The sequence below is a fragment of the Luteococcus sanguinis genome, from assembly GCF_039527675.1.
GTDB lineage: Bacteria > Actinomycetota > Actinomycetes > Propionibacteriales > Propionibacteriaceae > Luteococcus > Luteococcus sanguinis.
Genome location: NZ_BAAAKI010000016.1, coordinates 19,833 through 77,256, shown reverse-complemented (window position 1 = coordinate 77,256; position 57,424 = coordinate 19,833). Strand labels below are relative to the sequence as shown.

50 protein-coding genes and 1 tRNA gene (1 of these 51 running past the window's edge) are annotated in these 57,424 nt (G+C 68.1%); 36 read left to right on the top strand and 15 right to left on the bottom strand.

What is annotated here, in order from left to right; all coding sequences use genetic code 11:
• On the bottom strand, positions 1-293 hold the 5' end (the start) of the coding sequence (gene lipA, locus ABD089_RS11385) for a lipoyl synthase (protein ID WP_343886529.1). The gene continues 628 nt to the left of window position 1, outside the view; 293 of the gene's 921 nt are visible here — the first part of the coding sequence; its start codon is at positions 291-293; the stop codon falls past the left edge of the window.
• Positions 290-1,171 (bottom strand): lipoyl(octanoyl) transferase LipB, encoded by an 882-nt coding sequence (gene lipB / locus ABD089_RS11380; protein ID WP_343886589.1) that lies wholly within the window; start codon positions 1,169-1,171, stop codon positions 290-292. Before lipB ends, lipA begins: the two co-directional genes overlap by 4 nt.
• A gap of 137 nt (positions 1,172-1,308) precedes the next feature.
• Here lipB and putP point away from each other — a divergent pair, with 137 nt between their 5' ends.
• On the top strand, positions 1,309-2,823 hold the full coding sequence (gene putP / locus ABD089_RS11375) for a sodium/proline symporter PutP (protein ID WP_343886528.1): 1,515 nt from the start codon (positions 1,309-1,311) through the stop codon (positions 2,821-2,823).
• 168 nt (positions 2,824-2,991) lie between these two features.
• Here putP and ABD089_RS11370 read toward each other — a convergent pair whose 3' ends face one another.
• Positions 2,992-4,188, bottom strand: a complete 1,197-nt coding sequence (locus tag ABD089_RS11370; RefSeq protein WP_343886527.1) for a dicarboxylate/amino acid:cation symporter — start codon at positions 4,186-4,188, stop codon at positions 2,992-2,994.
• Between the two features lie 110 nt (positions 4,189-4,298).
• The gene (locus tag ABD089_RS11365; protein ID WP_343886526.1) at positions 4,299-5,732 is read right to left on the bottom strand and encodes an APC family permease; all 1,434 of its coding nucleotides are present in this window, start codon (positions 5,730-5,732) and stop codon (positions 4,299-4,301) included.
• Between the two features lie 152 nt (positions 5,733-5,884).
• Here ABD089_RS11365 and ABD089_RS11360 point away from each other — a divergent pair, with 152 nt between their 5' ends.
• Positions 5,885-7,315, top strand: coding sequence for an MATE family efflux transporter (locus tag ABD089_RS11360; protein WP_343886525.1), 1,431 nt, complete (start codon positions 5,885-5,887; stop codon positions 7,313-7,315).
• Here the strand turns inward: ABD089_RS11360 and ABD089_RS11355 are convergent, their stop codons facing one another.
• Entirely contained in the window at positions 7,316-8,785 is a 1,470-nt protein-coding gene (locus ABD089_RS11355) for a protealysin inhibitor emfourin (protein WP_343886524.1), read from the bottom strand.
• Between the two features lie 198 nt (positions 8,786-8,983).
• A complete protein-coding gene (locus tag ABD089_RS11350; protein ID WP_343886523.1) occupies positions 8,984-11,131 on the bottom strand; it encodes an ArnT family glycosyltransferase in 2,148 nt (715 codons plus the stop codon).
• 145 nt (positions 11,132-11,276) lie between these two features.
• On the opposite strand from ABD089_RS11350, the gene ABD089_RS11345 reads away from it, so the two are divergent.
• The 13 genes from ABD089_RS11345 (at position 11,277) to ABD089_RS11285 (ending at position 25,095) form a co-directional block, all read left to right on the top strand.
• Positions 11,277-11,810 (top strand): SRPBCC family protein, encoded by a 534-nt coding sequence (locus ABD089_RS11345; RefSeq protein ID WP_343886522.1) that lies wholly within the window; start codon positions 11,277-11,279, stop codon positions 11,808-11,810.
• Positions 11,807-12,958 (top strand): MFS transporter, encoded by a 1,152-nt coding sequence (locus ABD089_RS11340; RefSeq protein ID WP_343886521.1) that lies wholly within the window; start codon positions 11,807-11,809, stop codon positions 12,956-12,958. Before ABD089_RS11345 ends, ABD089_RS11340 begins: the two co-directional genes overlap by 4 nt.
• Before the next feature lie 18 nt (positions 12,959-12,976).
• The gene (locus ABD089_RS11335; RefSeq protein WP_343886519.1) at positions 12,977-13,195 is read left to right on the top strand and encodes a hypothetical protein; all 219 of its coding nucleotides are present in this window, start codon (positions 12,977-12,979) and stop codon (positions 13,193-13,195) included.
• A 1-nt stretch (position 13,196) separates the two neighbouring features.
• Positions 13,197-14,066: a universal stress protein gene (locus ABD089_RS11330; RefSeq protein ID WP_343886517.1), complete on the top strand. Its 870-nt coding sequence runs from the start codon at positions 13,197-13,199 to the stop codon at positions 14,064-14,066.
• A 322-nt stretch (positions 14,067-14,388) separates the two neighbouring features.
• On the top strand, positions 14,389-15,165 hold the full coding sequence (locus ABD089_RS11325; protein WP_343886516.1) for a DeoR/GlpR family DNA-binding transcription regulator: 777 nt from the start codon (positions 14,389-14,391) through the stop codon (positions 15,163-15,165).
• Positions 15,162-16,118, top strand: coding sequence for a 1-phosphofructokinase family hexose kinase (locus tag ABD089_RS11320; RefSeq protein ID WP_343886515.1), 957 nt, complete (start codon positions 15,162-15,164; stop codon positions 16,116-16,118). Before ABD089_RS11325 ends, ABD089_RS11320 begins: the two co-directional genes overlap by 4 nt.
• A gap of 29 nt (positions 16,119-16,147) precedes the next feature.
• Entirely contained in the window at positions 16,148-18,229 is a 2,082-nt protein-coding gene (locus tag ABD089_RS11315) for a PTS fructose transporter subunit IIABC (RefSeq protein ID WP_343886514.1), read from the top strand.
• A 42-nt stretch (positions 18,230-18,271) separates the two neighbouring features.
• The gene (locus ABD089_RS11310; RefSeq protein ID WP_343886513.1) at positions 18,272-18,532 is read left to right on the top strand and encodes an HPr family phosphocarrier protein; all 261 of its coding nucleotides are present in this window, start codon (positions 18,272-18,274) and stop codon (positions 18,530-18,532) included.
• 224 nt (positions 18,533-18,756) lie between these two features.
• A complete protein-coding gene (locus ABD089_RS11305; protein ID WP_343886512.1) occupies positions 18,757-20,097 on the top strand; it encodes a S8 family serine peptidase in 1,341 nt (446 codons plus the stop codon).
• Between the two features lie 137 nt (positions 20,098-20,234).
• A tRNA-Gly gene (locus ABD089_RS11300) sits at positions 20,235-20,308 on the top strand.
• A gap of 143 nt (positions 20,309-20,451) precedes the next feature.
• The gene (locus ABD089_RS11295) at positions 20,452-21,276 is read left to right on the top strand and encodes a metallophosphoesterase (protein ID WP_343886511.1); all 825 of its coding nucleotides are present in this window, start codon (positions 20,452-20,454) and stop codon (positions 21,274-21,276) included.
• 34 nt (positions 21,277-21,310) lie between these two features.
• A complete protein-coding gene (locus ABD089_RS11290; RefSeq protein WP_343886510.1) occupies positions 21,311-22,624 on the top strand; it encodes a glycosyltransferase in 1,314 nt (437 codons plus the stop codon).
• 17 nt (positions 22,625-22,641) lie between these two features.
• Entirely contained in the window at positions 22,642-25,095 is a 2,454-nt protein-coding gene (locus tag ABD089_RS11285) for an alpha-amylase family glycosyl hydrolase (RefSeq protein WP_343886509.1), read from the top strand.
• Between the two features lie 75 nt (positions 25,096-25,170).
• Here ABD089_RS11285 and ABD089_RS11280 read toward each other — a convergent pair whose 3' ends face one another.
• Positions 25,171-25,557 carry a hypothetical protein gene (locus ABD089_RS11280; protein ID WP_343886508.1) on the bottom strand — a complete coding sequence of 129 codons (387 nt, stop codon included), beginning with the start codon at positions 25,555-25,557 and terminating at the stop codon, positions 25,171-25,173.
• A 90-nt stretch (positions 25,558-25,647) separates the two neighbouring features.
• On the opposite strand from ABD089_RS11280, the gene ABD089_RS11275 reads away from it, so the two are divergent.
• The 6 genes from ABD089_RS11275 (at position 25,648) to ABD089_RS11250 (ending at position 32,970) form a co-directional block, all read left to right on the top strand.
• The gene (locus ABD089_RS11275; protein ID WP_343886507.1) at positions 25,648-26,628 is read left to right on the top strand and encodes a ribose-phosphate diphosphokinase; all 981 of its coding nucleotides are present in this window, start codon (positions 25,648-25,650) and stop codon (positions 26,626-26,628) included.
• Between the two features lie 217 nt (positions 26,629-26,845).
• Complete coding sequence (locus ABD089_RS11270) at positions 26,846-27,871, top strand: LacI family DNA-binding transcriptional regulator (protein ID WP_343886506.1); 1,026 nt, start codon at positions 26,846-26,848, stop codon at positions 27,869-27,871.
• Positions 27,868-28,821 (top strand): ABC transporter permease, encoded by a 954-nt coding sequence (locus ABD089_RS11265; protein ID WP_343886505.1) that lies wholly within the window; start codon positions 27,868-27,870, stop codon positions 28,819-28,821. Before ABD089_RS11270 ends, ABD089_RS11265 begins: the two co-directional genes overlap by 4 nt.
• Positions 28,822-28,826: 5 nt before the next feature.
• The gene (locus ABD089_RS11260) at positions 28,827-29,768 is read left to right on the top strand and encodes a carbohydrate ABC transporter permease (RefSeq protein ID WP_343886504.1); all 942 of its coding nucleotides are present in this window, start codon (positions 28,827-28,829) and stop codon (positions 29,766-29,768) included.
• Between the two features lie 104 nt (positions 29,769-29,872).
• Positions 29,873-31,474, top strand: coding sequence for an extracellular solute-binding protein (locus ABD089_RS11255; protein ID WP_343886503.1), 1,602 nt, complete (start codon positions 29,873-29,875; stop codon positions 31,472-31,474).
• A gap of 41 nt (positions 31,475-31,515) precedes the next feature.
• Positions 31,516-32,970 (top strand): glycoside hydrolase family 32 protein, encoded by a 1,455-nt coding sequence (locus tag ABD089_RS11250; RefSeq protein WP_343886501.1) that lies wholly within the window; start codon positions 31,516-31,518, stop codon positions 32,968-32,970.
• Positions 32,971-33,161: 191 nt separating this feature from the next.
• On the opposite strand, the gene ABD089_RS11245 is transcribed toward ABD089_RS11250, so the two are convergent.
• On the bottom strand, positions 33,162-33,959 hold the full coding sequence (locus ABD089_RS11245) for a PIG-L deacetylase family protein (RefSeq protein WP_343886500.1): 798 nt from the start codon (positions 33,957-33,959) through the stop codon (positions 33,162-33,164).
• Positions 33,960-34,144: 185 nt separating this feature from the next.
• Here ABD089_RS11245 and ABD089_RS11240 point away from each other — a divergent pair, with 185 nt between their 5' ends.
• Together ABD089_RS11240 and ABD089_RS11235 are read left to right on the top strand one after the other, a co-directional pair.
• Positions 34,145-34,999 (top strand): D-hexose-6-phosphate mutarotase, encoded by an 855-nt coding sequence (locus tag ABD089_RS11240; protein ID WP_343886499.1) that lies wholly within the window; start codon positions 34,145-34,147, stop codon positions 34,997-34,999.
• Positions 35,000-35,109: 110 nt separating this feature from the next.
• Positions 35,110-35,625, top strand: coding sequence for a MarR family winged helix-turn-helix transcriptional regulator (locus ABD089_RS11235; RefSeq protein ID WP_343886498.1), 516 nt, complete (start codon positions 35,110-35,112; stop codon positions 35,623-35,625).
• A gap of 171 nt (positions 35,626-35,796) precedes the next feature.
• Here the strand turns inward: ABD089_RS11235 and ABD089_RS11230 are convergent, their stop codons facing one another.
• Together ABD089_RS11230 and ABD089_RS11225 are read right to left on the bottom strand one after the other, a co-directional pair.
• Complete coding sequence (locus ABD089_RS11230) at positions 35,797-36,846, bottom strand: NAD(P)-dependent alcohol dehydrogenase (RefSeq protein ID WP_343886497.1); 1,050 nt, start codon at positions 36,844-36,846, stop codon at positions 35,797-35,799.
• A gap of 46 nt (positions 36,847-36,892) precedes the next feature.
• Positions 36,893-37,957: a hypothetical protein gene (locus ABD089_RS11225; RefSeq protein ID WP_343886496.1), complete on the bottom strand. Its 1,065-nt coding sequence runs from the start codon at positions 37,955-37,957 to the stop codon at positions 36,893-36,895.
• A 137-nt stretch (positions 37,958-38,094) separates the two neighbouring features.
• Between ABD089_RS11225 and ABD089_RS11220 the strand changes: the two genes are divergently transcribed.
• Positions 38,095-38,751 carry a class I SAM-dependent methyltransferase gene (locus ABD089_RS11220; RefSeq protein WP_343886495.1) on the top strand — a complete coding sequence of 219 codons (657 nt, stop codon included), beginning with the start codon at positions 38,095-38,097 and terminating at the stop codon, positions 38,749-38,751.
• Positions 38,752-38,777: 26 nt separating this feature from the next.
• On the opposite strand, the gene ABD089_RS11215 is transcribed toward ABD089_RS11220, so the two are convergent.
• The gene (locus ABD089_RS11215; RefSeq protein ID WP_343886493.1) at positions 38,778-39,518 is read right to left on the bottom strand and encodes a hypothetical protein; all 741 of its coding nucleotides are present in this window, start codon (positions 39,516-39,518) and stop codon (positions 38,778-38,780) included.
• Between the two features lie 192 nt (positions 39,519-39,710).
• On the opposite strand from ABD089_RS11215, the gene ABD089_RS13855 reads away from it, so the two are divergent.
• The 10 genes from ABD089_RS13855 (at position 39,711) to ABD089_RS11170 (ending at position 48,746) form a co-directional block, all read left to right on the top strand.
• Positions 39,711-40,106, top strand: a complete 396-nt coding sequence (locus tag ABD089_RS13855; RefSeq protein ID WP_386769484.1) for a transposase — start codon at positions 39,711-39,713, stop codon at positions 40,104-40,106.
• Positions 40,024-40,605 (top strand): IS5 family transposase, encoded by a 582-nt coding sequence (locus tag ABD089_RS11210; protein ID WP_386769483.1) that lies wholly within the window; start codon positions 40,024-40,026, stop codon positions 40,603-40,605. The genes ABD089_RS13855 and ABD089_RS11210 overlap by 83 nt, the downstream gene beginning before the upstream one ends.
• Positions 40,606-41,373: 768 nt before the next feature.
• Positions 41,374-41,955, top strand: a complete 582-nt coding sequence (locus ABD089_RS11205) for an endonuclease domain-containing protein (RefSeq protein WP_343886492.1) — start codon at positions 41,374-41,376, stop codon at positions 41,953-41,955.
• A 9-nt stretch (positions 41,956-41,964) separates the two neighbouring features.
• Positions 41,965-42,600 (top strand): pyridoxamine 5'-phosphate oxidase, encoded by a 636-nt coding sequence (gene pdxH, locus ABD089_RS11200; RefSeq protein WP_343886490.1) that lies wholly within the window; start codon positions 41,965-41,967, stop codon positions 42,598-42,600.
• A gap of 204 nt (positions 42,601-42,804) precedes the next feature.
• A complete protein-coding gene (gene sbnA, locus ABD089_RS11195; protein WP_343886489.1) occupies positions 42,805-43,809 on the top strand; it encodes a 2,3-diaminopropionate biosynthesis protein SbnA in 1,005 nt (334 codons plus the stop codon).
• Positions 43,806-45,242, top strand: a complete 1,437-nt coding sequence (locus ABD089_RS11190; RefSeq protein WP_343886488.1) for an FAD/NAD(P)-binding protein — start codon at positions 43,806-43,808, stop codon at positions 45,240-45,242. Before sbnA ends, ABD089_RS11190 begins: the two co-directional genes overlap by 4 nt.
• A gap of 96 nt (positions 45,243-45,338) precedes the next feature.
• Positions 45,339-46,124, top strand: a complete 786-nt coding sequence (locus ABD089_RS11185; protein WP_343886487.1) for a hypothetical protein — start codon at positions 45,339-45,341, stop codon at positions 46,122-46,124.
• Positions 46,124-46,591, top strand: coding sequence for a phage holin family protein (locus ABD089_RS11180; RefSeq protein WP_343886486.1), 468 nt, complete (start codon positions 46,124-46,126; stop codon positions 46,589-46,591). Before ABD089_RS11185 ends, ABD089_RS11180 begins: the two co-directional genes overlap by 1 nt.
• Positions 46,588-47,271: a DUF3618 domain-containing protein gene (locus ABD089_RS11175; protein ID WP_343886485.1), complete on the top strand. Its 684-nt coding sequence runs from the start codon at positions 46,588-46,590 to the stop codon at positions 47,269-47,271. Before ABD089_RS11180 ends, ABD089_RS11175 begins: the two co-directional genes overlap by 4 nt.
• Before the next feature lie 98 nt (positions 47,272-47,369).
• Positions 47,370-48,746, top strand: a complete 1,377-nt coding sequence (locus ABD089_RS11170) for a type III PLP-dependent enzyme domain-containing protein (RefSeq protein WP_343886484.1) — start codon at positions 47,370-47,372, stop codon at positions 48,744-48,746.
• 61 nt (positions 48,747-48,807) lie between these two features.
• On the opposite strand, the gene ABD089_RS11165 is transcribed toward ABD089_RS11170, so the two are convergent.
• Entirely contained in the window at positions 48,808-49,521 is a 714-nt protein-coding gene (locus tag ABD089_RS11165) for a PadR family transcriptional regulator (protein ID WP_343886483.1), read from the bottom strand.
• 253 nt (positions 49,522-49,774) lie between these two features.
• Between ABD089_RS11165 and ABD089_RS11160 the strand changes: the two genes are divergently transcribed.
• Positions 49,775-51,640, top strand: coding sequence for a Na+/H+ antiporter (locus tag ABD089_RS11160; protein WP_343886482.1), 1,866 nt, complete (start codon positions 49,775-49,777; stop codon positions 51,638-51,640).
• Here ABD089_RS11160 and ABD089_RS11155 read toward each other — a convergent pair.
• Positions 51,637-52,539, bottom strand: coding sequence for an ATP-grasp fold amidoligase family protein (locus ABD089_RS11155; protein ID WP_343886481.1), 903 nt, complete (start codon positions 52,537-52,539; stop codon positions 51,637-51,639). The genes ABD089_RS11160 and ABD089_RS11155 overlap by 4 nt on opposite strands.
• 339 nt (positions 52,540-52,878) lie before the next feature.
• On the opposite strand from ABD089_RS11155, the gene ABD089_RS11150 reads away from it, so the two are divergent.
• Positions 52,879-55,125, top strand: coding sequence for a 6-phosphofructokinase (locus ABD089_RS11150; protein ID WP_343886480.1), 2,247 nt, complete (start codon positions 52,879-52,881; stop codon positions 55,123-55,125).
• 13 nt (positions 55,126-55,138) lie between these two features.
• Here the strand turns inward: ABD089_RS11150 and ABD089_RS11145 are convergent, their stop codons facing one another.
• Positions 55,139-56,644, bottom strand: coding sequence for a GH32 C-terminal domain-containing protein (locus ABD089_RS11145; RefSeq protein ID WP_343886478.1), 1,506 nt, complete (start codon positions 56,642-56,644; stop codon positions 55,139-55,141).
• The gene (locus ABD089_RS11140; protein ID WP_343886477.1) at positions 56,644-57,360 is read right to left on the bottom strand and encodes a glycoside hydrolase family 32 protein; all 717 of its coding nucleotides are present in this window, start codon (positions 57,358-57,360) and stop codon (positions 56,644-56,646) included. The genes ABD089_RS11145 and ABD089_RS11140 overlap by 1 nt, the downstream gene beginning before the upstream one ends.
• Positions 57,361-57,424 lie beyond the last annotated feature (64 nt).

Here is a 57,424-nt window from a genome sequence, read left to right as displayed (position 1 = left end):
TAGCCCTCGGGCTTGGCGGACTCGATCTGGCAGAAGTCGCAGCGACGGGTGCACTGGTCGCCGCCGATCAGGAAGGTGGCCTCACGGTCTTCCCAGCACTCGAAGATGTTGGGGCAGCCCGCCTCCTGGCAGACGGTGTGCAGGTCGTTGCCCTTCACCAGCTGCTGCAGGTCCTTGTACTGGGGCCCCATCGTGGCCGTCGTCTTGATCCACTCCGGCTTGCGCTCGATCGGAGTCTGGGAGTTCTTGACCTCGACGCGCAGCAGCCGGCGTCCTTCGGGAGCGATGGTCACGAGAGGGGTCCTTCCGAGGTGAGGTGCCCTTGACGGGTCAGGTGTTGCGCGAGCAGTGGTTGGAGGCGGCGGGCCACCTCGAGCAGCGTCGGAGCGGGCCCGTCCAGCTCCTGCTCCATGGAGGTTACCCCGGCGTCCGCAATGCCGCAGGGGACGATGTTGTCGAAGCCCGACGAGGAATTGGTGACGTTCAGCGCGAAGCCGTGCAGGGTGGTGCGCTGGGTGACGCGGATGCCGATGGCGCAGATCTTGCGCTCCGGACGCAACGGACGAGCCCCCACCACACCCACGTGCTGCGGCACCAGGACGTCGGGGGTGTGACCCTCGACGCCCACGATCCGCAGCCCGGGGGCACCGGGCGCGCCGGCGAGGCCGGGGACGTAGTTGCCCGTCCGTTCGGTGCTGGCGGCGTGGTGGTGGGTCGGCGGGACGACGACCGGCACGGACGCGGGGTCGTCCGCGGGCAGCCAGACGCCCGTGCGACCGGGCACGCGTCCGGCTTCGATGCCGTAGTCGGCCAACAGTTCGATCACGGCCTGCTCGACGCGCCGGACGTGGTCGACGACGCCGACCCGGTCGGGTAGCCGCACGATCGGATAGCCGACCAGCTGGCCGGGGCCATGCCAGGTGATGTTGCCACCGCGGTCGACGTCGACCACGGGCGTGCCGTCGAAGGGACGTTCATCGGGGCGGGTCTGGCGGCCGGCCGTGTAGACCGACTCGTGCTCCACGAACAGCACCCGGCCGGGGATCTCGCGGGCGGCGACGCGGGCGTGGCGCTCTTTCTGGATGTCCCAACCGCGGTGGTACTCGACCAGCGTGGGCGGCTCGTCCGCCAGCCCCAGGTACTCGAACTCCAGCGGTTCCGCCCCTTGCAGCGCGCTGGACGGACCGGGGAACTCGTGCTGGGGGGCGAAAGTCACTCGCGTGAGCATACGCGCCCCCCGCGAAGCCCACTCCGGTAGGTTTTCGTCATCCCGACCCCCGGGACCATTGGACGCGAAAGGTGCCCCACATGAGTGACACCGCCTTCCAGACCCTGGCCATGGTGACCTACATGGCCGCCATGCTGGCCATCGGTTGGTACTCCTACCGCAAGACGCACAACCTGTCGGACTACATGCTCGGTGGACGTGAGCTCTCCCCCGCCGTCGCCGCGCTGTCGGCCGGAGCCGCGGACATGTCGGGCTGGCTGTTGATGGGCCTGCCGGGCGCCATCTACGCCGCCGGTCTGGTGGAGGCGTGGATCGCCGTCGGCCTGACCGTTGGCGCCTGGCTCAACTGGAAGTTCGTGGCCCCCCGGTTGCGCGCCTACACCCAGGTCGCGAACGACTCGATCACGATCCCGAGCTTCCTCGAGAACCGGTTGCGGGACTCCAGCCGGCTGCTGCGCATCGCCTCCGGCGTGATCATCCTGGTCTTCTTCACCTTCTACGTCAGCTCCGGCATGGTCGCCGGTGGCGTCTTCTTCGAATCCTCCTATGGCATGGGCTATCGCACCGGGATGCTCGTGGTCGCCGGCGTGACGGTGGCCTACACGCTGTTCGGCGGCTTCCTCGCTGTGAGCTACACCGACTTCGTGCAGGGCGCGATGATGGCGCTCGCGCTGATCGCCGTCCCCGTGGTCGGCCTGGTACGTCTGGGTGGTTTTGGGGAGCTCTCGCGCCTGGTGGGTGAATCCGACCGAGCTGCGAACATCGACCGACTGGCCCTGCTGCCGCACCCGATGACGGGCGTCGCGCTGCTGGGCATCGTCTCGGCCCTCGCGTGGGGGCTGGGCTACTTCGGCCAGCCACACATCATCGTCCGCTTCATGGCCCTGCGGACCACGGGCGAGGCGAAGATGGGGCGCCGGATCGGCATCGGCTGGATGCTGTTCGCCGTCCTCGGTGCGGTCGCGACGGCCATGGTGGGCGTTGCCTGGTACCAGAAGCAGGGCATGAAGCTGGAGGACCCAGAGACCATCTACATCAAGATGGGCCAGATACTGTTCCACCCGCTGATCGCCGGTTTCATGCTGGCGGCGGTGCTGGCGGCGATCATGTCCACGATCTCAAGCCAGCTGCTGGTCACCTCGTCCGCGCTGGTGGAGGACATCTACAAGGCACTGGGGCGTGACCAGCGTTCCGACAAGCACTTCGTGGCCCTCGGACGACTGGCCGTGCTGATCGTCTCGCTGGTCGCGATGCTGATGGCGTGGACGCAGAACGACACGATCCTGTCGCTGGTGGCCTTCGCGTGGGCTGGTTTCGGCGCCTCCTTCGGCCCAATCACCCTGCTGACCCTGTTCTGGCGCCGGCTCTCCGCCATGGGTGCGCTCGCCGGCATGGTGACCGGAGCCGTGCTGGTGGGCATCTGGGGCAACATCGCCGGTGGTCCGGGCCACATCTTCGACCTCTACGAGATCGTCCCGGGCTTCCTCGGCAACCTGCTGGTGGCCTGGCTGGTGAGCCGCGTGACGTGGCGGCCGAACACGGAGATCGAGGACGAGTTCGACCGGACGTTGGCCGAGGTGCGCGCCGCTGGCTGAGTTTGCCGCGCCCGCCAAGAACGCCCGCCCAGGGCGATCCGGTCCCGATCAGGGGCCGTCTCGCGCTGGGCGGGCGTTCTTCGTGCTTTGGGGGCGGTGCTTGTCGGGTTGGTGCTGGCCGGGTTGGTGCTGGCCGGGTTGGTGCTGGCCGGGTCGGTGTTGGTGGGGTCAGGCAGGGGTGGCTGACGTGGCGCCCGGATGGTTGGCTCGACGGGCCAGAGTGGCGACGACATGGGCGATGGCCGCGTCACCGGTGACATTGGTCGCCGTGCCGAAGGAGTCGATCGCGATGTAGATGGCGATCATCAGGCCGACCTGCGCCTCGTTGAAGCCCAGCATGGACGCCAACAGGCCAGCCGCGGTCATGATCGCGCCACCGGGCACACCGGGGGCGGCGACCATGGTGATGCCCAGCATGAAGATGAAGCCGACGATGGCCATCGGACGGATCTCCATGCCGTAGAGCATCATCACTGCGAGAGAGAAGACGGTGATCTTGATGGTGGACCCCGCCAGGTGGACCGTGGCGCACAGCGGGATGACGAAGGAGGCAATCGGTTCCGCGACGCCGGACTTGATGGTCTGGCGCAGCGTGACCGGGATGGTCGCCGCCGAGGAGGAGGTGCCGAGCGCGGTCATGTAGGCCGGCAGCAGCGTCTTGAGCATGGTCAGCGGGTTGCGGTGCGCGATCGCGCCCGCCACCGAGTACTGGATCAGCAGCAGGGTCAGCGTGAGCGCGAAGACCAGCAGGATGACGCCGAGGAAGGTCGTGATGATGGCCCACACCTCGCCCACCTTGGTCATGTTCAGGAAGATGCCGAAGATGTACAGGGGCAGCAGCGGGATGATGATCGCGACGATCACCTTGTTGACGATCTCGCGGAACTCCACGAAGCCCTTCAGCAATGTGTCGCCCTTCACGACGGTGAGGGCCACGCCGACCACGAAGGCCAGCACCAGCGCGGTCATCACGCTCAGCGCCGGGGGCATTTCGACGGTGAAGTATGGGGCAAGCAGCGCGTCCTCCGGGTTGTCGAAGGAGGCCGCCTCACGTCCGCGCAGCAGGCTCGGCAGGAAGGCTGACGCGGCCGCCCAGCCCATGAAGCCCGCGAAGAGTGTGGATCCGTAGGCGATGGCGGCCGTGATGCCCAGCCACTTGCCGGCACCGGTGCCGAGCTCGGAGATGGCGGGGGCGATCAGGCCGAGGATGATCAGCGGGATCATGAAGGACAAGAAGCTCCCGAACAGGCCGTTGAAGGTCACGAAGACCCGCACCAGCCAGGTGGGCAGAAACAGTCCGCAGATGATGCCCAGGATGATCGCGATGAGGATCTTGGGGAGCAGCCCAAGCTTCGGGGTGGTCATGGACGCACAATAGGGAATTCCGAGGCCAGGAAGGCGGAACGGGTCGGACGACACTCGTCCGACCCGTTCGCTGGCTCCCTCGCACGCGGGGACCACGTGCGAGCGCACGTTCACCTGATGGGGTGCTCTTCCTCCCAATCGATGTCGCCGAGGTGTTCGACGTCGTGGAAGCGCGTGTCCTGGTGATACACGTACTTGTTGATCAGGTAGGTGATCACACCGAGAACGACGCCCACCAGCAGCAGCCACCCGGCCACCTTGTAGTCGGCGCTCGCGCGACCCGAGAAGGGGCTGGCCAGGAAGAAGGCGGTGATGGCGCCCAGGACGGCGGCGATGGTCGGCGTCTTGAAGTGCTTGACGTCCTTGACGTCCTTGCGCAGCACCAGCACGGCGACGTTCACGACGGTGAACACGCACAACAGCAGCAGGGCGGTGGTGCCACCCAGGGCGGTCAGGTTGCTGAACCAGATCAGGCCGAGGCAGACCAGCGTGGTGAAGATGATGGCCACCCACGGCGTCTTGCGGGCCGCGCTCACCTTGCCGAGCTGGGCCGGCAGCACCCGCTCGTGGGCCATGCCGTAGAGCAGGCGGGAGGCCATCAGCATGTTCAGCAGGGCGGTGTTCGACACCGCGAACATCGTGATCAGGGCGAAGAGGCCGGTCGGGAAGTTGGGGGCGCCGGCCTGGATCACCTGCAGCAGCGGGGTGGAACCCTCGCCGAGCTTGCTGGGAGAAACCAGCGCGATGGAGGTGATCGCCACGAGGACGTAGACCACGCCGGTCAGGCACAGACCGGTCAGCAGGATCTTCGGGAAGGTGCGCACCGGATCCTTGGTCTCCTCGGCCATGTTCACCGAGTCCTCGAAACCGACCATCGCGAAGAAGGCCAGGGCGGTGGCCGCGGTCACGGAGCTGAAGGCCGTCTTGCCGTCGGGGATGTTGATGTCGTTCAGCCGGGAGAAGTCGCCCTGCCCGTGGGATATGGCCCAGGCGCCGACCACCAGCACCAGAACCAGGCCCGAGAGCTCGATCACGGTGAGGACGACGTTGATCTTCACCGACTCGGAGACACCGCGCAGGTTCACCGCCATCACCAACAGTATGAAGCCTGCGGCCAGCATCTTGAGGCCGTTGCCGGTCTCGGCACTCGTCCAACCCATGACGTGGGCGAGGTTGCCGGCGAAGGCCTTGGACGCGGACGCGGCCGAGGTCAGGCCGGAGCACATGACGGTGAAGGTGATGATGAAGGTGAACAAGCCGCTCTTGAACGCACGGTGCGTGTACAGGGCAGCGCCGGCGGCCTGGGGGTACTTGGTGACGAGCTCGAGATAGCTGAAGGCGGTGAGCAGCGCGACGATGAACGCGCACAGGAAGGGTAGCCAGACGATTCCGCCGACCTGGGCAGCCACCTTGCCGGTCAGGGCGTAGACACCGGTGCCCAGGATGTCGCCGATGATGAACAGCAACAACAAGCCCGGGCCGATGACGCGGTTCAGTGCGGGTTCGCCGGAGCGACCCTCGGTGTTGGGGGCTACAGAGGTCATGCGGACACCCTCAGGGTTGCCCACCCTGTTGTGCAAGCATCTTGCGCACCGAAACATGATCTTCACTTGAGGGTTGGTGAGGCACGCGCGCTGCCTGAGGGGTCGCTGGCTTCCGCTGGGAGGAGCGCGGTGTCGGTGGTTGGATTGCCCCAGTGAGCTCCACCCCTTCCGATGACGTCTCGACCGGCCCGTCCTTGGACGCCGCACCGACCCCGACGCAGCTGCCCCCCATGGATGGCCTGCGGGGACGCCTGCACCGGCTGGCTGGCCCGATCATCGCTGAACAGGTGCTGCAGCTCAGCCTCGACCTCGCCAACACCGCGCTGGTCGCAGGGCTCGGGGCGGCCGCCCTGGCCGCCGTGGGTGCGTCGCTGCAGGTGATGTTCATCGTCCTCAGTTCTCTGGCGGCGCTGAGCGTCGGGTGCTCGATCCTGGTGGCGCACACCATCGGGGCCGGGGACACGCATCGGGCCTCCCAGTTGGCCCGCCAGGCGCTGGTTTGGTCGGGGATCCTGGCGCTGCCCTTCGTGGTGGTCGGGATCGTCGGCGCCCCGGTGATCGTCGCGGGCTTCGGCCTGGACGCCGAGGCGGCCCCGCTGGCGGTCAGCTACCTGCGGATCACCATGGGCACCGCCGGCGTGATCGTCGGCCTGGACGTGCTGGGCGGTGCGCTGCGCGGTGCCGGTGACTCAAAGACGCCGATGGTGGCGACGATGGTGGCGGCGGTGCTGAATGTCCCACTGGCCTGGGCGCTGATCGAGGGACGCGGGCCCCTCCCCGAGCTGGGTGTCTCGGGTGCTGCCTGGGCCACCTTCGTCTCGCGTGGTGTGGGGCTGTGTCTGCTGGTGGCGGCGCTGTGGCAGGGACGTCGCGGCATGACGATCGCCGGGCGACAGGGTTGGCGCCCTCGACGCGAGCTGATCAGCGAGGTGCTGCGGCTGGGGGTCCCAGCGGCTGGTGAACAACTGCTGATCTCCACCGCCTGGCTGGCGGTGACGATGATGATCAGCCACGTCGGCACCGACGAGCTGGCCGTGCACCGCGTCGTCAACCAGCTGATGAGCATGGCCTTCCTGGTCGGCTTCGGGGTGCAGATCGCCCACACGTCCATGCTCGGACGGGCGCTGGGCGCCGGCGACGTACCCCGCGCGATGACCATCACCCGGATGGCGACCCGCGACGGCGTCGCCCTGGTGTGCATCGTGGCGGTGGCGCTGTGGGTGTTCGCCGAGCCGATCGTCCGCTTCTTCCTGCACGATCCGGCGCTGGTCGACCTCGGGGTGCGCACCATGCACGTCATGGTCTTCACCCAGCCCTTCTGGGCGATCGCGATCCAGCAGTCCGGCGCGATGCGCGGCATGCGCGACACCGTCAGCCCGCTGGTGATCGAGGGAGTGTCCAACTGGACCGCCGCCGGGCTGATCGCCATCGTGCTGTTCGGCTTCGGTGGCCACCTCACCGCCGCGTGGGCCTGCTATGTCGTCGTCGGGCCCTTCCTGGCCGGCGCGATGCTCCTGGCCCGACGCCGCCGCGAGCGGCTCTACCTCGCCTCGGTGCGGCCAGCGGCCGTCATCGCCGTCTGACTAACGCTCTTCGCCCTCGGACAGCGTGCGGTCCAGCAGCGACCGGACCGTCTTTGGCAGCGCGTGCTCGGCCATCGTCACGTCCAGGTCGACCGGATCGCAGCACACGCGGTACTGAAAGGCATCGGGACGAACACGTTCCGCGGCGAACTCCCGCAACCCGGGACGGCCGAGCAGGTGTCGCCAGTGCTCGCGGTCGTCGTCCGGCAACTCCCCCAGCGTGGTCTCCCGGCGCCGGACCAGACCAGCGAACCCGCCCGAACGGGTCACCTGCACCGGGGTGGCCGGGTCGGCCGCCGCCGCCTCGGTCTGCGTCGTGGACGAGTCGGAGGGCTTCTCCTTCTCCGACTTCTTTGTCGCCTTGCGCGCCTTGGCCTTCTTCGTGGCCGAGGGAGTGACGCCCACCGCCTGCCATGCGGCGGAGACCTTCTGCGCCCCCTCCTCGCCGAAGCGCTGGGTCGCGGCGTCGACGGTCAGCTGGGCGAAGGTGGCGAAGTCGCAGCGGGCCTGGATGCGGTCGCCGGTGAGGACGTCGTACCAGACCAGCCCAGCGCCCTCCCAAGAGTTGCCGCCGAAGGCCTTGGCGGCGATCACGAAGGCGCGGTTGGGGATGCCGGAGTTGATGTGGACGCCGCCGTTGTCGTCGGTGGTGTCGTCATAGTCATCCATGTGCGCGGGCTGGGGATCCTTGCCCAGCCGAGGATCGTCGTAGGCGGTGCCCGGGTTCTCCATGTCGCGCAGGGCGCGCCCCTTGACGCCGGCGGCGAGCAGGTCGGCGCCCACCAGCCAGTCGGCCTCCTCGACGCTCTGGCCCGCCGCGTGCTGCGCCACCATCACGCCGAAGACGTCCGAGAGCGACTCGTTCAGCGCGCCCGGCTGGTCCTGGTAGACCAGCGCGGCGGTGTACTGGGTGACCCCGTGGGTGAGCTCGTGGCCGATCACGTCGACGCTGGCGGTGAAGCGATTGAAGATGGTGCCGTCCCCGTCACCGAAGACCATCTGCTCGCCGTCCCAGAAGGCATTGTCGTAGTCGGTTCCGTAGTGCACGGTCCCGAGCAGCGCCAGCCCGGAGTCATCGATCGAGTCGCGTCCGAAGGCCTCGTCGTACAACTGCCAGGTGGCGCCCAGCGCGTCGTAGGCCTCGTCCACGGCTGCATCACCGGTGGCCTTCTCGCCCTCGGCGCGGACGGTCCTGCCCGGGAGCTTCTCGGTGTTCTCGGCGTCGCCGATCGTGCGCAGCGGGCCCGATCCGTCGTCCGTCGCGGCCTTCTTGGCCGTGGACTTCGCCGTGGTGCGGGACTTCTGCTCGATCTGCAGCCGCTCGGCCTGGGGATCACGTTCGGCGCGGAAGGCTTCGTCATGGGCGCGGGTGCGCTGGGCGACCGCGGCGAGGGCGTCGTCGCCGGAACGCGCCACATGATCCAGCAGGTAGGGCGGGATGATCGAGCAGACGGTTCTGGGGGTGGTCATGGCTCAAGCCTGCATCGCAGCACTGACAGTTTTCGCGAGTCCCGGCCCGTGGCATCGAAGGGGCGCTGGAATCGTCACCCTCGCTTGCGCAGAAGTGCCCCAGAGCCCGACCGCAGAACCTTGGCGCCACATCCAGCGCTTGTGGGCGACCAGGGGGGGNTCTCCCCCTTGTGTTCTTGCGCTTTTGTGTTCTTGCGCTCAGGAGTTCAGCACGTAGACGGTGGTGCCACCGATCGTCGTGCTGGTGAAGTTCTCCTGCACCCAGGTGGTGATCTCGCTCGCCGAGCTGTCCTGGCCACCCATGCCACCGCCCATGCCGCCACCGGCGATGAAGTAGGTGATGTCGCCGTTGGCCACATACTGCTTGAACTGCTCGAGGGTGACGTTGTCGTCGGTGCCGCTCCAGCCACCGATCGACATCACGGCCGTGTCGGAGCTGAGGATGTAGCCCGCAGCCGTCTGATCACCGATCACGGCGGCCGACCACTTGCTGGTGGTGGCGTTCAGGGCCCCGACCAGCTCGCTGTTGGTGCTGGCCGAGTCCATCCCGCCGCCCCGGCCACCGACCTGGGGCTGGCCAGCGGTCGACGTACCGGCTGCCTCATTGGTGGCGGTCTCGTTGGTCGAGGTCCCGGAGGTCTCGTCCGTGGAGCCATCCGAGGTGCCCGTGGGCGCCTGGCCGTCGGTCTGCTGGCCGTCGGTGCCGCTGGGCGCAGTGCCCATCCGGCCGCCGCCACCACCCATGCCACCACCCATGCCACCACCGACCGAGGCGCTCGAGGGGCCAGCCGCCGGGGACGATCCGGTGTGGCCGACCGCTACGGTCGCAGCCGTCCACGAGGCCGTGGGTGCCACGGCGGCGAGCGATCCGACGACCAGGGCCGCGATGGCGAGCTTCTTCAGGGTCGCCGTGCGGGCCAGCGTGTCCAGCAGGACGTAGGCCATCGCGCCGAGGATGCCGCCGATCAGGGCGACCCACTTGATCCACGGGTGCCAGCTCGGGGCAGTGGTGGCCAGCAGGTGGTACCCCCAGCCGGCGCTGACGGCGATGGCCAAACCGATGGCGCTGCGGTAGGCGGTGGCCGCCCAGACCTTGGTCGAGAGCGCCGCGGCACGGTAGGCCTCGGTGGCGCCGATCGCAATGGTGGCGGCGATTCCGGGCACCAGCGCGATCGCGTAGTAGGAGTGCACGGTGCCGGACATGAAGCTCAGCACGGCCGCGGTGGACAGCAGCCAGCCACCCCAGATGACCAGACCGGCGCGACGCAGGTCGGTGCGGGGAGCGCGTCCCCGGGCCACCAGGCCGGCGACCAGCAGGATCAGCGAGCCGGGCAGCAGCCAGCTGACCTCGGTGCCGAACTGGGAGTTGAACATGCGGAACAGCCCCGCGGTGCCGCCGAAGCCACCACCACCGCCACCGCCGCCGGCATTGCCGGAGCCGCCGAAGATGCGTCCCAAGCCGTTGTAGCCCAGGGCCAGCTCCCACTCGGAGTTGTTGGTTGAACCGCCGATGTAGGCACGGGCCGATTCGGGCCACAACTCGACGAGCAGCACGAACCAGCCAGCCGAGACGATCAGCGAGCCGAGGGCAGCGAAGAGGTGGCCGACCCGGGCCTTCCAGCTGCGCGGGGCGGCGATCAGGTAGGCCAGCACGAAGCCGGGCAGCACGAGCATGCCCTGCAGCATCTTCGTGAGGAAGGCAAAGCCGATGGCCGCACCGGCGGCCACCATCCACCACAGCGCCTGGCGACCGCGTTCGGTCTCGATGGCGCGGGTGACGAAGTAGGCAGCGGCGGCCATCAGGATGGTCAGCATCGCGTCCGGGTTGTCAAACCGGAACATCATCGCGGCGACCGGCGCGGCGACCACCAGTGCCCCGGCGACCAGGGCGGCCGCATGGCCGTACCAGCGACGGACGGACGCGTGGACGAGTGCCACCGTGCCGACGCCCATCAGCGCTTGCGGGAGCAGCAGGGAGAAGGACGAGAAGCCGAACAGGCGGGCCGACAGGCCCATCACCCACAAGGCGGCCGGGGGCTTGTCGACGGTGATCGAGTTGGCGGAGTCGAGCGACCCGAACAGCCAGGCCGTCCAACTCTGCGTCCCCGACTTCACCGCAGCGGCATAGAAGCTGTTGGCGTAGCCGGAGTTGGTGAGGTTCCACAGGTAGGTGATCGCAGCGAGGGCCAACAGCCCCCACAGCGCTGGGCGGGCACAGGCCGGATCGGTGCGGGGCCCCAGGAAGGTGCGACCGACCCTGCCGCGTTCCCCCTGGACGGGCGCGGACGCGGCCTCGGGGCTGGCGGGTGGGGCCGCCCTTTCGGCAAGCAGTGGTGCAGTGGTCATGCGGGTTCCCTTCACAAGGAATTGGTGATGGTGACCACGCTGGTGTTCGGGCCTGTGTGCGGGCTGTGCGGGGTCGGGCACAGGTCTGTGCGTCTTCTGGGCCACGATGCGGGACCCCTCGACGAAAGGCCTGCTCCGGTTCAGAATGGCCAACCGCGGCGCCGTTGCCGCGGCCATCGAGGGGAGCGCAAGTGACAGCAAACATGATCCTCGTGGTGGAGAGGGGTACCCCTTCGCCCGCGATGACGTCTTCGACGCGTGGACGGTCCCGGAACAGATGAGCCAGTGGCGCGGCTCACCCGGCTGGCACGTCGACCCGAGCACGGTCACCAGCGAACTGAAGGCCGGGGGCCGCCACCACCACGACAAGGTGCGCGAGTCCGACGGGCACGTCGTGGGCACCGACGCCGTGTTCACCGAGTACTTCCGTCCGGACGTCTTCGTCGCAAAGCAGCGCATCACCGGGGACGAGGGGATCAATCCCGAGGTGCCGCTGGAACTGCGGGTCGAGTTCACGAAGATGGGCAAGCGAGGGACGCTCGTCCGTGTCGTCCAGGGCCCCTATGACCCCGAAGAGGCGAAGGACCACTCCACCGGTTGGGAGGCCGAGATGCAACGCCTCGCCGACTGGCTGAACACCAACCGCACGCCCGTGCCCGGAACCGGAGGACGCGCATGAGCGCCGCAACCGCAGACACCGCCACCGTGACGACGGTGCGTCACAAGTCGCTGATGACGATGAAGCAGATCTTGTTGATGAACCTGGGCTTCTTCGGCATCCAGTACTCCTTCGGCATGCAGCAGACGGCCATCAACCCCATCTACTCGCTGCTGGGCGCCAGTTCAGACCAGCTGCCCCTGTTGAACCTCGCCGGTCCGATCACCGGCCTGCTCGTCCAGCCCGTCATCGGCGCGATGAGCGACCGCACGTGGATCGCGCGGGGCTTCTTCCGCGGTCGCCGACGCCCCTACTTCCTCGTGGGCGCCATCGGCTGCTCGGTGTGTCTGCTGCTGTTCCCCTTCGTGTGGGCCGTGTGGATGGCCGCGCTGCTGCTGTGGCTGCTCGACGCGAGCAACAACACCGCCATGGAGCCCTACCGCGCCTTCATCGCCGACAAGCTGCCCCCGTCGCAGCTCGGCAAGGGCTTCCTGGCGCAGTCCTTCTTCGCCGGCCTGGGCATCACCCTGGCCAACCTGTCGATCACCCTGTTCCAGTCGATCTTCGGCCTGGGCCACGGTGGCGGCCTGCCGACGTGGGTGTTCGGCGCCTTCTTCCTCGGCGCCTTCTGCTCCATCGCGTCGGTGCTGGTCTCGGTGATGACCACGCCCGAGAACGAGCCCAGCGCCGAGGAGATCGCCGCCCTCAGGGCCGAGAAGACGGGCCCGCGCGTGTTCCTGCGCGAGATCTGGGAGGCAATCGTCGACATGCCCGCCCCGATGTGGGTCCTCGCGGGCGTCTACTTCTTCCAGTGGTACGCGATGAACGTCTACTGGCAGTTCGTCAGCCTGAGCATCTCGAAGTCGCTCTACGGAACGACGGACACCTCCACCGAGGCCTACCAACTCGCGGTGGCCCAGACCGGACGCGTCAATGCGACGTACAACATCGTCACCTTCCTGGTGGCCTTCAGCCTCGTCGCGCTGGCGAAGAAGCTGGGCGCCAAGTGGGTGCACACCATCTGCCTGTGGTGCGCCACCGCGTCGCTGCTGGTCTTCCCGCACATGGGCAGCAACGTCAGCCAAATAGTCTCGATCATTGGTCTGGGCATCGCCTGGTCGTCGATCCTCGGCGTGCCGTACATCATGATCGTGCGCATGGTGCCGTAGACCCGCTACGGCGTCTACATGGGCATCGTCAACATGATGATCGTCATCCCGATGCTGATCCAGACCGTCACCTTCGGCCCCGTCTACAAGCACCTCCTGGGCGAGAACCCGAACACCGCCATGGTCTTCGCGGGGGTCTTCCTGGCGCTGGCCGGCGTGGTGATGCTGTTCATCAAGGAACCCCCGATCGTCAAGGACATCGACAACATCGCCGTTCCCGTGGCTGGAGGGCACTGACATGGCACAGATGAACGACTACAACATCATCGTGGTTGGAACGGATGGTTCGAGCCTGGCCGAACCGACCGTCGCCCGGGCTGCATGGCTGGCCGCACGAGAGGAGGCGGAGCTGGTGATCGTCTGCGCCTGGTCGAGCCTGTCGCAACGCGTGGAGGCCATCAACACCCAGACCCTCGGCGGGGACGTCTCGACGGCCCAGCAGGTGCACGGACGTGAAGCCGCCGAGGAGGCGCTGCTGCGGGCGGCCCATGTCGCCGGTGAGTACGGCGCCAAGGTCAGCGCAGCACTGCTGGTGGAGGGGGAACCTGCAGCGGCCCTGCTGCAGACCGCCGGCACGCACGATGCTGATCTGATCGTCATTGGGGCGATCCGGGACACGTCCATCGCGGACCGCTTTCTGGGCAATGTCGCCACCGAGGTGGTGAAGAAGGCGACCTGCGAGGTGCTGGTCATCCGTCCGACGATGCCGGTGACGGAGGTGGAGGTCCCTCGTCGATCTGACGCATTCCTTCTGCGCAGCCTGCCCATCGGCCTTCGGGTCGGTGGGCAGGACTGCGTTTCCGCCAAAATCGCCACGAGAGAGCAATCCGGTCCCGTCGCAGGACCGGATTGCCCTGAGCTGGCGATCTTGGCGGACGCGTCGGCCTACGCTGGCCCGAAGGGGGCGACCATGAGCGAGTTCTTCGAGACCTTTGCGCCGGGCATGCGGCACTGGCGCGAGCAGCAGGACCTGGAGAAGGTGCTGGTCGTCGACCAGAAGAAGGGCGGGCGTGGTCCCATGCCCCTGGACTTGGACTCGGGCAAGGTCCGGCTCGTGATGCCGAACCGATCCAAGCCGGAGCCGGAGCCGGATCCCACTGGGGACTGAGCTGGCCGGAGGGCCCCCTCGACAAGCTCGAGGATCGTTCTAGAGAGTCAGGGAATGTCCTGGCGCTCCCGGAGGTGTGCCCCGAAGTCGCTGCCCTCGAGATCGCTGCCCTCGAAGGTGGTCGCCACCGCACTCCCGTCCACGTGGTTCCGCCCGGGGCAGTGAACTGCTGAATGCCCTCCATCGAAACACCCCGCGGCCGAGGTCAGTGTCCAGGAACAGAAAAAGTCTCGTCCCCCCTTCCCAAGGCCCGCCGCGTACCGTAGGATTCCAACATAATCCAACATTTGTTTATGTTGTTTTAGCCCCGAAGAGGTGGGAAATGTACGCGGAGGAACGTCGCCAGCAGCTGGTGCAGCTGGCGCGCGAGGACGGGCGAGTCGCCGTCACCGACGCCGCCAAGCGCTTCGACGTGACCCCGGAGACCATCCGCCGCGACCTGGAGGCGCTCGACCGGGCGGGTCTGCTGCAGCGCGTCCACGGCGGGGCGATGCTCCCCAACTCCAACTTCCTCGGCGATCTGGGCCTGGGTGAGCGGGATGCCTCCGCCAGCGCCGAGAAGGACCTGATCGCCCGCGCCGCCGCAACGCTGCTCCCCGCCGACACCGAGGACGTGAACCGCGCCATCATCCTCGACGCCGGCACCACCACCGCCCGTTTGGCCGAACTCTTCCCCGCGTCCGCACGCTGGACCGTCTTCACCAACTCCCTCCCGATCGCGTCCGCTCTGTCGTCCCGCACCCAGGTGGCCGTCGAACTGGTCGGCGGCCGGGTCCGCGGCCTCACCCAGGCCTGCGTGGGCGGGCACGCCGTCGAACGCCTGGCCAACATCCGAGTCGACCTCGCCTTCCTGGGCGCCAACGGCGTCAGCCTCGACCACGGGCTGTCCACGCCCGACGGCGACGAGGCGCAGGTCAAGCGCCAGATGATGCGCAGCGCGCGCAAGGTCGTCCTCCTCGCGGACGCCCGCAAGCTCGGCGCCGAAACCACCACCCGTTTTGCCGGCCTGGACGAGATGGACGTCCTGGTCACCGATGCCATCACCGCGACCCAGAGCGAAAAGCTCACCAAGCTAGGAATCGAGGTAGTGACCGCATGATCGTCACCTTCACCGCCAACCCCTCCCTGGACCGCACCGCGCCGGTCGAGGGGGCAGTCACCCGCGGCGGCGTCCACCGTCTGGGCGTCTCCACGACCGAACCGGGCGGGAAGGGCGTCAACGTCTCCCGCTGCGTCGCCCTGGCCGGCGTCCCCACGATTGCCGTCGTCCCCGCCGACGACCGCGACCCCCTGCTCACCGGGCTGGACGCGATCGACGTCCCCTACCGCAATGTTCCGGTCGGGCAGCCGGTGCGCTCCAACCTGACGATCACCGAGCCGGACGGAACCACCAGCAAGTTCAACGAGCCGGGCGCCACCCTCACCGAGGAGCACCTGGCCGCCCTCACCAACACCTTGGTCGCCGCCGCCCGGGAGGCACACTGGGTCGTGCTGGCCGGCTCGCTGCCGCCGGGAGCGCCCGCGGCCTGGTACGCGCAACTGGTGCGCGAGCTACGTACCCTCGGCACCCGGATCGCCGTCGACACGTCCGACGCCCCGCTGCAGGCACTCGCCGACGCCCTGCCCGGCGCGGCACCCGACCTGATCAAGCCCAATTCCGAGGAGTTGGGCCAGCTGTGCGGACGTGACGGACTGGCACTCGAGCAGGCCGCCGAGAACGGCGACTGGGGCCCGGTGTTGGAGGCCGCCCGCGAACTCATCGGCAAGGGCATCGGCGCGGTGCTGGTGACGCTCGGTGGCGCAGGTGCGCTGCTCGTCACACCCGAGGGCGCCTGGCGCGCCACCCCACCCCCGATCACCGTGGCCTCCACGGTGGGCGCGGGCGACTCTTCCCTGACCGGCTACCTGCTGGCCGACCGTGAGGGCTTGGCCCCCGAGGCCCGCCTGCGTCGCGCCGTCGCCTATGGTTCCGCGGCCGCCTCGCTGCCCGGCTCCCAAATTCCTGCCCCCAGCCAGACCAACCCCGACGGCGTCGCCGTCACAGCGCTCTGATGAGCGTCCACCCACAGAAAGGACGTGACATGACGTCACTCATCGAACCGGGGCTCGTCGCCCTGGACGTCGATCTCGGCCAGACCAAGGACGAGGTCATCCGCGGCCTCGCCAGGGTCGTCGCCGCTACCGGGCGCGCTGAGGCCGACGGCCTGGCCGCCGACGCGCTCGACCGGGAGGCGAAGTCGCCCACCGGGATGCCCGGCGGGTTCGCCATCCCCCACTGCCGTTCCGAGGCGGTGAACACCGCCTCGCTCGGGTTCGCCCGTCTGGCCAGCCCCGTCGACTTCGGTGACAAGCAGGGCCCGGCCGACATCGTCTTCCTGATCGCGGCCGCCGCCTCCGGTGGCGCCGACCACATGAAGCTGCTGACCAAGCTGGCCCGCGCGCTGGTGCGTCCGGAGTTCCTGGCCGCCCTGCGTTCCGCGCAGACCCAGGACGAGGTCGTGGCGCTCGTCCGCGACGTCGTCGAGCCCGACTCGGCCAAGGTGGAGGCCGACAAGGCGGCCGCTGATGCCGCCGTGCCCGTCGCTGCTACCAGCGCCACCGGACGCCCGTCCGTGATCGCCATCACCGCTTGCCCGACCGGCATTGCGCACACCTACATGGCAGCCGACTACCTGACGAACGCGGGCAAGGAGATGGGCGTCGACGTCATCCCCGAGCCGCAGGGTTCGTCGGCCACCGACCCGGTCACCGCCGACCAGATCAAGGCCGCCACGGCTGTCATCTTCGCCACGGACGTCGGCGTGAAGGGCCGGGAGCGCTTCGCCGGTCTGCCCGTCATCGAGTCAGGCGTCAAGCGCGCCATCAACGAGCCCAAGGTGATGCTGGAAGAGGCCCTGGCTGCGGCCAAGAACCCCAACGCACCGCGCGTCTCGGGTGATGCCGCCGCTGCGGCCGCAGCTGGCGCCGGCGCCCGCGGCAAGAGCCAGCTGGGCTTCGGCAAGCGGATCCAGCAGGCGCTGATGACCGGCGTCTCGTACATGGTCCCGTTCGTCGCGGCCGGTGGCCTGCTGATCGCCTTGGGCTTCCTGCTCGGCGGCTACCAGATCCCCTTCGTGGCCGACCACATCCTGGGCAACTCGTCCATCACCAACCTGCCGGTGCTCAGCGACCTGAAGGCCGCAATGGATTCAACCGGTGCAGCGCTGTTCCCGGCCAACCAGGTGGACCACCTGCCCAGCTCGGGGATCTTGCTGTACTTCGGCGCCATGCTGTACAAGCTGGGCTCGCTGGCCTTCAGCTTCCTGCTGCCCGCGCTGGCTGGCTACATCGCCTTCGCGATGGCCGACCGCCCCGGCATCGTCCCCGGCTTCGTTGCCGGTGCCGTGGCGGGTGCCACCGGCGCCGGCTTCCTCGGCGCCCTGATCGGCGGCCTGATCGCCGGTGCGATCGCCGCTTGGATCGGTGGCTGGCGCGTCCCCCGCTGGCTGCGCGGCCTGATGCCGGTGATGATCATCCCGCTCGGCGCGACCCTGGTCACCGGCGGCTTGATGTACCTGCTGCTGGCCAAGCCGATCGCCCGTTTGATGGAGATGATGACCAATGGCCTGAACGGCATGAGTGGTTCCTCGGCCATCCTGCTGGGCGTGCTGCTGGGCCTCATGATGTGCTTCGACCTTGGTGGCCCGGTCAACAAGGCCGCCTACCTCTTCGCCACCGCTGGCCTGGACGTCTCCAACCCGGCCTCGATGAAGATCATGGCCGCCGTGATGGCCGCCGGCATGGTGCCCCCGATCGCACTGGCGATCGCGACGGCCGTGCGTCCGAAGCTGTTCACCGAGAACGAGAAGGAGAACGGACGTGCGTGCTGGCTGCTCGGAGCGAGCTTCATCTCCGAGGGTGCGATCCCGTTCGCAGCTGGCGATCCCTTCCGCATCATCCCCGCGACCATGGTCGGCGGCGCCATCACCGGTGCCATGAGCATGGCCCTGGGGGCTGCTTCCAAGGCTCCCCACGGTGGTGTCTTCGTATTCTTCGCCATCGACAAGTTCTGGGGCTTCCTGCTCTCGATCATCGTCGGCGCGATGGTCTCGGGGGCGCTCGTGGTGCTGCTGAAGTCAACTCGCAAGCCCCTTGTGGAGACCCCCTCTGCCGTAACGGCCTGACATCGGTCACAATTGACCCACGCCCATTGAAAGGAACCATCCATGGCTAGCAAGACTGTTTCCGTCGGTTCGAGCGTCGGCCTGCACGCTCGTCCCGCTGCACTGATCGCCGAGGCCGCTGGTGAGTACGACGACGAGATCTTGCTGTCGGTCGACGGCGAGGAGGGCGTTGACGCCACGTCCCCACTGCTGATCATGACCCTCGGTGCCGAGAAGGGCGCCCAGGTCACGATCGAGTCCGACAACGAGGAGGCCGTCGAGACCATCGCCGCCCTCATCGAGAAGGACCTCGACGCCCAGTGATCTGAGCTCGAACAAGCACCACCCAGCAGGGGGTCGGACCACGTGGTCCGGCCCCCTGCTCCGTCTCCGGGCAAGCAGCTTCGCCTCCGGGCAAGCAGCTTCGCCTCCGGGCCAGCAGCTTCGTCGCTGAGACAACCTCAGCGAAGCCTTCGGTGATTCTGGGCGTGCGATGGTTCGGTTTGGGCCATCGGCGACATCCAATGGGGGTGAGCCGAGGAGAAGCCGTGAAGTCCACCATGCGCATCACGATCGCAGCAGCGTCCGCCCTTGTCATCGCCTTGTCGGGCTGGTTCACGTCCGTACCGGCGCAGGCCGCGGGCGGCACCCACACCTGGTTGGTCAACGCGACCTCGCCGAGCGCCACCGCGCAGGCCGCCGCGGCTGCCTCCAAGGCCGGCGGAAGGGTCGTGCAGAGCTGGCCGCAGATCGGCGTCGTCGTGGTGCGCACCACCCGGCCCGACTTCGGACGCATGCTCACTGCGCAGAGGTCCGTGGCGGTCGCATCCTTCGCGGACGCGCACGGCGGGCAGACCGTCACCGACCGGCTCGCGACCTCGACGGTCAGCGCGCAGTCCGTGCCCGCGCGCACGGGAACCAGCGCCCCGGTGAGCGGAGCCGACCCGCTGCAGTCGAAGCAGGGTTGGCTCTCCACGATCAAGGCCACCTCCGCCCAGCGGGTCACCGGCGGCTCGCCCGCGGTCGTCGTGGCCGTCCTCGACACCGGTGTGGACGACCGGCACCGCGATCTGGCTACGAACTTCTCCCGCGCCGACTCGGTCGACTGCACCGCGGGCGGACGCCCGAACACCGCCACGAATGCGTGGCGGGGAACGGACTCCCACGGCACCCACGTCGCCGGGACCATCGCAGCGGCCCGCAACGGGATGGGCGTCACGGGCGTCGCCCCGCGCGTCAAGGTCGCCTCGATCAAGGTGGTGGACGCCAGCGGCGCCACCTATCCCGAGTACCTCGTCTGCGCCTACCTGTGGGCGGCGCAACGCGGGGTGGCCGTGACCAATGCGTCCATCAATGTCTTCGACTACTGGTGTGGTCTGGGCATCGACCGCGGCGGGCTGCTGGCCGTGCAGCGGGCCGTCGGGTACGCCACCAAACGCGGGGTCACGCACGTCCAGTCGGCGGGCAACTCCGGCGAGGACGACTCATGGCAGCTCGGCGGCTCATGCTTCGACCCGCTGGCCGGACGCTCGGACGTCGTCCAGGTCGGTTCGGTGACCGCAGCCAGCCGGGTCAGCTGGTTCAGCTCCCGCGGCACCAAGGTCGTCGACGTGGTGGCGCTGGGCGAGAACGTCTACTCCGACTCGATCGGCGGCTATGCCTCCCGAACGGGCACTTCGCAGGCCGCGCCCCAGGTGTCCGGTGCCCTCGCGCTGATGAAGTCAAAACGTCCCTCGGCCACCCCGGCACAGCTGATCGCCACCTTGAAGGCCACCGCCAGCGGGATCTCGGCCAGGACCGCCGGCGCCGGTTGCCGGGGCACGGCCAAGGCCAACAGCTGCACGGGGGCGGGACGACTCGACGTGCTCGCCGCCGTGCGCGCCGTGTGAGCTGTTGGCCCCGTCCTCAGGCCAGTGCTCGTGCCCAGCCTCTGGAGGGCGTTTGGTTGGCTGAACCGTGCTGATGGGGGGCTGCTGCGTTGCGCACACGCTGGAGGGCTCCACGGTCCGGTATCGTTGGCCTCCTTGCGGGCGTAGTTCAGTAGCAGAACACCCACCTTCCTGGTGGGAGAGCCTGGTGCAATTCCCGGCGCCCGCTCCAAGAAGACGGTGCTTTCCGCACTCGGGATGCGAGCCTCGATCGCGCAAGACCTCCCGTCACTGCTGGCGCTCAGGGGCCGTGCCCGCACTGATCCGAGGACCACCCAGGGATGGGCTTTCGGGCCGATGGCTACCTTTGGAACCATGCACCGCACTCATCGCTGGCTCCGCCGACTCGCCGCACTCGCGCTGGTCGGCGCCCTGTTGCTGGCCGGGCTGGTGCTGGAGTCGCGGCGCGAGATCGCCAGCGTCAAGCTCGCGACGCTCGACCTGGCCTCCGACAAGCTGGACGGCACCCTGCGCGTGCTCCAGATCACCGACACCCACGACCAGGACGCCGCCCGTTGGCACCAAGTGGTCGCGCACGCCAGGGACACCCGTCCCGACCTGATTGCGTTGACCGGCGACGTGGTGAACACCTACACCTCCGACTACGGCCGGCTCGACGCCTTCATGACCGAACTGGCCGCGCTCAAGATCCCCACCTACTACGTGCAGGGCAACCACGACCACTGGGAGGGGCACCTGCCGGCGGTGACCGCGACGCTCGAGAAGCACGGCGTCACGGTGCTGGCGAACACGCACACCACCTTCGACGGACCCTGGGGCAACCTCGACCTGCTCGGCACCACCGACTACTACGACTCGGACGCGAGCCTGCCCGCAGCCATGGCCGGCACGCGCACCGACGCCTTCCAGCTAGTGCTCACGCACGACCCCGCCATCGTCGACGACCTGGCCACCTCCGGCGCCGAACTGGCGATCTGCGGCCACACCCACGGTGGCCAGGTGCGACTGCCCTTCATCGGCGCGCTCTATGCGCCCGGGCAGGGATTCCTGCCCGACTACGACAAGGGACTGTTCACGGTCGGCAACTCGAGGCTCTACATCGACTCCGGCGCGGGACAGACCGCCCCCCTGCGTTTCCTGGACCCCGCACAGGTGACGCTCATCACGCTCCATCCCTAGGGTCCAAATTTTCCGCGGATGCTAGCGTTTTTGCATGTCACGCATCGGCTTCATCAGCCTGCACACCTCCCCATTGGACGCTCCAGGGTCGAAGGACGCAGGTGGCATGAACGTCGTCGAGGTGGCCCAGGCACTGGCACTGGGTGAGCTCGGACACCAGGTCGAGATCGTCACCCGTCGCAGCGACGACCAGACCCCTGTGGTGGTGGAGATCGCGCCGAATGTCCAGGTGCGCCACCTGGTCGCCGGCCCCACCGAGCCGCTGGCCAAGAGCGCGCAGGAGGAATGGATCGGTGCCTTCGCCGACGCCATGGTGGCCGACCTGGAGCCCTATGACATCGTCCACTCCCACCACTGGATGTCCGGTGTCGCCGCCCTGCGCGCCGCCCAGCGGTGGGGCGTCCCGCACGTCCAGAGCTTCCACTCCGTGGCCGCGTTGCCCCATCGTCCGCTCGGTGAGGGTGAGCCGCCCGAATCACCCGGACGGGTGGAGGGCGAGCGCGTGATCGCGCAGGAATCCGACCTGGTGGTGGCCGTCTCGCACGCCGAGGCTCGGACGATCATCGATCGCTGTGGCGCCGACTCGAAAAGGGTCGTGGTCGTGCACCCGGGCGTCGACACCGACCTCTTCCGTCCCGAGGGCAGCTGCGAGTGCCACGAGCCAGGAGACCCGCACCGCCCCTGGCGCCCGGAGCTGAACGGCGAGGACGAGCCGAAGCAGTTCGGCCCCTGCATCAAGTCGAACCCAAACGGCTACGTCCTGTTCGCAGCCCGACTGCAGCCCCTCAAGGCCCCCGACCTGGCGATGATGACCGTGGCCGGCGTCCCGGCCGAGCTGCGTCCCACGCTGGTGATCGCCGGCGAGACCAGCCAGGATTTCCAGGGTTATCGGGACGAACTGGTCGATCTTGCGGCCAACCTCGGTATCAACGATCGCGTGTGCTGGTTGGGTTCGCAGAGCCGCAATGACCTCGCCCGGCTGGTGCGCGGGGCGCGCGTTGTCATGGTCCCCTCCTATTCGGAGACCTTCGGGCTGATCGCGCTGGAGGCCAATGCCGCCGGGGTCCCGGTGCTTGCCGAGGCCGAGGGCGGGCTCGTCGAGGCGGTGCAGGACGGCGTCACCGCGGTACTGCTGAAGTCCCGGGAGGCGGAGGACTGGTCCGCTGCCCTGACCGACTTGATGCGCGACCCGTCCCAGCTGGAGGCGATGGGCCAAGCGGCGCGACGACGTGCGCTGGGGTTCAGCTGGGAGCGCGCAGCGGAGCAGCTGGACAGCCACTATCGCCGGCTGCTCGGCATCGAGAGCCCCGCCGCTGCCGCCCCCGAGAACGGCACCTTCGGCAGCTGACTGCAAGGATGGCCAGCATGATTCTCGAAGCGGCCACCCGGGTGTTGTGCTGTCACGCCCATCCCGACGACGAAACCCTGTCGACGGGCGCGCTACTGGCCCACCTGCACGACGTCGGGATCCCGGCGGACGTGCTGACCGCCACCCGCGGCGAGATGGGCGAGACAACCGAGGGACCATGGCGCGACCTGTTCGGAACGGACGAACTGACCTCGGTGCGTGAGGCGGAACTGCGCACCGCGATCGCCGAACTGGGCGTCGAGAACCACTACTTCCTGGGCACCGCGCCCGCCCGCGGCGCCGGCCGGGAGCCCCGCCGCTACCGCGACTCCGGCATGCAGTGGGTGACACCCGAGGTGGCCGGCCCCGCCGATGCCACCGACGAGCGCGCGTTCTCCGTCAGCCCGCTCGACGAGCAGGTGGACGACCTGTGCGCGCTGCTGGATGCGGCGGCGGCCGATGGACGTCCCTATGATCTGCTGGTCAGCTACGACGCGGCCGGCGGCTACGGCCACCCCGACCACGTGCGGATGCACGAGGTCGTCCACGCTGCCGCGCAGCGCACCAGTACGCCGGTCGCCGAGGTGCGTGGCGAGAAGGGTCCCGGGGTGGAGTGGTTCGAACTCCCGTACGACCTGCCCCGCGTCCAAGCCGCCCTACGCCGGCACGCGACCCAACTGACCCTGCAGCCCGACGGCACGACGATCGTCCACGTCGGCGGGCAGACCCAGGACGTGATGAGCACCATCATGAGCTTCGGCCTCGCACGGTCATCGGACGAACAGTCCACCCCCACCAATGAACTGGCGACGATCGCCGCCGACCCCGACTGGTGGCGCCAGGCCGTGGTCTACCAGATCTACCCGCGCTCCTTCGCGGACGCGAATGGTGACGGGATCGGTGACCTGCAAGGGATCCGCTCCCGCATCAAGCATCTCGTCGAGCTGGGTGTGGACGCGGTATGGATGAGCCCCTTCTACCCCTCCCCGCTGGCCGATGGCGGCTACGACGTCGTCGACCACCGTGACGTCGACCCCCGGATCGGCACCCTGGCCGACTTCGACGAGCTGGTTGCAGTCCTGCACGGCAATGGCATCCGGCTACTGGTCGACATCGTCCCCAACCACTCCTCCGACGAGCACCCCTGGTTCGTCGAGGCGCTGGCATCGGCCCCCGGATCGCCCGCGCGGGAGCGCTACCACTTCCGCGACGGGTCCGGCCCGGACGGCACCCAGCCACCCTCGGACTGGACCTCCCTGTTCGGCGGCTCCGCGTGGACGCGCGTCGAGGGCCACGATGGCGAGCGCGCCCAGTGGTACCTGCACACCTTCGCCACGGAACAGCCCGACCTGAACTGGGCAAACCCGGAGGTCAGGGCACACTTCCTGGACGTACTGAGGTTCTGGGCCGACCGCGGCGTCGACGGCTTCCGGGTGGACGCGGCGCACATGCTCGCCAAGGACCTGGCCGACGAGCTGCCCACACAGGCCCAGCTGCTCGAGCTGCCGATGGACGGCAACCACCCGCTGGCCGACCGCGACGAGCTGGCCGAGATCTACGGCGAGTGGCGCCAGGTCTTCGACTCCTACGACCCGCCCCGTACCGCCGTCGCGGAGGCCTCGGTCGCCTCCGAACGCGTCCCTCGTTACGCCAGCCCCGAGACCCTGGGCCAGAGCTTCTTCTTCGACCTGCTGCTGGCCGAGTACGACGCGGCCGTCTTCCACGCCGTGGTGGACGAGTGCCTGCAGGTGGCGGCCCGCTCGGGTTCGTCGGTGACGTGGACGCTGAACAACCACGACACGATCCGCACCGCGAGCCGCTACGGAACCCCCTTCCCCGGCCTCGACCACACCGGCTTCCCGCTGCGCAAGTACGGCGGCGACTGGCTGCTGGCCGGCGGCGACCCGACGATGTTGGACGCTGCGCGGGGCCTGCGCAGGGCGCGCGCCGCGGCGCTGTTCATGCTGGCCCTGCCCGGCTCGGCCTACATCTACCAGGGCGAGGAACTGGGCCTGCAGGAGGTCGCCGAGATCGCCGACCATCAGCGCCAGGACCCCTCCTTCTTCCGCAACCGCAGCGTGGAGGTCGGCCGCGACGGCTGCCGGGTGCCGATCCCGTGGACGCGCAGCGGCCGGTCCTACGGCTTCGGAGCGGCGGGGTCACACCTGCCGCAGCCCTTGTGGTTCGGGCACTACAGCGTCCAGGCGCAGCATGGGGTGGACGACTCGACCTTGACGCTCTACCAGCGGGCGCTGCGGATCCGCCGCGCGCTGGGCGCTGCGGAATCGCTCGAGTGGGTGCCCTCGGAGGAGGCCACCGTGCTGCACTTCGTCCGTCCGGGCGGCTGGCAGGTGGTGTCCAACTTCGGGACGACGCCGGTGCCGTTGCCAACCGGGGACGTGCTGCTGTCGTCCGGCCCAATCAGCGAGCAGCTGCCGGGCGAGACGACGGTCTGGTTGCGGATCCGCTGAGGCGGTCCCGTGGGCCCCGGTGTGGGGCCTCGGTGTGGGGCCTCGGTGGCCGGGGACTCGGTGGCCGGGGGACGCTCAGACGGTGGCGCCGGAGCGCTTGCGGGTCATCATGAACAGGCCGAGGGCGTCGACGAGCAGGGCGATGCCGAGCACGACGTGCACCCACTTCATCCCGTCCATCTCGGCCAGCCCGATCTGCAGGATCGCCAGCACCGGCAGGCTGAGCGCGTGGAAGAAGACGCCCTTGGCCGAGGCGTCGACCTTGGACAGCTGCCACGCGAAGAAGGCGGCGACCGCACAGACCAGGAAGATGAGGTAGCCGATGCCGCCGTGGGCGTCGCGCAGGCCATTGCCGCTGGACAGGATGCCGATGCCCATGCCGAGCTGGAGGAGCATCAGCAGCACCAGGCCACCCGCGGTGGCGGACAGTCGGGACAGGGCGGGGGTGTTCGTGGAAGCCATGCCCTCAGCCTAGCCGTGGCTCGAGGCGATACTGTTGACCCCGCACGTCGTCTGGCGGGACGGGTGTCAGGCAGCACAATCGGGAGAACCATGAAGGACCTCGTCGTTTTCTCCGGCTCGGCCCACCGCGAACTCGCGGAGGAGATCTGTGCCGGGCTGGAAGTGCCCCTCAGCTGGACCGACATCAAGCGCTTCAGCAATGACTGCCTGCAGGCACAGTTGGGTGCCAACTGTCGTCGTCGGGACGTCTACATCATCCAGCCCTTGGTGCCGCCGACGCAGGAGCACCTGATGGAGCTGCTGTTGATGATCGACGCGGCGCGTGGTGCGTCCGCCGAGTACATCACCGCCGTCATCCCGCACTACGCCTACGCGCGCAGCGACAAGAAGGACGCCTCCCGCATCTCGCTAGGTGGCCGTCTGGTCGCCGACCTGCTGCAGACCGCCGGCGTGACCCGCATCCTCACCATGACCCTGCACTCCCCCCAGGTGCAGGGTTTCTTCTCGGTTCCGGTCGACCAGCTGACCGCGATCGGCGTGCTCGCCGAGCACTACCGCGGCCAGGACTTGACCAACTGCGTGGTCGTCTCCCCCGACCTGGGAAATGCCAAGGAGGCGTCGGTCTTCGCGCGCCTGCTCGGCGTTCCGGTGGCCGCTGGGTCGAAGAAGCGACTGGCGGACGACAAGGTCGTCATCGACTCCATCGTTGGTGACGTGGTGGGGCGCAAGGCCATCGTCCTGGACGACGAGATCGCCACCGGCGGCTCGATCATCGAGCTGATGAACCGCCTACGCGACTTCGGCTGCGTGGAGGCCTCGGTCGCCACGACGCACGGTCTGTTCTCCGGCAGCGCCGTCGAGAACCTGCGCAAGCATCCGATGATCACCGAGGTGGTCACCACAAACACCGTCCCCAGCCCGACCGACTGGCCTGAGCTCGAGGTGCGTACCGTCGCCCCCTTGTTCGCCGAGGCGATCGCCCGCACCCACCAGGGCAAGAGTGTCAGCAAGCTTTTCCGCGGCGTCGATCCCAAGTACGCGCCACCGCCCGCCCCCGAGGGTCTCTGGTGATCTGAGGGGGTCCAGCTCGCCCCCAAGCTGCCCACCTGCGTTCCCCAAGCACCCGCCCACGATCTCTCCGAGCTTGTCGAGGGGCCCGTCCTGGCAACAGCAGCCGAGAACTGGCGCTGCGCATACGCGATAACGATCCAGTAACGGGTGCTTGACCTCGACCGGAACTTTGCCCACAATTCAGTTATACGTATAACGATGCTGTTAGGAGGGGCCCGTGGTCCAGCGTCACGCCACCATGATCGACATCGCGAAGCGCGCGGGCGTCTCCCAGGCGACCGTCTCGATGGTGCTGAATGATGCCGCCCAGGGGCGGGTATCGCCTGAGAAGGCGCAGCGGATCCACGAGGCCGCCGCCGAGCTGGGTTACCGCACCAACACCCACGCCCGTGCGTTGCGGGAAGGCAACTCCCGCATGATCGGGTTCATCGGCGACGAGGTGGCCACCGCCCCCTTCGCGGGAGAACTGATCCGGGGCGCCCAGGCACAGGCATGGGCAAGGGACCACGTGCTCCTCTCGGTCGAGACCAACGCTGACCCGCGACTGGAGGCTGCCGCCATCGAGATGCTGCTCAGCTACCGAGTGGTGGGCATCATCTACGCCACGATGTACCACCGGATCGTCTCCCTGCCCAAGGCCCTGCGCGAAGTACCCGTGGTCGTCGCCAACGCCGAGGATGCTTCAGGTGCCGCCCCCAGCATCTTCCCCGACGAGGTCCGAGGTGGGCGCGAGGCGGCCGAGTGCCTGTTGGGCGCGGGCCACCGCCGGATCGCGATGATCAACATCGCACCGGAGGAGATGCACCTTCCCGCAGCGACCGGGCGCCTGCAAGGTTTCCGCGAGGCGCTCGCCGACCACCGCGTCGAGGCCCGCGAGGAATGGATCCTGCACGGCACGGGGGGCCACTCCAGTGGACTCGAACTGGGGCGTCAGCTCTTCAGCCAAGATGACCGTCCGACCGCCGTTTTCTGCGGCAACGACCGAACCGCTCTGGGCTGCTATCAGGCCCTGGCCGAGCTCGGGCTGCGCATCCCCGAGGACGTCTCCGTGGTCGGTTTCGACGACCAGGACACCCTGCGCGAGTGCTTCCTCCCTGCACTGACCACCTTCCAACTTCCCTTTGACGAGATGGGACGACGCGCGGTCCGCGCCTTGGTCGACGGTGATGCCGACCTGGCCGACGCGCGCCACTGCCCCATCGCGACCAGAGGGTCAACAACCCAACCCAAGGAGAGCCGATGAAGTCCCGCACCCTGGCCGCGAAGGGAGCCGCCGCCCCCGTACGGCGGGCTCCCCTGCTGCAAAGGATGCGCCAGTCATGGCAGTTATACGTATTACTGGCGCCCGGCCTGATCTACCTTTTCGTGTTCAAGTACTGGCCCATGTACGGGGCCCAGATCGCCTTCCGCAACTACAACCCGGTGGACGGCTTCAGTGGCAGCCCGTGGGTCGGGCTGAAGCACTTCACGCGCTTTGTGAACTCCTTCCAATTCGAGCGCCTGCTGGTGAACACCCTGACGGTCAATTCGCTCGGCCTGCTCATCGCGTTCCCGGTGCCGATCATCCTGGCGCTGATCATCAACCAGCTCACCAGCGAGCGCTTCAAGAAGTTCGCACAGACCGTCCTCTACGCCCCCTCCTTCATCTCGGTGGTGGTCGTGGTCGGCATGATCTACCTCTTGTTCAGCCCGCGCTCGGGGCTCGTGAACCAAGCCATCTCACTCACCGGTGGCAACCCGATCTTCTTCATGGGTTCCCCTGGCTGGTTCCGCCCACTGTTCATCGGTTCGGACATCTGGCAGAACGCTGGCTTCTCGATGATCGTCTACCTGGCCGCACTCACAGCCATCGATCCCTCGCTGCACGAGGCCGCCAAGATGGACGGCGCCAACAAGTACAAGCGGATCTGGCACATCGACCTACCCGGCATCCTCCCGGTGATCACGATCCTGTTCATCTTGGCGATTGGCAACCTGTTCAACCTGGGATTCGAGAAGGTCTACCTGATGCAGACCGACCTCAACCTGCCCGCGTCCGAAGTCATCAACACCTACGTCTACAAGATCGGTCTCCAGAACGCGCAGTTCAGCTACTCCGCTGCCATCGGGCTGTTCAATTCGGTCCTGAACCTCATCCTGCTGCTGACCTTCAACTGGGTCGCTCGCAGGGCCAACCAGTCGAGCCTGTGGTGAGCCCCATGAGTCAAGATTCCCTGTCCACGCCCGTCCGCGACGCAGACCTCCGCAAGCCCCAGGGCCTGCTCTCCCGGATGGCGGACCCCTCCTTCGCCGTCGTCAGCATCGGGCTGCTCCTCACGGCCATGGCCCTGATCATCTACCCGCTGTACTTCATCGTCATCGCATCGGTCAGCGACCCGAACCTGATCCAGCAGGGCAAGGTGTGGTTCCTCCCGAAGGGCATCACGCTGGACGGCTATCGGACGCTGTTCGCCAATGACGCGATGGTTCGCGGCTTCGCCAACTCGCTGCTGTACACCTCCGTCGGCACCTTCATCAGTGTTTCGATCATTCTGGCCACGGGCTATGCGCTTTCCCGCAAGGACATGCCCGGCCAGAAGCTGGTGATGATCCTGTTCGTCATCACGATGTTCTTCGACGGTGGTCTGATTGCCCGCTACCTGGTCGTCAAGCAGCTGCACATGCTGGACACGATCTGGGCCGTGGTCCTTCCCGGTGCCGTGGGCGTCTGGAACCTGATCATCGCCCGCACCTTCTTCCAGCAGAATGTTCCAGAGGAATTGCGTGAAGCGGCGCAGCTGGACGGGTCCAACGACTTCAACTTCTTCTTCCGCATCGCCCTGCCCATGACCAAGCCTCTCATCGTCCTGATGGCCATGACCCACATGGTCGGCTACTGGAACAGCTACTTCGACGCGATGATCTACCTGAGTGACGAAGCCAAATACCCCCTCCAGTTGGTGCTGCGCAATGTGCTCATCCAGTCCCAGGCATCCGCCTCGATGGACACCGGATCGATCGATTCATACGCCGCCGCGCAACGACTCGGCGAGCTCATCAAGTACGCGATGATCGTCGTCTCCACGGCCCCCCTGCTGGCGATCTTCCCCTTCATGCAGAAGTACTTCGTCAAGGGCGCGGCCCTCGGCGCCCTCAAGTGACGCCCGCATCCGGTCACGGCACCCCGCACCAAGGCACCACCGAACACTGAAACACCCATCTCTGCACGACCACCCACCAGCACAATTCTTGAAAGGCAACCACCATGCAACGTCGCAGCCTCCTGCTCGGATCCCTGGGCATCACCGCCTCCGCCGTCGTCTCCGCCTGCTCCAACGGCGGCTCCGGCAGCGCCAGCGTCGCAGTGTCCGATGCCTCGGACGCCTTCGGCTACCAGGAGACCGGTCTTCCCATCACGACCAAGCCGCTGCCCCTGAAGTTCTCCGGCACCAAATCCGCCCTGGCCCCGAAGTACGAGACGATGTCCCTCGTCCAGCAGTGGAAAAAGGACACCAACATCGACATCACCTGGGACAACCTGCCCGAGACGGTCTACCAGGAGAAGAAGAACCTGATGCTGGCCAGCGGAGACCTGCCGGATGCCCTGTTCAACACCGGTCTCTCGGACGCCGAGATCGTCGCCAACGGCACCAATGGCACCCTGATCCCGCTCGAGGGCCTGATCGATACGCACGCCCCCAACCTCAAGGCGATCTTCGACAAGCGTCCCGACATCAAGTCCGCGATGACCGCCTCGGACGGGCACATCTACACCCTCCCGGCCGTCGAGGAACTGGGCATCCTGCCCTACCCGAACTTCCTGTACATCAACAAGAAGTGGCTCGACGAGGCCGGTCTGCCCGTCCCGACCACGATGGCCGAGCTGAAGGCGGCACTGGTTGCCTTCAAGAAGCGCGGATCGAACGTCATCCCGCTCAGCTTCCGAACCGACTCCTTCTGCGCCAACCCGCACGACCTGATTGCCGCAGTGGGCGGCGTGCCCGACAACAACGACCACCGCATCGTCCAGGATGACAAGGTCGTCTTCACCGCGGCCACCGACGGCTGGAAGGCCGGCGTCAAGGAACTGGGCCAGTGGTACAAGGAGGGGCTGATCGACTCCGAGTCCTTCTCCCAGGACGATGCCGCCTACCTGGCCAAGGGCAAGGCGACGCCGCAGGTGCTCGGCGCCTTCTTCTGGTGGGAGTCCAAGGAGGCCGTCGGCGCCGACCGAAACGACGACTACGTGCTCGTGGGTGTGCTGAAGGGCAACGACGGCACCCAGCGCGCGTCGGTTGCCAACAACCAGGAGATCAATCGCGGAGCCTTCGCGATCACCCGCGCCAACAAGTACCCGAATGCCACTATGCGCTGGGTTGACCGCTTGTACGACCCGGCCATGTCAGCGCAGACCAGCTGGGGGCCGATCGGTACCACCCTCGAGAAGGACGCACAGGGCATCCTCGTCCAGATCCCGGCCAAGGCCGGCGAGTCGGAAGGTGAGCGTCGGCAGAAGGTCGCCCCGGGCGGTCCCAAGGTCACCACCGCGGAGGACTTCGAGAAGGTCGTTGCCCCCGAACCCCGCGCCAAGGAACGCCAGGAGATCTGCAAGAAGTACTTCGAGCCCTACAAGGCCAATGACAAGTTCCCGCCGGTGCTGCTCAGCAACGAGGAGCTCGAGCAGGTCACCGATCCCGTGACCGACATCAACACCCTGGTCAAGGAGAAGTTCGCCACCTGGGTCGTCAAGGGCACGATAGACAGCGAATGGGACGCCTACGTTGCGAAGCTGAAGAGCATCGGCATCGATGAGGTGACGGGCGTGTACCAGCAGGCCTATGACCGCTTCAAGAGCCAGCAGGGCTGAGCAACCACCACCGAGCAATTCGACACCGACGAGGAACACAGATGCCTGATCTGGACCATGTCCTTGCAGGCGAAGACGTGGGCCCGGCCGACCTTGGCCGGGCCCACGTGGCCGCCACGACCGAGACGCCGCACCTGCGTCCCGCCCTTCACTTCACCCCCCGAGACACGTGGATGAATGACCCCAACGGCCTCATCACCCACCGTGGCCGGCACCACATGTTCTTCCAGAACAACCCCCACGACCGCGTCTGGGGCAACTTGTCATGGGGCCACAGCGTGAGCGATGACCTGCTCGGGTGGCAGGAACTCCCCGTCGCCATCATTGGGGACGAGCACGAGGGGATTTTCTCGGGGTCAGTCGTCTGGGACGAGCACAACACCTCTGGACTGGTGACGGACGGCGAAGGTCCATTGGTGGCCCTGTACACGAGCGCCTACGAGGGGCATCCCGTGCACGGAACCCAGCAGGCCCAGTCGCTCGCCTGGAGCGAGGACGAGGGCATGACCTGGCACAAGCATCCGGACAACCCCGTTCTGTCCAGGGGCTCCCGGAACTTCCGGGACCCGAAGGTCTTCTGGCACCCGCCGACGCAACGGTGGGTGATGGTGGCCGTCGAAGCGGCACACCGCCAGCTGGTGATTCACACTTCCGCAGACCTGGTGGGCTGGACCTTGGCCAGCACTTTCGGCCCAGCAGGAGCACCCGAGGGGATCTGGGAGTGTCCGGACCTCGTCGAGGTGCCCTGCGAGGGCGAGGCCAGGTCTCGGTGGGTGCTCCTGATGAGCATTGGGTCCCATGGCCCCGCAGGTGGTTCGGGCATGCAGTGGTTCCTGGGCGACTTCGACGGCTACACCTTCGTGGCCGAGAACCCCGAACAGGTCCGATGGTTCGACCATGGGCCCGACCAGTACGCCGCAGTGAGCTTCTCGGGCGTCGATGGACCGCCGCGGGTGATGGGCTGGATGAGCAACTGGGTCTATGCCGGCAAGTCCCCGACACGACCGTGGGCCTCGGCCATGTCGCTGGTTCGCGAGCTCACCCTTGACGGCGACGAGCTGCGCCAGACGCCCTTGCTCCCTCCCACAGTCCCTGCGGAGCTCGACACCAACGGGCTGGCACGCGGATTCGGTGCCTGGCAGCTCCGCGGGGTGTTGCCCGCCGAGGAATGCCTGATCACGCTCAGCCGTTCGGGGCCAGACCTCAGAACCTCCCTCAGCGTGCACCGCGTCCAGGACTCTCTCATCATTGACCGCGCCGAGGGCAGCATTGTGCCGGTGCATGAGGGGCATGAGAGCTTCCGGATCCCGCTCCCCGAGGGGCCGGTGGAGTTCCGGCTCGTCGAAGACCACGGTCTGGTCGAGATCTTCCTTGCCGATGGCCTTTTGACGGCCTGCGTCCAGACCTTCCCCAGCGACGCTCCGCTCAAGGTGGAGGCAGTCGGGGTGCAGGTGGCGCTGGAGGGCTTGTCGCAGGAAACTCGCGTGGGAGGCTGAAAACCGGACGAGGGTGGACCAGATCTGCGCGTTGATCGTGCAAGTGAATGATTTCGTCCGATTTTCAGTGCGACTGGCCGGAGTCCCCGCGACAGGCTCCGGGATCAATGCGCCTGGCCAGCCGGTACCGGTGGCGTTGACAGAGAGCCTACTCAGGGGGCCTGCTCAGGGGGCCTGCTCAGAGGGCCTGCTCAGGCGGCGCCGAAGGGCCAGCCCAGCACCATGCCATTCGGACGCCCGTGCTCGCGGAAGTGCTCCAGGCCCATCGCGGTGGCGAACGCCTCCTCCGGCATGCCGGTCAGGCCACCGATGTCGGTGGCCTGGGATGCGTGCGAGAGCAGGGCCTGGCGCTTCTGCTCCAGGTAACCGCTGATGTCGACGCGCCAGTGCAGTTCCGCCTCGGGGGTGCCGATCGGGTTGCCGTCGTCGCCCTTGGCGTCCGGGTCGAAGCCCAGGTCCATACCGGCCGCCTTCGCCTGCTCGTAGCCGCGCCGCATCAGGTCCCGGTTCATCGTGCTCTCCAACACCCGCGGACGACGCTTGGCCAGTGCCGCCGCGCGCCAGGTGACCGGGTGCACCTTCACGTGGTCGGGATGGCCGTAGTTGCCGTGCCAGTCGTAGCCACTGACGACGTCTGCGTCCTCCTCGTCAAGGATGTCGGCCAGCCGCCCGGCAGCCTCCTCCAGGTCGGCGAGGTGGAAGGAGTCGTTGTGCTCGTTGGCGTCCCACCCTGTCATCCCGGAGTCGCGATAGCCGAGCCAGACGACGCGGTGGGTGCCGAGCACCCGGGCCGACTCTGCCGCCTCCGCGCGCCGACGGGTGACGACGTCCTCACCCGCGGCCAGGTCATCCGGTACTTCACCCTGTGAACCATCAGTGCACAGGACGAGGACGACACGGTGGCCCTCGGCGACCGCGCGGGCCATCGTCCCGGAGGTCTGCGAGGCCTCGTCGTCGGGGTGGGCGTGGACGAAGACAAGAGTTGACACGTCAAACATTGTTCCACCATCGCCGCAACGCCCACTTCGCCGAAACGCCCGTGCGTCGCCGATACGCCGAGTGCCCGGTTGTCCGGCCCGATGATTTCGTCGTGTTCCCCCCAGGTGGTCACGCTGGCCATGCGCCTGTGGCCACCGCCCTTCCGGCTGGGCCCGCCATCGGGGAGGATCGGAGCATGAGCGTTGACCTGCCCACCGGCATCAGCCGGACCACTCACCCCATGCCCGGAGTCCTGATCGAGACCGAGGCCTGCACCGGCCTGGTGCTCGACCAGGGGGCGCACGTCCTGCGCTGGGCCCCGTCCGGACAGTCCGAGGTCTTGTTCACCAGCGACTGCGCGGTCTTCACCCCGGGCAAGGCGATCCGCGGCGGGATCCCCGTCTGCTGGCCCTGGTTCGACTCCGGCAAGGAGGGGCAGGCCCCCATCCGGCACGGCTTCGCGCGCACCGCCGACTGGCGACTGGTCGACGCGTCCGTCACCGACGGCGTCGCAACCATCGCCTACGAACTCACCGGCTCCGACGTAGACACCCATGGCTTCCCGACCGACGTGGTGGCTCGACTTGAGGCGGAGTTCGGCGCCGAGCTCGTCGTCCGACTGATCGTGACAGCGGGCGCGGAAGCGGTCGAGTTCGAGGAGGCGCTGCACACCTACCTGGCGGTGGACGACATCTCGAAGGTCCGCATCGAGGGCCTGGACGGGGACGACTACCTCGACACCATTGGGGAGCCCACCCAGGGCACGCAGGTCGGCGAGATCACCTTCGACGGCGAACTGGACCGCGTCTACTCCACTGGCGCACAAGCCGTCCTGACCGATGACCAGCGGACGATCACCGTGGGCAAGCACAACTCCGCGACCACCGTCGTGTGGAACCCCGGCGAGGAACTGGCCGCGACGATGCGAGACCTTGGAGCTGACCAGGCGCGGCTGTTCTGCTGCATCGAGACCGCAAATGCGAAGGAGCACGCGGTCACCCTCCAGCCGGGGCAACGCCACGCGATGGTCGCGACCTACCGGGTCGGATGACTGCCCACACCAAACCCTTGTTCTTGGGTTCGGGCTTGTCATTGGGTGCGGGCTTCTCCACGCGCGTTGGGGTGGGCCGGTCGGCCATCATCGGCCACTAGAGTGCTCCAATGCCCAACCGGACCCTTGAACTCGACACCCAGCTGGTAGCCCAGGTGCGCGAACTTGCTCGTCACCTTGATCGCGCCGCCCATCTCTACGCCGAGGCCAAGGGGCTCCACGGAAACGACTTCCGGGCACTGTGCATGATGGATGCCGCCGAGCGGTCCGGGCTGCAGCTCACTGCCGGCGAACTGGCCCAGCAGCTGAGCCTCTCTTCGGGTGCGGTCACCTATCTGGTGGAGCGTCTGGTCGCGTCGGGGCATGTCGAGCGCCAGAGCGACCCGAACGACCGTCGCAAGGTGCTGTTGGTGCGTTCCGCCCATGGTCGCGAGGTGACGCAGGGCTATGTCAGTCCGTTGGACAGCCTGTCCCAGGTGGCCCTGGCGGAGTTCGAAGCAGACGAGCTGACCACCGTGTCGAGGGTGATCTCGCGCCTCGAGCGCGCCTGCGAGCTCTACCGCGAGGAACTGGCACACTCCTCGGCCGGTCGCACCCAACCAGCTGGGCGCCGCAAGGCCGGCTGAGCGCAACGCACAACCCCACAAGAACCCCGGCCATCGCATGTCGTGGTCGTCGACGAGATGGGGCTGCACAGCCTGACGACCCCGACCTCGTTGGCCAGCACCTCAACCGCCGACCACGCAAAACGCTCGACTGGGCGAACCCAGCCGAGCGCTTGCCGTGCGGTTCGGGGATCAGAAGGTGGACGTGTCGATCACGTAGCGGTAGCGCACCTTGGAGCCAACGACCTTGTCGTAGGCCTCGGTGATCTCCTCGCCCGAGATGATCTCCACCTGCGGCGCGATGCCGTGCTCGGCACAGAAGTCGAGCATCTCCTGGGTCTCGGCGATGCCGCCGATGTTCGAGCCGGCCATGGCCTTGTTGCCGCCGATCAGGCTGCCGAAGCGGAAGGTGGACGGGTGCTCGGGCAGGCCGACGTCGACAAGCACCCCGTCCACCCTCAGGGTGCCCAGCAGGGCGTCCAGGTCACTCTCCGCCGAGATGGTCGACAGGATGAGATCGAAGCTGCCGCGCAGCTTCTTGAGGATGCCATCCTCGCTCATCGCGTAGTAGTTGGTGGCGCCGAACTTCTTGCCGTCCGCCTCCTTGCTCATCGTTTGCGAGATCACGCTGACCTCGGCACCCATGGCCGCGGCGATCTGCACGCCCATGTGGCCCAGACCACCCATGCCGACGACGGCAACCTTCTTGCCGGGGCCGGCGCCCCAGCGCTTCAGCGGGGAGTAGGTGGTGATGCCGGCGCACAGCAACGGCGCGGCCTTCTCGAAGGGGATCTCGTCGGGGATGCGGCAGACGTAGTCCTGCTCGACGGTGATGCCCTGGGAGTAGCCGCCGTCGGTGTACTTGCCGTCGCGGCCCATCGAGCCGTAGGTCCACACGGTGGGCTTCTCGCGGCTGGTACAGAAGTTCTCGCGGCCGGCCTGGCACATTTCGCACTCGCCGCATGAGTCGACGAAGCAACCGACGCCCACCTTGTCGCCAACCTTGTGCTTGGTCACCTCGCTGCCGACCATCGTGACGATGCCGGCCAGCTCGTGGCCGGGTACCAGTGGGAAGTGCGCAGGGCCCCACTCCTCACGGGCGGTGTGGATGTCGGAGTGGCAGATGCCCGCGTACTTGACCTCGAAGAAGACCTCCGTGGGTCCGGGCTCGCGGCGGGTGATGGTGGTCTTGTGGAACTGGCAGGACTTGTCGTCGGTGGCGTAGGCCAGGACTTCAGGCATGGGATCCTCCTAGGAAAGGGATGGCCCGGCCATTCTCGCGCGCGGTTCAACCGCAGGAAACCGCCTCGCCAGCCGCCGGGCCGAATTCTCGTCCGGCGAAGACGTGCTCACGGACGTAGGAGTAGTAGGGCGCGTACTTCGTGGCGTCGTAGGGATTGTCGTTGGCGCAGCGGGCGACGTAGTACCCGATGATCTCGCTGAAGGTCTCGTTGCTGCTGTACGCATAGGGGCCGAAGTTGCCCAGCTTGGCGTAGCGGGACGCGAACTGTGAGTAGACCGTCCGGTTGGCAGGCACCAGCGACCAGGCGTGCCCGATCTCGTGGACGAGGATGCGGACGAGTCGTCCCGGGTCGTCGGACTGCACCGTGCGCCACTTCGCGAAGTCGAGCGTCACCGCCCCTGGATGGGTGAGGCCCCAGTCACCCCAGGCCCAGCTGCGGGTGGGCCCGGCGTAGAGCGCGAACCCGGGGTACGCCTTGTTCACGTCATCGACGTAGTCGGTGCATCCGAGGCCGTCCAGGGTCTCCCAGGTGATGCGGACGAGCGTGTGGTTCTGCGGTTCTGCCCAGCCTGGGCCGGTGAGCCTGATGCCAGACCAGCGCTGGAGCTGGGCCTTGACCTCGGCGGGGGTGGCGCCGGCCGGGTAGGGGTGCTGGGCAGCGCAGGGCTGCGGGATCCCGGCGACGGCTCGCGGCATGGCGGGGTCGGCGGGGCTGACGGTGACCGCTGGACGAGCACTGCTGCGGCTGACCGGCTTGTTGGTCTGCTTGACCTGGGTTTCAACGACCCGCTGCGCAGGAGCCAGGCTGGCGATCGAGGTGGGGATGGGCGTCGTGATCGCCACCGGCGCGGTGGACAGCAGCCCCAGCGCTGCAATGGCCGGAGCCCGGTTGGCAGCGCCTACGAGCGCAACGGCCAGCACCCCGGTGGCCACCGCCAGACGTCCCGGCCGCGAACCCTTCTGCTGTGCGGCTTCCGGGACCGGGGTGGGGGTCGGCTCGGCCTCCTTGTGATCTTCCCCGGTAGCGGGAGGAGCGGCGGGGTACTCCGCGTCCAGAGCACGACGGGGTCGCGGCTGTTCCGCGTCCAGTGCGCGCTTCGAGCCGGCCATGGCCACCCTTCCCTGAAAGACGTGAGCCACCATTTTCCCATCCGCGGGCCCTTCGACAAAACACGGTTTCCGTGTGGACACAGCAAACCAAGGTAATGGGCGTTCAACCGTTGCACCTGCTGGGTACCCTGCCCACCATGAGCGAGCACGCCTGCCACGACCACTGGCACCAGCACGACGCACCCAGGATCGCCTTCGACCCGCACTCGGTGGAGCACTGGGACGAGCGCTATTCCGGCGAGCAGGTGTGGAGCGGGAATCCCAACCAGGCCCTGGTGGACGAGGTCTCAGGGCTCGCACCAGGACGGGCGCTGGACGTGGGATGCGGCGAGGGCGCGGACGCGGTCTGGCTGGCCCGGCGGGGCTGGCAGGTGACCGCGCTCGACATCTCGTCCAATGCCGTCGAACGGACACTCGCAGCAGCTGGCGACCTACCGGTCACGGGTGTGGTCGGTTCCTTCTCGGATGCGGCCGTGGAGGGTCCTTTCGACCTCGTCAGCTGCATGTACCCGGTCATCCCGCTCGCCGGCGGTATGGCCTGGCCCAAGCTGTCGGGGCTGGTCGCACCTGGCGGTGCGCTGGTCTTCGTCCACCACGTCCTCGACCCGGAGCAGCAGCGGTCCCATGGCTTCGACCCGGACGAGTTCCTCTCAACGCAGCAGGTCGTCTCGGTGCTCGCCGCCGACGAGGGCTGGCGCATCGAGACGGACGAGGAGCGCCAACGCAGCGTCACCGAGGGCCGGGGAGCCGGTCACACCCGCGACCACGTGGTGCGGGCGACCCGGCTCTCCTGACTCCTCGGTGACGCGGCGGGACGGGATCAGTCGGCGACGGGACGATGTGTGCGCCACAGCCCCAGAACCATCGCCACCGCTGCGAGGGCCGCCAGGTAGAGCAGGGCTCCGGCCTGGCCCCAGTGCAGCTGCACGCCGCCCGGGGTCTGGCCAACGGCCACGACCATGGTGTTGTTGAACAGCAGGTAGGGCTGCAGCTGCTTGCCGATGCCGGGCAGCATCCCCAGCACCAGTTCGATCGGCGTCTGCCACAGCACCACCAGCGCGACCGCTGCGGAGGTGCTGCGGACGAGCGCGCCCAGCCCCACAGCGAAGACGCACATCAGCGCGACCGTCAGGGCCGTGGTCGCGATGGTGCCGGCCTGCGCGGCCGGGTCGAAGTCCGCGCGGCGGTTCGAGGCGACCATCAGGTTGACCACCAGCGCAACGACAACCGTCATCAGCGCGGACATGACCGCGCCGTAGATGGCAGCCAGGACGGCTTTGGACGCCAGCGGCTGCCAGCGCTTCGGGGCTGCCTGGTGCGAGACCAGCACCATCCGGTAGCGGTACTCCTGGGTGACCAGCGTCGCCCCGACCACCATCGCGGCGATCATCGCGAAGCCGAGCACGCCGCCATAGGACCCGTCCGCCCGCACCGGGTCGTTGCCGGTCATTGCATTGGCGACCGGGAGCAGGAAGGCCAGCGCGACGAAGGCGAAAGTGCCGAAGATCCAGCCGCGGGTGGTGAGGAACTTGATGCGTTCGGCATTGAGTGCGTTGATCATCGGGCCACCGCCATCGGCTCGAGGTTGCGGTCGGCGCGGAACTCGCCAGCGGTAGGTGGGCGTGGTGGAAGGGGAAGGCGTTCCAGGCGTCGCCGTTGTCGGTGTGGTCCTCACGAACGGTGCCCCACTGGCGCGCGCTCAGCTAGGGCGTGTCTGACAGAGGTTGGGGGCTGCGGCTGGGAGTCTCGATGGGTGTCGCGGTTTCAGGTGCTTTCGGATGCTCAGTGGTCGTTGATCGAGGAGATGCTGCCGCGTCCCACGGGCCGGCCGGGGCGGAGGTTCTCCCACGCCCGCACGATGGTCGAGGGCATCGTCTACCGTTACCGGACAGGGATCGCGTGGCGTGATCTGCCAGAGGTATTCGGTCCCTGGCAGACGGTGTGGACCTGGCATCGCCGGATGGCGTTCGATGGGACGTGGGATCGGGTGGCCGCAAAGATCGTCGCTGCCGCGGACGCTGCGGGGATGGTCGATTGGTCGCTGTCGGTGGACTCCACTATCGCCCGTGCGCATCAGCATGCGACGAACACGACCCGGCTCACAGGGGGCTGGATCGAATTACAAGGATCTGACGCTCGAGCCGCCTGATCACGGCATCGGCCGCTCCCGAGGCGGCTTGTCGACGAAGATCCATCAGCTCGTCGATGGCAACGGGCTCCCGCTGGTCACGTTGATCACCCCAGGCCAGGCGGGTGACTCGCCGATGTTCCTGCCGCTGATGGCGCAGCTACGAGTCGGGCGCGAGACGGGCCGGCCCAGAACTCGGCCCGACGCGGTCCGTGCCGACAAGGCCTATTCGTCTCGCGCGATCCGAGGGCACCTGCGTTCCCGCGGGATCAAGGCCGTGATCCCTGAACCGGACGATCAGAAGGGACACCGCAAACGACGCGGGTCACGCGGCGGACGACCGGTCGGACTGGACGCTTCCGACTACAAGAACAGGAACGTCATCGAACGCGGCTACTGCCGAATCAAGCAGTGGCGAGGACTCGCGACCCGCTACGACAAGCACGCCGTGGTCTACCGCGCCGCTGTCGTCCTCAACGCCGTCATCGCCTGGACCAAGACATTGTCAGACACGCTCTAGGGGCCCCAGCGTCGCCACGCGGAGTCGTCAGACGACGAGTGGGTGAGTCGTCGTCCCTCTGCCGTGAGCTACCTCGTCGCGCACGGCCCTGACCTCAGGCCTCCTGAGGGGGCGCCGCCAACGGGTCCACCGTTGGCGGATCACGGGTGGCCCGGGGCTGGGGTCGGTGACATTCCGCCAGAACGCGCAGCTCACGGCGATCCGGTCCCGTGGCGGGACCGGATCGCCCTGAGCGGGCGATTTTGGCGGAGAACCTTTTCCACAGGACGCGGCGAAAAGCCCGAAGTTGTCCACAGGCGCGAATGCCCCGCTTTCGGATGAGCCGGTCAGGCCATCAACTGGGGCGATGAAGAATCGGGACGAACTGGCGCGGGCCCCGGATGTCGGTGGCGGGGCACTGCGCGACAAGGACCACCCCCAACTCAGGTGGGCGATCAGGTCCGCGGTCGCCGATGGTCTGGCCAGGAGGCCATTGCCGGGGATCGTGATGGCCAGCGACGACAGCCGGTGGCAGAGCATGGTCCGGGCAACCTGGTTGTGGCGACCGGACGCCGTGTTCACCAGCACCGCCGCCGCAGCCCTGAGCTGGTGGCCTGGGGCGCCGGTGTGCTCCGTCGCCGCAAGAACGGCCCGGTCGCGTTCGGCTCCGCCAGCGGGGCTCACGCTCCTCATGACCCGACCGCTTCCGCCTGAATTGACGATCTCCCATGGGCACACCTGGCTCGCCATCCCGCCGCGAGCGCCCTGGACGCCGCTGACCATGGGGAGATGGACACCCTCTTCCACGGGTTGCGGACGGGCGCGTTCACACCGGCCGACCTGCGCGTGACGGCGGAATGGGCGCGGCTGGAGACCTGGCGCATGACGGCGGCTCGCGTGCGCAACAACCCTTGGTCGGTCGCCGAGTTGGACTTCCACGACCTTCTGCGTGGGGCTGGCATCAGCCGATGGAAGGGCAACGCGCCCGACTGGATCGGCGGCCGGTTCTACATCGGCGACCTGGTCTTCGACAACGTCAAGGTGGTCGTCGAGGTGGACAGCTGGACGCACCACGGGTCGCGCGAGGCCATTGAGCACGACTGGGAGCGCCACAACGCCTTCGAGTCGCACGGGTATCGGGTGCTCCACTTCCCCCCGAGCCGTATCCGCCAGGACCCTCGAGCGGTGCTCAACGAGTTGTGCGCGCTCCTGACCAGCCACAACTTCCGCCAAGATCGCCAGGTGAGCAACTTTCGGTCCCTCCCCGGGACCGGATTGCTCTCTGGTGGCAATTTTGGCGGGCGCGGCGTCGTGCCGCGGCCTCGAAGACAGTGGCCGGGCCCCCAGGACGGCTTGGCGCGCCCGGCATAGGCTCGGGACATGGACATCAGGGGCATGCGCAAGAGTTACGAGCAGGGCGAACTCGACGAGTCGGTGAGCCACGCGAACCCGGTCAACCAGTTCGGCGCCTGGTTCGACCAGGCGAAGGCCGCCAACATCCCCGAGCCCAATGCCATGACCCTGGCCACCGTCGGCGAGGGTGGGCGCCCGTCCACCCGCATCGTGCTGGTCAAGAGCTTCGACGAGCAGGGAATCGTCTTCTTCACCAACTACGACTCGCGCAAGGGCCAGGAACTGGCGACCAACCCGCAGGCCGCGTTGCAGTTCCACTGGGTCGAGCAGGAAAGGGTGGTGCGCATCGAGGGGCGCGTCGAGAAGGTCAGCGCCGAGGAGTCGGACGAGTACTTCCAGATGCGACCGATCGACTCGCGGATCGGCGCCTGGGCCAGCCCCCAGAGCCAGGTGATCGCCACCCGCGCCGTGCTGCTTGCCAACGCCGCGCGGTACGGCGCCCAGTTCGGCCCGCGCCCGCCGCGCCCCGACCACTGGGGCGGTTACCGCCTGGTGCCTGATACCTGGGAGTTCTGGCAGGGGCGCACATCCCGGCTGCACGACCGCCTGCGCTACCGACTCGACGAGCACGGCAACTGGAACAAGGAGCGCCTGGCCCCCTGAACACCACCTTCTGAACACCACCTTCTGAACACCATCGTCTCAACAGCACCGTCTCAACAGCACCGTGTCAACAGCACCGGCTGAACACCACCGGCTGAACACCACCGGCTGAACAGCACCGGCTGAACAGCACCGACCGAGCACGCCCCAAAGAACCCACCAAAAGGGGTGGTCAGACCAGGTGCCCCGCGTTACGGTCGCCGAATGGTCTTCCCCTCGCCGCCCGCGCCGGTGTCATCCATCCAGGACGTGGTCGGCAGCACCCCACTCGTCCGGCTGTCGCGACTGTTCCCCAACACCGAGGTCTTCGCCAAGCTCGAGTCCTTCAACCCCGGTGGCTCCGCCAAGGACCGCCCCGCCCTCAACATGCTCCGCGACGCCCTCGACACCGGCCGGCTGCAACGGGGCGGCACGGTCGTCGAGTCCAGCTCCGGGAACCTGGGAATGGCCTTGGCGCGCGCCTGCACCCTGGCCGGGGTCCGCTTCATCTGCGTCGTGGACAGCCGCGCCAACCGGTCCACCGTCGCGACCATCCGGGCGCTGGGCGGCGAGGTCAGCCTCGTCGACACCCCCGATCCCGAGACTGGCGACCTGCTCCGGGCCCGCCACCTGCGCGTCGCGGAACTGCTGCGCACCATCCCCGGCGCCATCTCGCTCGACCAGTACTCGAACCCGGCCAATCCCGCAGCCCACCGCGACGGGACGATGCGCGAGGTCGCCGGGGCCCTGGACCATCGCGTCGACCACCTCTTCGTCGCCGTCTCCACCACGGGCACCATCAATGGCTGCACCGACTACCTGCGCGAGCACGACATGGCGACCAGGGTCGTCGCCGTCGATGCCGTCGGTTCGGTGCTCTTCGACGGTGAGCAGGGCACCCGCCTGCTGCCCGGGATGGGCGCCGGCGTCGTGAGCCCTCTCTCCCGCCTGGTGATCCCGGACGAGGTGGTCCGCGTGACCGATGCGCAGGCCGTCGCCGGCTGCCGCGCTCTGGCGATCCGGGAAGGGATCTTGGCTGGCGCCTCCGGCGGGGCGGTGGTCTGGGCCCTGTCCCACGCCCGGTTCTCCACCGGCGACAGGGTTGCGGCGATCCTGCATGACGGCGGCTCGGCCTACCTCGACACCGTCCACGACGACGCGTGGGTCACCCAGGAGCTGGGCCTGAGCAGGACCGACATGGACGAACTCGTTGCGGAAGTGGCGTCATGAAGATCCTGATCGTGGGAGCTGGGCCCAAGGGGTTGCAGGCCCTCGGACAACTGGTTGCCCACGCGAACGGACGAACCGACCTCCAAGTGGGTGTCGTCGACCCGACCCCACCCGGCACCGGCGCCGGCTACGACCCCAGCCAGCCCGATTACCTGCGGCTCAACGTCAGCCCCCGCATCGTCCACCAGCCCCCGCTGCCGACTTTGGTGGAGTGGGCAGGTCTGGAGACGACGGACGCCGTCCCGCGCGCGCTGGTGGGGCGCTATCTGGCCGAGGCCTGGGAACGGTTGCGCGCCGATGCGCCATTCCCGATCACCTGGCACCGGGCATCGGTCGTCCAGCTGGAGCCGAGTGCCGACGGCTGGCGCGCCAGCCTCTCGTCCGGTGACCTGCTCGAGGCGGACGAAGTGCTGCTGGCCACCGGACATGCGCCTGACTGGGACGGCGCCCTGGTGCACGGCTGGAGCTCCGAGGTGCCGCTGATCCCGAGCGTCTACCCGGTCGAGCAGCTGTCATCCATCCAGCCCGGGGCCAGGGTCGCCACCCGCGGGGCCGCGCTCACCTTCATCGACTTGGCGCTGGCGCTGACCGAGGGGCGCGACCGCGCCGACCGGCCGGCCGCGATCCTGCCCACGGCCCGGACCGGCCAGCTGCTGGGTGCCAAACCTGCCCCGCTCGACGACCCGGCCGCCGTCGAGCTGCCCCGCAACCCGCTGGCCGTGCTGGACGCCGTGGAACACCTCGCGCTGGATCTGCTCAATCGGGTCACCGGACGCAGCCACCGGTCGGATGAGATCGCGCGCACCCTTGCCACTGGATGGGAACCCGACCTGGGTCGCGGGCAGGCTGCGGAGGCGCTGCGCCGCTCGGTACAGGTCGCCGACGGCAGCCGCGAGCCCGGGCCCGCCTGGGCGCTGGGACGCACCTGGTCGGTGCGCTACGCCGAGGTGGTCCAGGCACTGTCGTTCAGCGATCCCGATCCGGACGACTGGTCGGCCTTCCTGCACGGCGCCGCTGCGCTGGAAAGGCTCACCTTCGGCCCGCCGCTGGGCAATGCGCGTCGCCTGCTCGCGCTGATCGACGAGGGCGTGGTCGACACCAGTTGGCTGGACCGCGGCGTCCGGATCGACGCCGCGGGCATCCACCAGGTGCCCGCCGGTGATGCTCCCGCCGACTGGGTGGTGGACGCCGTGCTGGCACCGCCCGGCGCCGATCACGCGCGCACCCCATTGGTGGACCAGTTGCTGGCCGAGGGCCATGCCCGGCTCGCTCCCGGGCAGCGGGGTCTGGCGGTCGATCGTGAGGGACGTCTGGGACGCGGCCTGTCGTCGGTGGGACGTCCGGTCGAGGACGTGGTGGTGGGCAACGACACCTTGAGTTGTGAACTGCATGACCTGCCGGCCCGGTGGGCCGGTCGCGTCCTGGGTCACTGACCGGCGCGCCAGTCAGGTCTGCCCGCAGCGAAAGATGCCCACCCCTAGGGCTGGCCTTGCTCGACGTGTCGACAAATCGTCAGTTAGACAGGAGGCATGACAGACTTCCAGAACACCACCCCGGGGTCCTCCAACAGCAGGACCGACCAGGCGAAGCAGGAGGCTGGCCAGCTCGGTCGCGAGGCCAAGGGCCAGGCGGCCGAGGTCAAGGACACCGCCGTCTCCGCGGCCTCGCAGGTTGCCGACACGGCCAAGCAGGAGGCCACTCAGGTCGTGGGCGAGGCCCGCGAGCAGGTGCGCGGTCTCATCGACACCACGCTGGGCGAGGTCCGAGGCCGCACCCGTGAGGGCCAGGGCGCCCTCGCCAGCACCCTCAAGGGCCTGACCGACGAGCTCGGAAAGATGACCAGCGGGCAATCCACCAGCGGCCCCGTCGCCGAATTCGCCGGTGATCTGGCCCAGCGCGGCGACCGCCTCGCGTCCTGGCTCGAAAACGCGGAGCCTGACGACATCCTCGTCGAGGTGCGTCGCTTCGCCGCCCGGCGTCCCGGAACCTTCCTGGCCGTCGCCGCCGGCGCTGGTCTGCTGGCCGGACGCCTGGCCCGTGGCACCCGTGAGGTGATCGCGGACGAGAACCAGCGCGCCGAGGCCCTCCAGTACCGGACCGGCACCACTCAGTACACCGGCACCACCCAGTACCGCGACAACGTCCTGGGCGAACCCACCGGCTACGTCCAGCCGACCGGCTACCCGCAGACTGGTACGCCTTCGGCCACGCCGCGCACCACCGGCATCCAGCCCGTCGACACCGGTCTCGGCAACGCCGACCTGAACGCCGACATCCTGCACCCGGACACCCGCACCAACCCGGGAATCATCTGATGACCGGCGCCCACACCCCCGAGCCGACCGCATCGTCGAGCTCGACGCGCCATGGGCTGGTCGAGGACGAGCGCTCGATCGGCGAGATCGTCTCCGACCTCAGCGCGAACTTCTCGACGCTGATGCACCAGGAGCTCGACCTCGCGAGGGCCGAGCTCCGTACCGAGGCCAAGAAGGCTGGCTCCGGCGCGGGGATGCTCGCCGGAGCGGGCATCATGGCGCACCTGGCGCTGACCTTCGCGTCCTTGGCCCTGTGGTGGACGATCGCGATCTGGATCGGCACCCACGACCACCCCGCGCTGGGCTGGTCGGGCCTGATCCTCGCCATTTTGTGGGGGATCGTCGCGGCCATTCTCGCCTCGCGCGGCAAGTCAGAGCTGCAGGCCCTGGAAGGGGCCCCGCGCACCACCGAGACCGTCAAGAAGATTCCGGATGCCCTCAAGGGCAATGAGGAGATGAACCGATGACCACGAACGATCCCGAGAAGATCCGCCAGGACATTGAGCGCACCCGCGCCAGCCTGAGCGACGACGTCAACGCCCTGGCCGATACCGCGAACCCCAGGAACATCGCGCAGGCGCAGGTCGACAAGGCCAAGGAAACCGTCTCCGACAAGGTCGGACAGGTGAAGGAGAAGGTCTTCGGCAGCGACGACGACTACTACGACAATGGCGTGGTGGGCGACGTGCATGACCGTGCGACAGGTGCCGTGGACGACGCCCGTGGCCGCGCCACCGACGCCGTCGACGGTGTTCGCCAGAATGTCGCCGACGCACCGCGCCAGGTGCGTCGCAACACCCGCGGCAACCCGCTGGCCGCCGGTCTGGTGGCCTTCGGTCTGGGTGCCCTCGTGGGTGGCCTGATGCCGGCCAGCGACGCCGAGAAGCGCGCCGCCGGCAAGGTGAAGGAGCAGGCCGCCCCGGTCATCGACCAGGCCAAGGACGTCGCCAAGGATGCGGCCGGCTCGCTGCAGCAGCCCGCCACCGACGCCCTGAACCAGGTCAAGGACGCGGCCACCGGCGCTGCTGACAACGTCAAGGACGAGGCCCGGTTCGCCGCGCAGGACGTCCAGGAGACCGCGCAGTCCGCCAAGGACGAGGTCAAGGACCAGGCCAACCAGGCCAAGGACAACGTCCAGAAGAACTAACGCAGTCGCAGGATGACTGGTGTTGGGCCCCGGTGGCATGTGCCGCCGGGGCCGTTCCCTGTCTGGTGCCCCCACGAACGAGCCGCGAGGATGGACCCATGACGACCCAGCAGCACGCCGCGCCGATGTGTACCGGGGTGCGTCCCCTGACCGCCCGCCGCGAGCCATGGATGGACGACTTGCTGGCCGACGCTGACCGCTGCGCCGCCCTGTTGGAGGAGTACGGCTCGCCGGTGAACGTGATCAACCCGTCCCCGCTGCAGCGCAATGCGGACGAGTTGACGGCTGCCGCCCGTGAGGCAGGCGTCGCCTTCCGGGTCTTCGTGGCCCGCAAGGCGAACAAGGCGCTGTCGATCGTGGACGAGGCGAACCGACTGGGGCTGGGCATCGACGTCGGCTCCGAGCGTGAGCTGCGCCAGGTGTTGGATCGCGGCGTCCACCCCGACGACGTCATCGTCACCGCCGCCGTGAAGCCGGACTCCCTGCTGCGGCTGTGCCTGGAGCGCGATGTCCCGCTGGCCCTGGACAACCTGGACGAGGGCGACCGGCTGCTCGAACTTGCCGCCGAGTCGTCATTGCATGGGGATACCGCCCCCCGGGTCGCGCTGCGGATCAGCATCGAGGGCAGCAATGGTGAGGGGAACGTCATCGCCCCGACCCGATTCGGTGAGGCCGCGGCGTTGTGGCTGGGCTGGATGCCCGAGCTTCGCTTCCTGCGCATCGAGGGAGTGCACTTCCACCTGCACGGCTACGCGGCCGCCGACCGGGTCGCCGGCATCCGGCAGGCCGTGGCGCTGGTCGACCAGTTGCGCACCCGCGGTTGGGCCCCGCACTTCGTCGACATGGGCGGCGGCATCCCGATGAGCTACCTGGACGACGGCTCCCAGTGGGACGCCTTCTGGCGCGACCCGGTGACCTGGCGGGGCCGCGAGCTGCAGCAGGTCTACCCCTACCACCAGGCGCCGGTGCGCGGTGGGTGGCTCGCCCGGGTGCTTGCCGAGGCCGCGGACGACATCGCCAGCCGCGGGCTGGAACTGCGCTGCGAACCGGGACGCTCCGTGCTGGACGGCTGTGGCATGACCCTGGCCCGGGTGGCCTTCCGCAAGGAGACCAGCGACGGGCTGCCGATCGTCGGGCTGGAGATGAACCGGACCCAGTGCCGCACCACCTCGGACGACTACCTGGTCGACCCGGTGCTGGTCCGGCCCTCGTCCGCGCGTCCGGCGTCGCCGCCCATGACCGGCGCCTACCTGGTGGGCGCCTACTGCATCGAGGCGGAACTGCTGTTCGCGCGTCCCTTCGACTTCCCGTCCGGAGTGGCCGTGGGCGACGTCGTCGCGATCCCGAACACGGCGGGCTACTTCATGCACATCCTGGAGAGCGCCTCGCACCAGATCCCGCTCGCGCGCAATGTGGTGCTGGACGCGACGAAGGGCGCCGACGAGATCCGGTTGGATCCCATCGACGCCCTCTAGACCGCGAAGCGGGGTTGGTTTGCACCGCTGTCGGTGCAAACCAACCCCGGTTCAACTCACGTCACTCAGCCAGCAGGCGGTAGACGTCCTTGCGGGCCGACTCCAGGATGGCCTTCACCTTCTGGAGCTGGTCCTGGTCACCGGCGACGACGACCTGCTGCACGGCCATGCCGAGCTGGTGCATGTCGCTGCGCACGTCCAGGAAGCCCTGGTGCGGCTGGGCCACCTTCTCCCAGGGGTTGGCCAGCGCGTCGGCGTGCTCGTCGACGTGCGTGCGGCCGGCCTCGGTGAGGCGGTAGACCTTCTTGCCGGAGGCCTCGGCGGGCTCGATCAGGCCCTCGTCCTCGAGCAGCCCCAGAGCGGGGTAGATCGATCCAGCGGACGGGCTCCACAGCCCGTCGGTCTTCTCGCTGATGGCGCTGATCATGCCGTAGCCGTTCAGCTCCTGGTCCTTGAGCAGCGCCAGGATGGCGTTGCGGACGTCGCCCTTGCGACCGCGGCCCGGGCCACGCCCGCCGCCGCGACGGCCGGGACCACCCTCGCCCCAGGGTCCGCGACCACGGCCGCGTCCCCCGCCGAACATGAAGGCGTCATCGGGACCATTGGCAGGACCGTGGTGGTGTCCACCCTGGGGGCCGAAGCCCTCGGGGCCGTTCTGGTCGTCCGGGAAGGGGCGGGGACCGCGTCCGCGGCCTTGGCCATGACCCTCGGGGCCACGGTGGTGGTGATGGTGGCCGCGACGGAGGCCTTCGAAGTTCTCGTTGAACTCGTTCATGGTGTTCTCCTTGTGTGCCCTCGTGGGGCTGTGGTGGGTGAGCTCGACGGATCTGTCCGGAGCACCTCTTGGGGGTGCCCACCGCCGGCTCTTCGTCAACGACCCGTTGTCGTTATATCGAAATAGTATCTCCATGGATCCTGCGATGCAACTTCACCGCTGGGACGGACCCTGGCGACAACTGGCAGGTGGATGTTCGGCGGGCATGAGAGGGGTCCGCTGATGCGAAGGGGCTCTGACACAATCACCAGCCATGGAGCATCTGGTTCTCGGGATCGCCGCCTTCTTGGCGGTCGTACTGGCCGTCACCACACTGTGTCGCCGGTTCGAGCTGAACGAGTCACTCGGCCTGATGCTCGTCGGCATCGTCGGCAGCTTCCTGCCGTTCGTCCACCTACCCAACCTTTCGCCGGAGCTGATCCTGGTTGGGGCGCTGCCGCCGCTGCTGTACGCGTCCGCCATCAACACCTCACTGGTCGACTTCCGCCGCGACGCAAGCACCATCGGCTGGCTCTCGATCGGGTTGGTGATCTTCACCGCGCTGGGGGTGGGTGTGGTCGTGCACGAGATGCTGGACGTGGCGTGGGCGCCCGCCTTCGCCCTCGGCGCCGTCGTTGCCCCGCCCGACGCGGTGGCCGCCACCGCGGTCGCCCGCTCGATCGGACTACCGCGCCGCGTGGTCTCCGTGCTCGAGGGAGAGAGCCTGGTCAACGACGCGACAGCGCTGGTGGCCCTGAACACCGCCACCGCCGCCATGGTCGGGTCGGTCTCCTTCGGCGGTGTCGCGGCCGACTTCCTGCGCGCGGTGGCCGTCGCGATCCTGGTCGGCCTGGCGGTCGCGAAGCTGGTCTCGATCGTCTACCGGTATGTCCCGGACGCGACGACGTCCACCGCCCTCAGCCTGATGACGCCCTTCCTGGCCTTTGTACCCTCCGAGGAACTGCAGGGCTCCGGTGTGCTTGCGGTCGTCGTCGCGGGTCTGGTGCTCGGCCACAGGTCCGCGCGGATCCAGACCGGCGAGACCCGGCTGGCGCAGCGGATCAACTGGCGCACCATCTCCTACCTCCTGGAGAACTCGGTCTTCCTGCTGATCGGCCTGCAGGCGCGCACCATCCTCGAGGATGCGGCCGCCGTCGGCCTTGCGGGCGGACGGGTGCTGGCCGCCTGCGTGGCGACGCTGGTCGCGGTGATGGTGTTGCGCGTGCTGTGGATCTTCGCGACGCGAGTCCTCGTCCACATCGGCCCGCGCGAGGCGAGCACGCCCTGGCGCGAGGCCCTGGTCCAGTCCTGGGCCGGGATGCGCGGCGTGGTCACCCTGGCCGCCGCGCTGACCCTGCCGTCCGACACCCCCTACCGTCCGATCCTGATCCTGATCGCGCTGGTGGTCACTGTCGGGACGCTGTTGATCCAGGGGCTGACGCTGCCGATGCTGGCCCGCCACGCCGGGGTCTACGGCCCGGACCCGCGCGAGGACACCTTGCAGGAGGCAACCGCCTACGCCCACGCCGTCACCGCCGGAAGTGCAGCGATGAGGGCCGCCGCCAACCCTGGGGACGAGGAGATCGTCCAGCGGATCGAGTCGCTCACCAACCGTCGTCTCAATGCCATCTGGGAGCGCCTCGGCCGTCCGGAGGACGACGTCGAGACGCCCTCGGAGACCTACCGACGGCTGCGGCAGGTGTCCATCGAGGCCGAGCGCAACAAGCTGCTCAAGCTGCGCGACAGCGGCCACACCGAGGCCGAAGTGCTGTCCGGGTTGCTGATGGGGCTGGACGTGGAGGAGGCCTCCCTGCAGCCCTACACGCGCGTCAACGAGGAGGTGCGCTCGGCGCCACTGCGTCCACAACTACCGAACTCACCGTGCGAGCACCTGGCCGAATCGCCTCTCCAGGTCGCACCCACCAGCCTGGACTGCCCCGAGTGCACGGCCGAGGGCACCCGGCCCGTCCACCTGCGCATGTGCCTGTCCTGCGGCCACGTGGGTTGTTGTGACTCCTCGGTCGGCATGCACGCGACGCGTCACTTCGAGCAGACCGGCCACCCGACCATGCGCTCGATCGAGCCCGGTGAGTCCTGGCGTTGGTGCTACCTGGACGGGTTGTTGGACGGCGGCGCCTAGACCGGCTGCACCCCGGGCGGCGATGGCAACCTCCACTGGTCTCCCAGCCAGCGATCGAAACTGCCCGGGACGAAGCGGCTCACCCCACCACCGGGGTAGGGGGAGAACTCGCCGAACCAGACCTGCCCGTCCGCGACGTAGAAGTCGACCCGGACGAAGTCCCAGCCGGCGCCGAGTTCGGCGGCGAGCGCGTACATCTCGTCCAACAGTTCCGGACGCTCGATCTGTGGCTTGGACGGGAGATAGGTGGACGCCACGTCCAACCGCGTGAAGCGCTCGTCGAAGTAGGTGCAGCGGTGGTCGGTGAAGCGGTCGGTGTGGATCTCCAAGAGCTTCACCCGGCCGTCGAAGACGCAGAACTTGTAGTCGGGCAGGTCGGCGTCGAAGGGGATCTTCTCCTCCAGCAGCATCACATGCTGCGCGGCCGAATAGCCCCACTCCCCCAGCCGCTCGTGCTGTTCACCGGTGAGCCAGCCGACGGTCTTCTCCCGCAGCTCTTCGCGGCTGGCGGGCAGGAAGACCACGTCACCACTGCCGTCGTTCGGCTTCAGGATCGCCTCGCGGGCCAGCAGTTCGTCCGGGATCTGCTCGACATCAGTCCCCACCCACCACGTCTCCGGAATCCGCAGCCGAGCCACATCCGAAACCTTCGCGCGGGCCATCTCCTTCATCGCCAGCTTGTCGCAGGTCGCGACCAGTTCGGGGCGACGGTCGTTGATGATGCGCCAGTTGACCTTCTCGGAGAAGGTCTTTGGGTGGGTGAAGTTACCCGGACGCCCCATGGCGGCCGTGAACAGGTATTGCCGGCGCCAGTACAGCGGCAGGCTGCCAGCAATGCGGCGGTGCAGGGGACGAAGCCCGTCACGCAGGGGCCGGGTCAGGCTGGTGCTGAGATCCACCCACCCCTGACGGGCTGGCGCGTTTGACCCCCGCTGCGGTGCTGCGGAGCGCTTGAACATGATTGGTCCCCTGTCCCGGTGGCCCCCGCCACCGGAAAGTCACACTATCCACCGGAGCTGGCAGGCATTCTCAGTTTTCGCCCCATCCTCAGCTCTGCTTGGGCATGCCGGGCGCGAGGACCAGGAAAGAAGCAGCCACCTCGAGCGTAGGACGGCCCATGGGTGAGAACCAGCAGCACCTCACAACCGCCCAGGGATACCTCACCAGCGCGTGAACTCCCGGCGAAAAGTCCGTCCCCGGTGCCCGGTCCATCGAGCACTGCCACCAGAATGGAGCTCATGACCCAGCAGCAGACGCCCGCGCCCGCGAAGATGAAGATCGGCATCCTGACCAGCGGTGGTGATGCGCAGGGCATGAATGCGGCGGTGCGTTCGGTCGTCCGCACGGCCCTGACGCTGGGCGCCGAGCCCTATGCGATCTACGAGGGATACCAGGGCATGATCGACGGCGGCGACGGCATCAAGCAGTTCGGCTGGGACGATGTCGGCTCGATCCTGCACCGCGGCGGGACGATCATCGGCACCTTCCGCTCCAAGGAATTCCGGGAGCGTGAAGGACGGCTGAAGGCTGCTGCGAACCTCGTCGAGCACGGCATCGACCGGCTGGTCGTAATCGGCGGCGACGGTTCACTCTCGGGCCTGGACCTCTTCCGGCAGGAGTGGGACGGCCTGTTGGCCGAGCTGCTGATCACCGGCCGGATCACCCAGGAGCAGGCGGACGCGCACCCGGCGCTGATGATCGCCGGCTTGGTGGGCTCCATCGACAACGACCTGGTCGGCTCCGACATGACGATCGGCGCGGACACCGCCTTGCACCGGATCGTCTCCGCGATCGATGACCTGGCGAGCACCGCCGCCAGTCACCAGCGCTCCTTCGTGGTCGAGGTGATGGGACGCCACTGCGGCTACCTGGCGCTGATGGCGGCCATTGCGGGTGGCTGTGACTACGTCCTGATTCCCGAGAACCCCCCAGCCGACGGCTGGGAGGACAAGATGTGCGCCGAGCTGAAGCGCGGCCGCGATGCCGGGCGCCGCGAGTCGATCGTCCTGGTGGCCGAGGGTGCGCAGGACCGCTCCGGCAACCCAATCTCGGCCGAGTATGTCCGCAGCACCCTCGAGGAGAAGCTGCACGAGGACGCCCGGGTGACGATCCTGGGCCACGTCCAGCGCGGTGGTTCGCCGAGCGCCTACGACCGGTGGGCGTCCACGTGGCTGGGGCACGAGGCCGTCAAGGAGGTACTCGCGGTCACCCCCGAGAGCCCCGGCAATGTGATGGCCATCCGGGGAAACCGGGTGGTGCCCACCGACCTGATGGAGGCGATTCGTCACACTCGCGAGGTGCCCGAGCGGATCGCCGCCGGTGACTTCGGCGGGGCGATGGAGCTGCGCGGCGGCTCCTTCACCGAGATGGACCAGATCTTCCACGAGATGGCCGAACCGAGCCAGGTCGACGTCGCCTCCGACGCCAAGCGAGTCGCGATCGTGCACGCCGGAGGGCTCGCGCCGGGGATGAACACCGCTGCCCGGGCCGCGGTCCGGTTGGGCATTGCCCGCGGTCACACCATGCTCGGGATCAACGGCGGCTTCCCCGGCCTTCGGGACGGCAACATCTCCGAGCTGACCTGGGAGGACGTCGAGGGCTGGACCGCCGACGGCGGCGCCGAGCTGGGGACGCGGCGGACGATCCCGCCGCTGGAGCAGCTGTATCCGATCAGCCGCTCGCTGGAGCAGGCCAATGTGGACGCGCTGATCGTGATCGGCGGCTGGAATGCCTATCAGGCGGCCTACCTGCTGTACTCCGAGCGCGACCGCTACCCGGCCTTCAAGATCCCGATCGTGTGCATCCCCGCCAGCATCGACAACAACCTGCCCGGCTCGGAGCTGGCGATCGGCACCGACACCGCGCTGAACGTGATCGTCGAGGCGATCGACCGGATCAAGCTGTCCGGTTCGGCGTCCAAGCGCGCCTTCGTGGTGGAGACGATGGGCCGCTATTGCGGCTACCTGGCGCTGATGGGCGGCCTGGCCAGCGGCGCCGAGCGGGTGTACCTGCACGAGGAGGGCATCCGGCTGGCCGAGCTGAGCCACGACGTGGACGCGCTGTGTGAGTCCTTCCGGCAGGGACGTCGTCTCTTCCTGGCGGTGCGCAACGAGCGCGCATCCGAGCACTACACCACCGACTTCATCACCCGGCTGCTGGAGGAGGAGGGCAAGGAGCTGTTCGACGTGCGCCAGGCGATCCTGGGACACGTCCAGCAGGGCGGCTCACCCTCCCCCTTCGACCGGCTGCTGGCCACGCGGCTGGTGTCGCGCGCGCTGAACCTGGTGGACGAGGAGTTCGCGCAGGGACGGGCACACGGCTGGTACCTCGGCCTGCAGGGCGCCAAGGTCGAACAGTCGCCGCTGAACCACATGATGGAGCACATGGACCCGGAGTTCCGTCGTCCGCTGGAGCAGTGGTGGCTCCAGCTGATCGACGTGAACCGCTCGGTCAGCGACGACCCGGCCCTGTTCGAGAAGGCCTGAGTTCGACAGCCCGTCAGCTGGCTGCCTTCACCGGGGTCACCACCAGCGACTTCACCTGGGAGGTGCCTCCCTCGGCGAAGAGCTGGACCCCCGTCGAGCCGAGCGAGGGGTAGATCAGGTCGGTCAGCGCCACCTGCCCGCCCTGCGCGAAGACCTCGACCGACGAGCTGTCGACCCACACGTCCAGGGTCACCGGCGAGCTGCCAACCTCCAGTGGTGCCGAGTGCCGGGCGGCGAAGCGGGGGTCGAAATCGCTGGCACCCGACTTGGTCCGGTCGATGAAGACCTCGCGGCTCGCGGCGTCGTAGCCGACGCGCGTCCGCTCGCCCCCGCTGACCCGGACGTCCACGCCGGTGCTGGACGAAGAACCGGGATCGATCGTCACCTGCACCCGCAGGGCGGTGCCAAAGACGTCCACCTTCTTCACCCCGGAGGTCACCGCAACGGAACCCTTGCCGGGCCGCAGGCGGACCGAACTCTTGCCGAGCAGCTTGTTCAGCTGGGGAACGGGTGCACTGGTGACCGTCTCTCGTCCGTTCACCATCTTCAGCGACAGCTCGCGGGGCAACGACTGCTCACCTCGCCAGGTGTTCGTCGGGGTGGCGTTCTGGTAGTCCCAGTTGCCCATCCAGCCGAAGACGATCCGCTTGCCGTCGGGAGCGTCGTTGTAGCTGACGGCTGCGTAGAAGTCGTTGCCGTGGTCGAGGAAACGGGCCCGCTTCATCACGCCCAGCGCCGGCTTGGCGGCCAGCATGAAGTGGTCGGCCAGCAGGTGGCCCCAGTCACCGGTCGCGCTGTCGACGAGCTGCACCTGCGCCTGCTTGCCCTGCAGGTCGGCCAGGCTCCACGAGACCCAGTCCAACCAGACGCCGTTGTTCCCGGTGGCGGTGCGGAGGTTCACCGCCGTCGGGGCGTCGCCACCCCAGGCGTGGTTGCCGCCCGCGACGAGGAAGTTGATGTACGCGGAGTCGATCGTGAAGTCGGGTGACCAGATGGTGCCGGTGGCGGGGTCGCAGGCCCCGATGCAGGTGTCGAGCACCTTGGACCCCAGCTGGCCGGCCAGGTTGGACGTCGTCGGGGTGGCGCCGGCGAAGTCGCCGCTGGCGGCCCAGCCGTCGCCGAAGGTCGCGCCCTCGAAGTCGGCGAAGACCGTCCCGGCGGGGGCTGCGGTCTGTCCGTCGGGGACGTGCGGATGGTTGCCACCCGCGATCAGGAAGTCGAGGTACTTCTGGTCGACGGTGAAGGCGGGGGACGTGAGGGTGCCGGTGTCGGCGTCCGAGCTGCCGAAGCTGTCGACGATTCGGCTGCCCTGCACGCCCGTGACGTCCGCGCCGGGAACCACCGGACCCGAGCCGAAGGCCGTCCCGGTCGTCGTCCAGTCGCCATGGGACGTGGACTCGAAGCCCTGCAGCACGGTTCCCGCGGGCGGGGTGTAGGTGGCGGCATCCGGTGAGGTGAAGGTGTGGCCGTCGAAGTCGCCGACGAAGTAGGCGGTTCGCCCGGCGACCGACAGGCTCATCACCCACTTGGTCGTGCCGGTGTGGGATCGGTGAGCTGGAACAGGTCGGGGCATTCCCAGACCGAGGAGGTCACGCCAGCGGGGCCGAAGTCGGATTCGTGGGTCCAGCCCTTGAGGTCGGACGAGGAGTAGATCGCGATCTTGTGGTCGACGGACTTGGCCACCACCATCAGCCAGCGGCTGGTGGAAGCGTCCCACCACACCTTCGGGTCGCGGAAGTCCTTCAGGCCCGCGTCCAGCACGGGGTTGTTGGCGTACTTCACCCAGGTCTCGCCGTTGTCCAGGGAGTAGGCCAAGGCTTGGCGCTGCGTGCCCGATGCCTTGTGGGCGCTGGTGTAGACCGCGACCAGCGGCGGGTTGTCGGTGGTTCCCAGGCCGGAGCTGTTGATCTTGTCGAAGACGACGCTGCCCGACCAGACGTCCTCATTCTCGTCGGTGGAGATGGCGACCGGGTGCCGGGCCCAGTGCACGAGGTCGGTGCTGGTGGCATGGCCCCAGGAGCCGTTCCCGGACGTCGCCCCATAGGGGTTGTACTGGTAGAAGAGGTGGTAGGTGCCGTCCTTGTGGATCAACCCATTCGGGTCGTTCATGAAGTTCTCGGTGGACGTGTAGTGGTAGCTCGGCCGGTAGGGGTCTGCGGCAGGGTTCGCGACATTGCGTGGAGTTGACGGAACGCTATGCCAGCAGGTGATCGGGGGGAAGCGGCAAGCGGCCACCTTCTCGAAAACCCACCCCCTGGGGTTTCAGGCGCGCACTGGCCCAGACGCACGAACTGGGTGG

Bases quoted from the DNA above. Each gene is read 5' to 3' on its own strand.
- ABD089_RS11255 (WP_343886503.1), top strand. From the start codon at position 29,873: ATGCAACGTCGCAGCCTCCTGCTCGGATCCCTGGGCATCACCGCCTCC.
- ABD089_RS11205 (WP_343886492.1), top strand. From the start codon at position 41,374: ATGGACACCCTCTTCCACGGGTTGCGGACGGGCGCGTTCACACCGGCC.
- ABD089_RS11370 (WP_343886527.1), bottom strand. From the start codon at position 4,188: ATGACCACCCCGAAGCTTGGGCTGCTCCCCAAGATCCTCATCGCGATC.
- ABD089_RS11340 (WP_343886521.1), top strand. From the start codon at position 11,807: ATGAGCGCCGCAACCGCAGACACCGCCACCGTGACGACGGTGCGTCAC.
- ABD089_RS11330 (WP_343886517.1), top strand. From the start codon at position 13,197: ATGGCACAGATGAACGACTACAACATCATCGTGGTTGGAACGGATGGT.
- ABD089_RS11350 (WP_343886523.1), bottom strand. From the start codon at position 11,131: ATGACCACTGCACCACTGCTTGCCGAAAGGGCGGCCCCACCCGCCAGC.
- ABD089_RS11260 (WP_343886504.1), top strand. From the start codon at position 28,827: ATGAGTCAAGATTCCCTGTCCACGCCCGTCCGCGACGCAGACCTCCGC.
- ABD089_RS11280 (WP_343886508.1), bottom strand. From the start codon at position 25,557: ATGGCTTCCACGAACACCCCCGCCCTGTCCCGACTGTCCGCCACCGCG.
- ABD089_RS11215 (WP_343886493.1), bottom strand. From the start codon at position 39,518: ATGATCAACGCACTCAATGCCGAACGCATCAAGTTCCTCACCACCCGC.
- putP (WP_343886528.1), top strand. From the start codon at position 1,309: ATGAGTGACACCGCCTTCCAGACCCTGGCCATGGTGACCTACATGGCC.
- ABD089_RS11220 (WP_343886495.1), top strand. From the start codon at position 38,095: ATGAGCGAGCACGCCTGCCACGACCACTGGCACCAGCACGACGCACCC.
- ABD089_RS11365 (WP_343886526.1), bottom strand. From the start codon at position 5,732: ATGACCTCTGTAGCCCCCAACACCGAGGGTCGCTCCGGCGAACCCGCA.
- ABD089_RS11275 (WP_343886507.1), top strand. From the start codon at position 25,648: ATGAAGGACCTCGTCGTTTTCTCCGGCTCGGCCCACCGCGAACTCGCG.
- ABD089_RS11265 (WP_343886505.1), top strand. From the start codon at position 27,868: ATGAAGTCCCGCACCCTGGCCGCGAAGGGAGCCGCCGCCCCCGTACGG.
- ABD089_RS11320 (WP_343886515.1), top strand. From the start codon at position 15,162: ATGATCGTCACCTTCACCGCCAACCCCTCCCTGGACCGCACCGCGCCG.
- ABD089_RS11325 (WP_343886516.1), top strand. From the start codon at position 14,389: ATGTACGCGGAGGAACGTCGCCAGCAGCTGGTGCAGCTGGCGCGCGAG.
- ABD089_RS11175 (WP_343886485.1), top strand. From the start codon at position 46,588: ATGACCACGAACGATCCCGAGAAGATCCGCCAGGACATTGAGCGCACC.
- ABD089_RS11160 (WP_343886482.1), top strand. From the start codon at position 49,775: ATGGAGCATCTGGTTCTCGGGATCGCCGCCTTCTTGGCGGTCGTACTG.
- ABD089_RS11250 (WP_343886501.1), top strand. From the start codon at position 31,516: ATGCCTGATCTGGACCATGTCCTTGCAGGCGAAGACGTGGGCCCGGCC.
- ABD089_RS11230 (WP_343886497.1), bottom strand. From the start codon at position 36,846: ATGCCTGAAGTCCTGGCCTACGCCACCGACGACAAGTCCTGCCAGTTC.
- ABD089_RS11285 (WP_343886509.1), top strand. From the start codon at position 22,642: ATGATTCTCGAAGCGGCCACCCGGGTGTTGTGCTGTCACGCCCATCCC.
- ABD089_RS11290 (WP_343886510.1), top strand. From the start codon at position 21,311: ATGTCACGCATCGGCTTCATCAGCCTGCACACCTCCCCATTGGACGCT.
- ABD089_RS11295 (WP_343886511.1), top strand. From the start codon at position 20,452: ATGCACCGCACTCATCGCTGGCTCCGCCGACTCGCCGCACTCGCGCTG.
- ABD089_RS11315 (WP_343886514.1), top strand. From the start codon at position 16,148: ATGACGTCACTCATCGAACCGGGGCTCGTCGCCCTGGACGTCGATCTC.
- ABD089_RS11355 (WP_343886524.1), bottom strand. From the start codon at position 8,785: ATGACCACCCCCAGAACCGTCTGCTCGATCATCCCGCCCTACCTGCTG.
- ABD089_RS11185 (WP_343886487.1), top strand. From the start codon at position 45,339: ATGACAGACTTCCAGAACACCACCCCGGGGTCCTCCAACAGCAGGACC.
- ABD089_RS11170 (WP_343886484.1), top strand. From the start codon at position 47,370: ATGACGACCCAGCAGCACGCCGCGCCGATGTGTACCGGGGTGCGTCCC.
- sbnA (WP_343886489.1), top strand. From the start codon at position 42,805: ATGGTCTTCCCCTCGCCGCCCGCGCCGGTGTCATCCATCCAGGACGTG.
- ABD089_RS11165 (WP_343886483.1), bottom strand. From the start codon at position 49,521: ATGAACGAGTTCAACGAGAACTTCGAAGGCCTCCGTCGCGGCCACCAT.
- ABD089_RS11150 (WP_343886480.1), top strand. From the start codon at position 52,879: ATGACCCAGCAGCAGACGCCCGCGCCCGCGAAGATGAAGATCGGCATC.
- ABD089_RS11145 (WP_343886478.1), bottom strand. From the start codon at position 56,644: ATGAGCCTGTCGGTCGCCGGGCGAACCGCCTACTTCGTCGGCGACTTC.
- ABD089_RS11225 (WP_343886496.1), bottom strand. From the start codon at position 37,957: ATGGCCGGCTCGAAGCGCGCACTGGACGCGGAACAGCCGCGACCCCGT.
- ABD089_RS11345 (WP_343886522.1), top strand. From the start codon at position 11,277: ATGGCCAACCGCGGCGCCGTTGCCGCGGCCATCGAGGGGAGCGCAAGT.
- ABD089_RS11190 (WP_343886488.1), top strand. From the start codon at position 43,806: ATGAAGATCCTGATCGTGGGAGCTGGGCCCAAGGGGTTGCAGGCCCTC.
- ABD089_RS11180 (WP_343886486.1), top strand. From the start codon at position 46,124: ATGACCGGCGCCCACACCCCCGAGCCGACCGCATCGTCGAGCTCGACG.
- ABD089_RS11335 (WP_343886519.1), top strand. From the start codon at position 12,977: ATGGGCATCGTCAACATGATGATCGTCATCCCGATGCTGATCCAGACC.
- ABD089_RS11240 (WP_343886499.1), top strand. From the start codon at position 34,145: ATGAGCGTTGACCTGCCCACCGGCATCAGCCGGACCACTCACCCCATG.
- ABD089_RS11310 (WP_343886513.1), top strand. From the start codon at position 18,272: ATGGCTAGCAAGACTGTTTCCGTCGGTTCGAGCGTCGGCCTGCACGCT.
- pdxH (WP_343886490.1), top strand. From the start codon at position 41,965: ATGGACATCAGGGGCATGCGCAAGAGTTACGAGCAGGGCGAACTCGAC.
- ABD089_RS11235 (WP_343886498.1), top strand. From the start codon at position 35,110: ATGCCCAACCGGACCCTTGAACTCGACACCCAGCTGGTAGCCCAGGTG.